The sequence below is a fragment of the Enterobacter sp. UPMP2052 genome, from assembly GCF_053709675.1.
Genome location: NZ_JBSKJR010000003.1, coordinates 230,030 through 286,307, shown reverse-complemented (window position 1 = coordinate 286,307; position 56,278 = coordinate 230,030). Strand labels below are relative to the sequence as shown.

57 protein-coding genes and 3 tRNA genes (2 of these 60 cut by a window edge) are annotated in these 56,278 nt (G+C 56.2%); 23 read left to right on the top strand and 37 right to left on the bottom strand.

Annotation, left to right across the window (positions count from 1 at the left end; genetic code table 11):
• From hpaI to hpaG, 6 genes are all read right to left on the bottom strand, one after another.
• Positions 1-575, bottom strand: the 5' portion of a protein-coding gene (gene hpaI, locus ACWKX3_RS13330; protein ID WP_454541928.1) for a 4-hydroxy-2-oxoheptanedioate aldolase. 223 nt of this gene lie to the left of the window's left edge; 575 of the gene's 798 nt are visible here — the first part of the coding sequence; its start codon is at positions 573-575; its stop codon lies beyond the left edge, outside the window.
• Between the two features lie 9 nt (positions 576-584).
• Positions 585-1,388, bottom strand: a complete 804-nt coding sequence (gene hpaH / locus ACWKX3_RS13325; RefSeq protein WP_006174111.1) for a 2-oxo-hept-4-ene-1,7-dioate hydratase — start codon at positions 1,386-1,388, stop codon at positions 585-587.
• Between the two features lie 127 nt (positions 1,389-1,515).
• Complete coding sequence (locus ACWKX3_RS13320; protein ID WP_454541927.1) at positions 1,516-1,896, bottom strand: 5-carboxymethyl-2-hydroxymuconate Delta-isomerase; 381 nt, start codon at positions 1,894-1,896, stop codon at positions 1,516-1,518.
• A gap of 9 nt (positions 1,897-1,905) precedes the next feature.
• On the bottom strand, positions 1,906-2,757 hold the full coding sequence (gene hpaD, locus ACWKX3_RS13315) for a 3,4-dihydroxyphenylacetate 2,3-dioxygenase (RefSeq protein ID WP_153688989.1): 852 nt from the start codon (positions 2,755-2,757) through the stop codon (positions 1,906-1,908).
• 1 nt (position 2,758) lies between these two features.
• Positions 2,759-4,225, bottom strand: a complete 1,467-nt coding sequence (gene hpaE / locus ACWKX3_RS13310) for a 5-carboxymethyl-2-hydroxymuconate semialdehyde dehydrogenase (protein ID WP_454541926.1) — start codon at positions 4,223-4,225, stop codon at positions 2,759-2,761.
• Positions 4,222-5,499: a 4-hydroxyphenylacetate degradation bifunctional isomerase/decarboxylase gene (gene hpaG / locus ACWKX3_RS13305; protein WP_153681944.1), complete on the bottom strand. Its 1,278-nt coding sequence runs from the start codon at positions 5,497-5,499 to the stop codon at positions 4,222-4,224. The genes hpaE and hpaG overlap by 4 nt, the downstream gene beginning before the upstream one ends.
• A 269-nt stretch (positions 5,500-5,768) precedes the next feature.
• Between hpaG and hpaR the strand changes: the two genes are divergently transcribed.
• A complete protein-coding gene (gene hpaR / locus ACWKX3_RS13300) occupies positions 5,769-6,212 on the top strand; it encodes a homoprotocatechuate degradation operon regulator HpaR (protein ID WP_006174104.1) in 444 nt (147 codons plus the stop codon).
• 82 nt (positions 6,213-6,294) lie between these two features.
• Positions 6,295-7,959, top strand: a complete 1,665-nt coding sequence (gene tsr / locus ACWKX3_RS13295) for a methyl-accepting chemotaxis protein (protein WP_042319331.1) — start codon at positions 6,295-6,297, stop codon at positions 7,957-7,959.
• Here tsr and ACWKX3_RS13290 read toward each other — a convergent pair whose 3' ends face one another.
• The 12 genes from ACWKX3_RS13290 to ACWKX3_RS13235 all read right to left on the bottom strand — a co-directional run bounded on the left by ACWKX3_RS13290 (position 7,960) and on the right by ACWKX3_RS13235 (position 17,389).
• Entirely contained in the window at positions 7,960-8,475 is a 516-nt protein-coding gene (locus ACWKX3_RS13290) for a GNAT family N-acetyltransferase (protein ID WP_454541925.1), read from the bottom strand.
• A complete protein-coding gene (locus tag ACWKX3_RS13285) occupies positions 8,472-9,026 on the bottom strand; it encodes a winged helix-turn-helix domain-containing protein (protein WP_058609617.1) in 555 nt (184 codons plus the stop codon). The genes ACWKX3_RS13290 and ACWKX3_RS13285 overlap by 4 nt, the downstream gene beginning before the upstream one ends.
• 132 nt (positions 9,027-9,158) lie before the next feature.
• Positions 9,159-9,701 carry a helix-turn-helix transcriptional regulator gene (locus tag ACWKX3_RS13280; protein WP_006174097.1) on the bottom strand — a complete coding sequence of 181 codons (543 nt, stop codon included), beginning with the start codon at positions 9,699-9,701 and terminating at the stop codon, positions 9,159-9,161.
• A 210-nt stretch (positions 9,702-9,911) separates the two neighbouring features.
• Entirely contained in the window at positions 9,912-12,203 is a 2,292-nt protein-coding gene (opgB, locus tag ACWKX3_RS13275; protein ID WP_088208910.1) for a phosphatidylglycerol--membrane-oligosaccharide glycerophosphotransferase, read from the bottom strand.
• A gap of 270 nt (positions 12,204-12,473) precedes the next feature.
• Positions 12,474-12,956 (bottom strand): DUF2501 domain-containing protein, encoded by a 483-nt coding sequence (locus ACWKX3_RS13270; RefSeq protein ID WP_454541924.1) that lies wholly within the window; start codon positions 12,954-12,956, stop codon positions 12,474-12,476.
• A gap of 82 nt (positions 12,957-13,038) precedes the next feature.
• A complete protein-coding gene (gene dnaC / locus ACWKX3_RS13265) occupies positions 13,039-13,776 on the bottom strand; it encodes a DNA replication protein DnaC (protein ID WP_006174093.1) in 738 nt (245 codons plus the stop codon).
• Positions 13,773-14,318 (bottom strand): primosomal protein DnaT, encoded by a 546-nt coding sequence (dnaT, locus tag ACWKX3_RS13260; RefSeq protein ID WP_006174092.1) that lies wholly within the window; start codon positions 14,316-14,318, stop codon positions 13,773-13,775. Before dnaT ends, dnaC begins: the two co-directional genes overlap by 4 nt.
• Before the next feature lie 114 nt (positions 14,319-14,432).
• Positions 14,433-14,861 carry an organic hydroperoxide resistance protein gene (locus ACWKX3_RS13255; RefSeq protein ID WP_006174091.1) on the bottom strand — a complete coding sequence of 143 codons (429 nt, stop codon included), beginning with the start codon at positions 14,859-14,861 and terminating at the stop codon, positions 14,433-14,435.
• A gap of 83 nt (positions 14,862-14,944) precedes the next feature.
• Positions 14,945-15,397: a MarR family winged helix-turn-helix transcriptional regulator gene (locus ACWKX3_RS13250; RefSeq protein ID WP_006174090.1), complete on the bottom strand. Its 453-nt coding sequence runs from the start codon at positions 15,395-15,397 to the stop codon at positions 14,945-14,947.
• A 42-nt stretch (positions 15,398-15,439) separates the two neighbouring features.
• Entirely contained in the window at positions 15,440-16,081 is a 642-nt protein-coding gene (locus tag ACWKX3_RS13245; protein ID WP_006174089.1) for a TetR family transcriptional regulator, read from the bottom strand.
• A 67-nt stretch (positions 16,082-16,148) separates the two neighbouring features.
• Positions 16,149-16,622 (bottom strand): threonine/serine exporter, encoded by a 474-nt coding sequence (locus tag ACWKX3_RS13240; RefSeq protein WP_006174088.1) that lies wholly within the window; start codon positions 16,620-16,622, stop codon positions 16,149-16,151.
• Positions 16,613-17,389 (bottom strand): threonine/serine exporter family protein, encoded by a 777-nt coding sequence (locus tag ACWKX3_RS13235; RefSeq protein ID WP_088208814.1) that lies wholly within the window; start codon positions 17,387-17,389, stop codon positions 16,613-16,615. Before ACWKX3_RS13235 ends, ACWKX3_RS13240 begins: the two co-directional genes overlap by 10 nt.
• Positions 17,390-17,792: 403 nt before the next feature.
• On the opposite strand from ACWKX3_RS13235, the gene ACWKX3_RS13230 reads away from it, so the two are divergent.
• Positions 17,793-18,527 (top strand): helix-turn-helix transcriptional regulator, encoded by a 735-nt coding sequence (locus ACWKX3_RS13230; RefSeq protein WP_006174084.1) that lies wholly within the window; start codon positions 17,793-17,795, stop codon positions 18,525-18,527.
• Entirely contained in the window at positions 18,527-19,162 is a 636-nt protein-coding gene (bglJ, locus tag ACWKX3_RS13225; RefSeq protein ID WP_006174082.1) for a DNA-binding transcriptional activator BglJ, read from the top strand. The genes ACWKX3_RS13230 and bglJ overlap by 1 nt, the downstream gene beginning before the upstream one ends.
• Positions 19,163-19,200: 38 nt before the next feature.
• On the opposite strand, the gene ACWKX3_RS13220 is transcribed toward bglJ, so the two are convergent.
• Entirely contained in the window at positions 19,201-19,659 is a 459-nt protein-coding gene (locus tag ACWKX3_RS13220) for a YbaK/EbsC family protein (protein WP_006174080.1), read from the bottom strand.
• Between the two features lie 328 nt (positions 19,660-19,987).
• Between ACWKX3_RS13220 and ACWKX3_RS13215 the strand changes: the two genes are divergently transcribed.
• Positions 19,988-21,334, top strand: a complete 1,347-nt coding sequence (locus ACWKX3_RS13215; RefSeq protein ID WP_006174078.1) for a PTS cellobiose transporter subunit IIC — start codon at positions 19,988-19,990, stop codon at positions 21,332-21,334.
• A gap of 94 nt (positions 21,335-21,428) precedes the next feature.
• Here the strand turns inward: ACWKX3_RS13215 and fhuF are convergent, their stop codons facing one another.
• Positions 21,429-22,217 carry a siderophore-iron reductase FhuF gene (fhuF, locus tag ACWKX3_RS13210; protein WP_454541923.1) on the bottom strand — a complete coding sequence of 263 codons (789 nt, stop codon included), beginning with the start codon at positions 22,215-22,217 and terminating at the stop codon, positions 21,429-21,431.
• 93 nt (positions 22,218-22,310) lie between these two features.
• Positions 22,311-23,375 carry a GGDEF domain-containing protein gene (locus ACWKX3_RS13205; protein ID WP_042319329.1) on the bottom strand — a complete coding sequence of 355 codons (1,065 nt, stop codon included), beginning with the start codon at positions 23,373-23,375 and terminating at the stop codon, positions 22,311-22,313.
• A gap of 214 nt (positions 23,376-23,589) precedes the next feature.
• Between ACWKX3_RS13205 and ACWKX3_RS13200 the strand changes: the two genes are divergently transcribed.
• Positions 23,590-23,859, top strand: a complete 270-nt coding sequence (locus ACWKX3_RS13200) for a DUF1435 domain-containing protein (RefSeq protein ID WP_404600470.1) — start codon at positions 23,590-23,592, stop codon at positions 23,857-23,859.
• Positions 23,860-23,902: 43 nt separating this feature from the next.
• Here the strand turns inward: ACWKX3_RS13200 and ACWKX3_RS13195 are convergent.
• From ACWKX3_RS13195 to rsmC, 4 genes are all read right to left on the bottom strand, one after another.
• A tRNA-Leu gene (locus ACWKX3_RS13195) sits at positions 23,903-23,989 on the bottom strand.
• A gap of 32 nt (positions 23,990-24,021) precedes the next feature.
• Positions 24,022-24,107: transfer RNA gene (locus ACWKX3_RS13190), tRNA-Leu, on the bottom strand.
• A gap of 28 nt (positions 24,108-24,135) precedes the next feature.
• Positions 24,136-24,222, bottom strand: a tRNA-Leu gene (locus ACWKX3_RS13185).
• 183 nt (positions 24,223-24,405) lie between these two features.
• Entirely contained in the window at positions 24,406-25,434 is a 1,029-nt protein-coding gene (gene rsmC, locus ACWKX3_RS13180) for a 16S rRNA (guanine(1207)-N(2))-methyltransferase RsmC (protein ID WP_137272877.1), read from the bottom strand.
• Positions 25,435-25,536: 102 nt separating this feature from the next.
• Here rsmC and ACWKX3_RS13175 point away from each other — a divergent pair, with 102 nt between their 5' ends.
• The 8 genes from ACWKX3_RS13175 to ACWKX3_RS13140 all read left to right on the top strand — a co-directional run bounded on the left by ACWKX3_RS13175 (position 25,537) and on the right by ACWKX3_RS13140 (position 31,906).
• Positions 25,537-25,974, top strand: coding sequence for a DNA polymerase III subunit psi (locus tag ACWKX3_RS13175; protein ID WP_102891472.1), 438 nt, complete (start codon positions 25,537-25,539; stop codon positions 25,972-25,974).
• Positions 25,919-26,362: a ribosomal protein S18-alanine N-acetyltransferase gene (gene rimI / locus ACWKX3_RS13170; protein ID WP_006174067.1), complete on the top strand. Its 444-nt coding sequence runs from the start codon at positions 25,919-25,921 to the stop codon at positions 26,360-26,362. The genes ACWKX3_RS13175 and rimI overlap by 56 nt, the downstream gene beginning before the upstream one ends.
• Before the next feature lie 19 nt (positions 26,363-26,381).
• Entirely contained in the window at positions 26,382-27,059 is a 678-nt protein-coding gene (gene yjjG / locus ACWKX3_RS13165) for a pyrimidine 5'-nucleotidase (RefSeq protein ID WP_058609624.1), read from the top strand.
• Positions 27,060-27,151: 92 nt separating this feature from the next.
• Positions 27,152-28,741, top strand: coding sequence for a peptide chain release factor 3 (gene prfC / locus ACWKX3_RS13160; RefSeq protein ID WP_006174064.1), 1,590 nt, complete (start codon positions 27,152-27,154; stop codon positions 28,739-28,741).
• Positions 28,742-29,045: 304 nt separating this feature from the next.
• A complete protein-coding gene (gene osmY, locus ACWKX3_RS13155; RefSeq protein ID WP_006174062.1) occupies positions 29,046-29,663 on the top strand; it encodes a molecular chaperone OsmY in 618 nt (205 codons plus the stop codon).
• A 126-nt stretch (positions 29,664-29,789) separates the two neighbouring features.
• Positions 29,790-29,951: a DUF1328 domain-containing protein gene (locus tag ACWKX3_RS13150; protein ID WP_003856556.1), complete on the top strand. Its 162-nt coding sequence runs from the start codon at positions 29,790-29,792 to the stop codon at positions 29,949-29,951.
• Positions 29,952-30,074: 123 nt separating this feature from the next.
• Positions 30,075-31,127: a patatin-like phospholipase family protein gene (locus ACWKX3_RS13145; protein WP_042319323.1), complete on the top strand. Its 1,053-nt coding sequence runs from the start codon at positions 30,075-30,077 to the stop codon at positions 31,125-31,127.
• On the top strand, positions 31,124-31,906 hold the full coding sequence (locus ACWKX3_RS13140; RefSeq protein ID WP_454541922.1) for a TatD family hydrolase: 783 nt from the start codon (positions 31,124-31,126) through the stop codon (positions 31,904-31,906). The genes ACWKX3_RS13145 and ACWKX3_RS13140 overlap by 4 nt, the downstream gene beginning before the upstream one ends.
• Here ACWKX3_RS13140 and ACWKX3_RS13135 read toward each other — a convergent pair.
• Together ACWKX3_RS13135 and ACWKX3_RS13130 are read right to left on the bottom strand one after the other, a co-directional pair.
• Positions 31,901-32,761 carry a YjjW family glycine radical enzyme activase gene (locus ACWKX3_RS13135; protein WP_042319321.1) on the bottom strand — a complete coding sequence of 287 codons (861 nt, stop codon included), beginning with the start codon at positions 32,759-32,761 and terminating at the stop codon, positions 31,901-31,903. The two genes, ACWKX3_RS13140 and ACWKX3_RS13135, sit on opposite strands and share 6 nt — an antisense overlap.
• A complete protein-coding gene (locus tag ACWKX3_RS13130; RefSeq protein WP_454541921.1) occupies positions 32,736-34,283 on the bottom strand; it encodes a YjjI family glycine radical enzyme in 1,548 nt (515 codons plus the stop codon). Before ACWKX3_RS13130 ends, ACWKX3_RS13135 begins: the two co-directional genes overlap by 26 nt.
• Before the next feature lie 262 nt (positions 34,284-34,545).
• On the opposite strand from ACWKX3_RS13130, the gene deoC reads away from it, so the two are divergent.
• The 4 genes from deoC to deoD all read left to right on the top strand — a co-directional run bounded on the left by deoC (position 34,546) and on the right by deoD (position 38,883).
• Entirely contained in the window at positions 34,546-35,325 is a 780-nt protein-coding gene (deoC, locus tag ACWKX3_RS13125; RefSeq protein ID WP_042319318.1) for a deoxyribose-phosphate aldolase, read from the top strand.
• 109 nt (positions 35,326-35,434) lie between these two features.
• The gene (deoA, locus tag ACWKX3_RS13120; protein ID WP_454541920.1) at positions 35,435-36,757 is read left to right on the top strand and encodes a thymidine phosphorylase; all 1,323 of its coding nucleotides are present in this window, start codon (positions 35,435-35,437) and stop codon (positions 36,755-36,757) included.
• Between the two features lie 52 nt (positions 36,758-36,809).
• Positions 36,810-38,033, top strand: coding sequence for a phosphopentomutase (gene deoB, locus ACWKX3_RS13115; protein WP_006174050.1), 1,224 nt, complete (start codon positions 36,810-36,812; stop codon positions 38,031-38,033).
• 130 nt (positions 38,034-38,163) lie between these two features.
• Positions 38,164-38,883, top strand: coding sequence for a purine-nucleoside phosphorylase (gene deoD, locus ACWKX3_RS13110; protein WP_006174049.1), 720 nt, complete (start codon positions 38,164-38,166; stop codon positions 38,881-38,883).
• 41 nt (positions 38,884-38,924) lie between these two features.
• Here the strand turns inward: deoD and ACWKX3_RS13105 are convergent, their stop codons facing one another.
• From ACWKX3_RS13105 to ACWKX3_RS13065, 9 genes are all read right to left on the bottom strand, one after another.
• Complete coding sequence (locus tag ACWKX3_RS13105) at positions 38,925-39,629, bottom strand: DUF1120 domain-containing protein (protein ID WP_088208820.1); 705 nt, start codon at positions 39,627-39,629, stop codon at positions 38,925-38,927.
• 130 nt (positions 39,630-39,759) lie between these two features.
• Positions 39,760-42,180: a fimbrial biogenesis usher protein gene (locus ACWKX3_RS13100; protein WP_454541919.1), complete on the bottom strand. Its 2,421-nt coding sequence runs from the start codon at positions 42,178-42,180 to the stop codon at positions 39,760-39,762.
• Positions 42,181-42,197: 17 nt separating this feature from the next.
• Complete coding sequence (locus ACWKX3_RS13095; RefSeq protein ID WP_102891465.1) at positions 42,198-42,887, bottom strand: fimbria/pilus chaperone family protein; 690 nt, start codon at positions 42,885-42,887, stop codon at positions 42,198-42,200.
• A gap of 71 nt (positions 42,888-42,958) precedes the next feature.
• Positions 42,959-43,675: a DUF1120 domain-containing protein gene (locus ACWKX3_RS13090; RefSeq protein WP_454541918.1), complete on the bottom strand. Its 717-nt coding sequence runs from the start codon at positions 43,673-43,675 to the stop codon at positions 42,959-42,961.
• A gap of 238 nt (positions 43,676-43,913) precedes the next feature.
• A complete protein-coding gene (locus tag ACWKX3_RS13085) occupies positions 43,914-44,624 on the bottom strand; it encodes a DUF1120 domain-containing protein (protein WP_058609633.1) in 711 nt (236 codons plus the stop codon).
• Positions 44,625-44,885: 261 nt separating this feature from the next.
• Positions 44,886-45,572 (bottom strand): DUF1120 domain-containing protein, encoded by a 687-nt coding sequence (locus ACWKX3_RS13080; RefSeq protein WP_454541917.1) that lies wholly within the window; start codon positions 45,570-45,572, stop codon positions 44,886-44,888.
• Between the two features lie 388 nt (positions 45,573-45,960).
• Positions 45,961-46,647: a DUF1120 domain-containing protein gene (locus ACWKX3_RS13075; protein ID WP_006174035.1), complete on the bottom strand. Its 687-nt coding sequence runs from the start codon at positions 46,645-46,647 to the stop codon at positions 45,961-45,963.
• Positions 46,648-47,004: 357 nt separating this feature from the next.
• Positions 47,005-48,021: a lipoate--protein ligase LplA gene (gene lplA / locus ACWKX3_RS13070; protein WP_088208824.1), complete on the bottom strand. Its 1,017-nt coding sequence runs from the start codon at positions 48,019-48,021 to the stop codon at positions 47,005-47,007.
• A 39-nt stretch (positions 48,022-48,060) separates the two neighbouring features.
• On the bottom strand, positions 48,061-48,705 hold the full coding sequence (locus ACWKX3_RS13065; RefSeq protein WP_006174028.1) for a YtjB family periplasmic protein: 645 nt from the start codon (positions 48,703-48,705) through the stop codon (positions 48,061-48,063).
• A 117-nt stretch (positions 48,706-48,822) separates the two neighbouring features.
• Between ACWKX3_RS13065 and serB the strand changes: the two genes are divergently transcribed.
• From serB to ACWKX3_RS13045, 4 genes are all read left to right on the top strand, one after another.
• Positions 48,823-49,791 carry a phosphoserine phosphatase gene (gene serB, locus ACWKX3_RS13060; RefSeq protein ID WP_088208825.1) on the top strand — a complete coding sequence of 323 codons (969 nt, stop codon included), beginning with the start codon at positions 48,823-48,825 and terminating at the stop codon, positions 49,789-49,791.
• Between the two features lie 75 nt (positions 49,792-49,866).
• The gene (radA, locus tag ACWKX3_RS13055; protein ID WP_023310326.1) at positions 49,867-51,252 is read left to right on the top strand and encodes a DNA repair protein RadA; all 1,386 of its coding nucleotides are present in this window, start codon (positions 49,867-49,869) and stop codon (positions 51,250-51,252) included.
• A 35-nt stretch (positions 51,253-51,287) separates the two neighbouring features.
• On the top strand, positions 51,288-52,520 hold the full coding sequence (gene nadR / locus ACWKX3_RS13050) for a multifunctional transcriptional regulator/nicotinamide-nucleotide adenylyltransferase/ribosylnicotinamide kinase NadR (protein ID WP_006174022.1): 1,233 nt from the start codon (positions 51,288-51,290) through the stop codon (positions 52,518-52,520).
• Between the two features lie 235 nt (positions 52,521-52,755).
• A complete protein-coding gene (locus tag ACWKX3_RS13045) occupies positions 52,756-53,655 on the top strand; it encodes a LysR family transcriptional regulator (RefSeq protein WP_058609638.1) in 900 nt (299 codons plus the stop codon).
• A 91-nt stretch (positions 53,656-53,746) separates the two neighbouring features.
• On the opposite strand, the gene ettA is transcribed toward ACWKX3_RS13045, so the two are convergent.
• The gene (gene ettA, locus ACWKX3_RS13040) at positions 53,747-55,414 is read right to left on the bottom strand and encodes an energy-dependent translational throttle protein EttA (protein ID WP_454541916.1); all 1,668 of its coding nucleotides are present in this window, start codon (positions 55,412-55,414) and stop codon (positions 53,747-53,749) included.
• Between the two features lie 227 nt (positions 55,415-55,641).
• Between ettA and sltY the strand changes: the two genes are divergently transcribed.
• A protein-coding gene (gene sltY / locus ACWKX3_RS13035; protein WP_042319297.1) for a murein transglycosylase crosses the window boundary here: on the top strand, positions 55,642-56,278 show its start. 1,301 nt of this gene lie beyond the right edge of the window; the window shows 637 of its 1,938 coding nt (coding positions 1-637); it begins with the start codon at positions 55,642-55,644; the stop codon falls past the right edge of the window.

Sequence of the window (56,278 nt, the reverse complement as noted above, 5' to 3'; positions counted from 1 at the left end):
TGCACCTCGGGATGCTGCGGGTTACCGGCAAAACCCATGTCGGCGCTGAGATCTGCCGGGCCGATAAACACGCCGTCGATGCCTTCCACGTCGAGGATTTGCGGCAGGTTTTTCAGCGCCTCACGGGTTTCGATTTGCACCAGTACGCACATGGCGTCGTTAGCCTGTTGCAGGTAATCCGGGATGCGGTTCCAGCGTGATGCCCGCGCCAGCGCGCTGCCGACCCCACGGATACCCGCAGGCGGATAGCGGGTGGCGCTCACCGCCAGACGCGCTTCGTCGGCGTTCTGCACCATCGGCACCAGCAGCGTTTGCGCGCCCACGTCCAGCAGCTGTTTGATCTGCACCGGATCGTTCCATGAGGGGCGCACCACCGGCTGGCTGGTATAGGGGGCGATGGCCTGCAGCTGGGTTAAAACCGTCTGCACGCTGTTCGGGGCGTGCTCTCCGTCGATCAGCAGCCAGTCGAAGCCTGCGCCCGCCAGCAGTTCCGCGCTGTAGCTGCTGGTCAGCCCCAGCCATAAACCGATTTGCGGTGTTCCGGCTTTCAGCGCCGTTTTGAATGCGTTTTGCATGGTCGTCTCCTAGACAAAGCGGCAGCTGATGGACCCCATGTTGCCGTAGTCCACGTGAAAGGTGTCGCCCCGGCTGGCGGCTACCGGGCGGGTAAAGGAGCCACCGAGGATGATCTGGCCGGGTTCAAGCTGAACGTCATACGGCGCGAGCTTGTTCGCCAGCCACGCCACGCCGTTCGCCGGGTGGTTAAGCACGCCTGCGGCGACGCCGGTCTCTTCGATGACGCCGTTGCGATAGAGCAGAGCGGAGATCCAGCGTAGATCCAGTTCGTCGGGCTTAATCGGACGACCACCGAGGATCACGCCTGCGTTGGCGGCGTTATCGGAGATGGTGTCGAACACCTTGCGCGGGCGCTGGGTTTCAGGGTCGACGTTGTGACAGCGGGCGTCGATCAGTTCCAGGGCGGGGATCACGTAGTCCGTGGCGTTGTAGACATCGAAGATCGTGCAGTTCGGGCCGCGCAGGGGTTTTGCCAGTACGAAGGCCAGCTCCACTTCGATGCGCGGGACGATAAAGCGATCGACGGGGATGTCGCTGCCGTCGTGGAAGAACATATCGTCCAGCAGCGCGCCGTAGTCCGGCTCGCTAATCTGCGAGCTGGCCTGCATTGCTTTGGAAGTCAGGCCGATCTTATGGCCCTTCAGCACGCGTCCTTCGGCAATTTTCAGGCTCACCCATTCGCGCTGGATGGCGTAGGCATCTTCAATGGTGATCTCCGGATGCTCCAGCGAGATCGCGCGGATCTGCTCCCGGGTTTGTTCGGCCTGGTGCAGGCGGTGAGCGATCAATGTGTGGGTATGTTTGTCGAGCATGGCGATATCCTGTTGTATTGTTTTCTCCCTCTCCCTGTGGGAGAGGGCCGGGGTGAGGGCATCAGGCCGCAGAGATTTCCCTCACCCTAACCCTCTCCCAAAGGGAGAGGGGACAGATCGAGAGGTACTACTTAAACAACGCGTGCACGTTGTTTTGCTTGTAACTGAGCGTCGGATGCAGCTCCTCTATCTCAAACGACAGCGCCAGATAACGGTCCGCCATCAGCGTCGCGAAGTGCGTTTTGATAAGCCCAAACAGCATCTCCCCAACGGCTTCGCGGCTTTCCAGGCTGCGCCCCGCGCCAATCTTCAGCGTCATGTGCACGAAGGCATAATCGTGTTTCCCGTCGGCCATCTGCCAGGTGTCGAGCCAGTGGGAGCGGCTGCGGATACCGCCAACTGGAAAGATACCCGTGGCGGCCAGCGCCGCGTTCACCCGTGCAAACAGCCCCGGCAGGTCAGCCTGCTCGCGGATGTTGTTAGTGCATTCAGCAATAAAGTGCGGCATGGTGGCTCCTTACGCGGGCAGCGGGAAAACGGCGTTAACCTGACCGGTACCGGAGCTGGCGAACAGCTCGGTGAGGAACTCCACTTTGCCGTCGTATTTGTCCCAGCCGAGCATCCCCAGCAGCATCACCGTGTCGTGCATGTTGCCTTCGCCGTAGCAGTAGTCGGCGTACTCCGGCAGCATGCTGCAAAATTCTTTGAACTGGCCCCCGCGCCACAGCTTGACCACGCGCTCGTCCATCTGACGGTCAAACTCGCGGGTGTAGCTGTTCATCCCTTCTTCCGCGCGCTGGTCGTCAATAAAGCGATGCGAGAGCGAACCGCTGGCGAGCACCGCCACGGTGCCGTCGTATTTTTCGATGGCGCTGACGATGGCCTCGCCGAGCCTGCGGCTGTCGGCAAAATCGTGAACGGTGCAGAACGCCGAAATGGAGATCACTTTGAAGTGTTTATCCGCGTTCATATAGCGCATTGGCACCAGGGTGCCGTACTCCAGCTTCAGGCTCGGGATGTTGTGCGCTTTGGCGCGCACGCCGAGCTTCACCGCCTCGTCGGCGATCAACTGCCCGAGTTCCGGGTTGCCGTCGTAGTCGTAGGTCATGTCGCGGATAAAGTGCGGCAGCTCGTTGCTGGTGTAGACGCCGGAAAAATGGTCCGCACAGTTAATGTGATAGGCGCTGTTCACCAGCCAGTGGGTGTCGAACACGATAATGGTATCGACCCCCCGCTCGCGGCAGCGCTTGCTGATCTCTTTGTGCCCGTCAATGGCCGACTGGCGGCAACCGTGGTTTTTGCCCGGCAGCTCGGAAAGGTACATCGACGGCACGTGGGTGATTTTTGCCGCTAACGCTAAGGTGCCCATATCAGATACCCCACTTTGGAATCGGATGGTTGCCCATCGAGATGCAGACGTTTTTCATCTCGGCGAACACCTCAAAGCTGTACTCGCCGCCCTCGCGCCCGATGCCGGAGGCCTTCACGCCGCCAAACGGCTGGCGCAGGTCGCGCACGTTCTGAGTGTTGACAAACACCATACCCGCTTCGATGTTGCGCGCCAGGCGCAGCACTTTGCTGACGTCCTGGGTCCAGATATAAGACGCCAGACCATACTCCACGTCGTTCGCCAGGCGCAGGCCTTCCGCTTCGTCCTTAAAGGGCAGCAGGCAGGCCACCGGCCCGAAGATCTCCTCCTGCGCCACGCGCATCCGGTTATCGACATCCGCCAGCACCGTCGGGCGCAGGAAGTTGCCGCCCTTCAGGTGCGCTGGCAGATCGGTGGGTTTATCCGGCCCGCCCGCCAGCAGGGTCGCCCCTTCCTCAAGACCGAGGCGGATATAGCCGGAGACTTTTTCCCAGTGCTGGGCGCTTATCAGCGCGCCAACCTGGGTGTTCGGATCGGTCGGGTCGCCCACGCGCAGGCGGCTGGCGCGTTCGGCGAAGCGTTTGACGAATTCCGTGTAGATGCTCTGCTGAATGAAAATGCGCGAGCCTGCGGTGCAGCGCTCGCCGTTGATCGAGAAGATGGTGAACAGGGCAGCGTCCAGGGCGCGCTCGATGTCGGCATCGTCAAAAATCAGCACCGGCGATTTGCCGCCCAGCTCCATAGAGTATTTTTTCAGCCCGGCGTTTTTCATGATGTTGCGCCCGGTGGCGGTGCCGCCAGTGAACGAGACGGCACGCACGTCGTGATGGCGCACCAGCGCATCGCCGGCCGTCGCGCCATAGCCCTGCACCACGTTCAGCACCCCCGCCGGGATACCCGCCTCCAGCGCCAGCTCGCCTAAGCGGTCGGCGGTCAGCGGTGAGAGTTCAGACATCTTCAGTACCGCAGTGTTGCCCAGCGCCAGGCACGGCGCGACCTTCCAGGTGGCGGTCATAAACGGCACGTTCCACGGCGAGACCAGCGCGCACACGCCCACCGGCTGCACCAGGGTGTAGTTGAGCATGGTGTCGTCGACCGGGTAGGTTTTGCCGTTCATTTGCTGGCACACCTCGGCGAAGAACGCGAAGTTGTGCGAGGCGCGCGGGATCAGCACGTTTTTGGTCTGGTGGATCGGCAGGCCGGTGTCAGCGGTCTCCAAGGCGGCGATCGCCGGGACGTTCTCGTCGATCAGATCCCCCAGGCGGCGCATCAGGCGCGCGCGCTCTTTCATCTGCAGGTTGGCCCATTTCGGGAAGGCTTCTTTCGCGGCGGCGACCGCCTGATGGATCTCCGCTTCACCGCCGGCGGCGACTTCCGCTAATACCTCGCCGGAGGCCGGGTTGGTGGTGTGGAAGTAGTCGCTACCCGCCACGTTTTTGCCGTTGATCCAATGGTTTATCTTTTTCATTTTGTCGTCTCCTCGCTGACAATCCGGTTGACCAGGCGACCTACGCCTTCCACTTCCACCACCACTTCATCGCCCGGGACCACGTCGGAGAGCCCCTTCGGCGTGCCGGTGGCGATCATGTCGCCTGGCTGCAGGGTCATAAAATCGCTCAGGTACGCAATCAGGAACGGGATGCTGAAGATCAGATCTGCCGTCGTGCCAAGCTGTCGCAGTTCGCCGTTGACGAAGGTGCGCAGGGTGAGATTGTGCGGATCGGGAATGGCGGCTTTCGGCACGATGTTCGGGCCGATCGGCGTTAGCCCGTCGCGGCTTTTCACCCGCAGGTTGGGGCGGTAGTAGTTTTCGAGATAGTCGCGGATGGCGTAATCGTTGCAGACGGTGTAGCCCGCAACAAAGTCCATCGCGTCGGCCTCACTGACCTTACGCGCGGTTTTGCCGATGACCACTACCAGCTCCGCCTCATAGTGCATGTACTCGACGTTGTTCGGGCGCACCGACGTCTGGTTATCACCGTTAAGGGTGTTCGGCGCTTTAATAAATACCAGCGGCTCGGTGGGCGGGGTGAAGGCCAGTTCGCTGGCGTGATCGGCGTAGTTCAGCCCGAGGGCAAACAGCGTGGCGTGCGGGGGCGTGGCCGGTGTAATGGCGACGTCGCGTTCATCCACTACCGGGTTTTCCAGCGGCGGGAAGCCTTCTGCCAGCACGCGCACCCGATCGCCGGGGCGCAGCGCCACGCGGTGATGCGGGGTGCCGAGCAGAATGGCATCGCCGGGGTTAAGGGTGGCGAATTCGCTCAGCGCGCTCAGCAGCTCGGCTGCGTTTCGCTGGAGATCGGCGGTGTTCCAGCGATCCGCTTCGCGGCCATTGATGTCGGTGATGATGGTCAGGTTATCTACACTGTCGACGGCGACCAACTCGCCAAGCGGGCAAAATCCGTCCCGGCATTTCGCCTTGATTGCCGGGCGGTAAAAGCTCTCTTCCGGCAGGCTCACTTCGTTAGCCAGCGCGTAGCCGGCGATGTACTGCCCGGCGTCCTCAACGCGAACGCGGCGGGCCGTTTTGCCCACCACCAGCGCGACCGTTGCGCCGCTGAGCACCGTTTCACCTGCCGGGAACGGGATCGGCTCGCCTGTTGAGATCACCGTGTTATGCGGTTTGATAAACCACACCGCGGTTTTCGGCGGCGTGGTGTAGGGCGCTTTTTCAAACGCCTCGCGCCAGGCATCACGCTGGCTCTGGTGGTTTAACGCGACGGCAAAAACAGTACCTTTCATTGACATACTCCTCGGGCCGGAGGACCGGGCCGTGATTTCATTAATATGTTAATGATCTGGTTTTATGCTTTTGCTGGTCATTTCGCAATCACAAGTGAAAAATTTGTGATATGAATAACAATAAATTTACAATCTGGTTCTAAAGTCTTTTGTAATCATGTGCTTAATAAAAGTGAGCGCTTTCTGTTAGACTTTTTACGGAAAAACGCGTTGTTTATAAAAACATCTTATTCTAATTGTTTACGTGTTAATGATTATCGGGGAGCGCTATGCATGACTCATTAACCATCGCCCTGCTTCAGGCGAGGGAAGCGGCGATGTCGTACTTCCGGCCCATCGTGAAGCGGCATAACCTGACCGAGCAGCAGTGGCGCATCGTGCGCGTGCTGGCCGAACATCCGTCGATGGACTTTCACGACCTGGCGTTTCGGACCTGTATTTTGCGCCCGAGCCTGACGGGCATCCTCACGCGTATGGAGCGCGACGGCCTGGTGCTGCGCCTGAAGCCGGTTAACGACCAGCGTAAGCTGTACGTGTCGCTGACCAAAGAGGGCAACGCCCTGTATCAACATGCCCAGGCGGAGGTTGAAGAGGCCTATCAGCGGATCGAGGCGGAATATACGCCGGAAAAGATGAAACAGCTCACGGCACTGCTGGAAGAATTTATCGCACTGGGAGACCGGAACGGTGAAGAGCGTGATGCGTTGGAATAAACACCACATTTAGTACGATTTTCGTAAAGTTTTCTCCTCGCAGGCCGAAAATTCTGTTATCTGTCTGATGGAAAGAGAAAACATGTTAAATCGTATCAAGATTGTTACCAGCTTGCTGCTGGTTTTAGCCATTTTTGGCTTACTACAGCTGACATCCGGTGGTCTTTTCTTTAACGCGCTGAAGCACGACAAAGAGAATTTCACCGTTCTGCAAACCATTCGCCAACAGCAATCCACGCTGAACGGCAGCTGGGTGGCACTGCTGCAAACCCGTAATACCCTCAACCGTGCGGGCATCCGCTACATGATGGATCAGAGCAATATCGGCAGCGGCGCGACCGTTAACGATCTGATGCAGATTGCCGCCGCATCCCTGAAACAGGCGGAAAAAAACTGGGCCGATTATGAAGCCCTGCCGCGCGACCCGCGTCAGAGCGAGGCCGCCGCGATGGAGATCAAGCGTAACTATGATATCTATCACGGCGCGCTGGCTGAGCTGATCCAGCTGCTGGGCGCAGGCAAAATCAACGCCTTCTTCGACCAGCCTACCCAGAGCTATCAGGATGGCTTCGAGAAGCAGTACGTGAGCTACCTGCAGCAGAACGACAAGCTGTATCAAACCGCGGTAGAAGACAGCAATAGCTCCTATAGCCAGGCCATCTGGGTACTGATAAGCGTGCTGATTGCGGTGCTGGTGGTGATTGTGGCCGTCTGGCTGGGCATTAAGCAGGCGCTGATCTCTCCGCTTAATCGCCTCGTTGACAGTATTCGCCATATCGCCAGCGGCGACCTGGTGAAGCGCATCGACGTAGACGGCAGCAACGAAATGGGCCTGCTGGCCGACTCCCTGCGCCATATGCAGGGCGAGCTGGTGCGTACCGTCGGCGACGTGCGTAACGGCGCGAACGCCATTTACAGCGGCGCGAGCGAAATCTCTATGGGTAACAACGATCTCTCCTCCCGTACCGAGCAGCAGGCCGCGTCTCTTGAAGAGACCGCAGCCAGCATGGAACAGCTGACGGCAACCGTGAAGCAGAACGCCGAGAACGCCCGTCAGGCCAGCAACCTGGCCCTGAGCGCCTCCGAAACCGCGCAGAAAGGCGGCAAGGTAGTGGATAATGTGGTGCAAACCATGCGCGATATCGCGGGCAGTTCGCAGAAAATTGCCGACATTATCAGCGTAATCGACGGTATTGCTTTCCAGACCAACATCCTGGCACTGAACGCGGCGGTGGAAGCGGCGCGTGCGGGCGAGCAGGGTCGCGGCTTTGCCGTGGTGGCCGGTGAAGTACGTAACCTGGCCCAGCGCAGCGCCCAGGCGGCACGCGAAATCAAGAGCCTGATTGAAGACTCCGTGGGCCGTGTAGAGATTGGGTCTACGCTGGTTGAAAGCGCCGGTGAAACCATGGGTGAGATCGTCAATGCGGTCACCCGCGTGACCGACATCATGGGCGAAATCGCCTCTGCGTCTGACGAGCAGAGCCGCGGTATCGACCAGGTGGGACTGGCGGTGGCCGAGATGGATCGCGTCACGCAGCAGAACGCCTCGCTGGTGGAAGAGTCCGCTGCGGCGGCCGCGGCGCTGGAAGAACAGGCCAGCCGCCTGACGCAGGCGGTTGCCGTGTTCCGCATTCAGCAGGAGCAGATGAAAGCGCGTGAAATCGCCTCAGCGAAAACCGTTGCCGCACCGATGATGGCGCGTAAAGCCGCAACGGCAGACGCCGGTGATAACTGGGAAACGTTCTAATTAGCCAGGAGGCAGACGCATGGCACAGCGAGAGCCATACGCGAAACCGTGCGCTGCCTCTTCCTCTCTTTTCTGCCGCAGTTCGGGCGTCAGCGCCTCATCTGCCACTTCCGCAAACCCCAGCTTCGCATAGAAAGGGGCGTTCCAGGGGACGTCACGGAACGTCGTGAGCGTCAGCGATGTCAGCCCCCGCACTTTCGCCGCTTCAGCCACGCAGTGGATCAGCCGCCGACCTAACCCTTTTTGCTGCCAGCCGGGATCGACCGACACTTCTACGATAAACAGCGACGCCGGATGCGCCTCTGCGAGGATAAAGCCGACGGGACGATCGTTCGCCAGCGCCAGCCAGCTCAGGTCTTGATCTACGTAGCCGAGGTGCTGCTCTGCGCTGATGACGGCACTCTCTGCAAGCCAGGCGAGGGCCGGCACGTCACGAAAACGCTGGGCCGCTGCGCGCTCAATGGAGGGCAGGTGAGTCACATCTTCTCGGGTTGTCGTACGAAAGGTGATCTTCATGGCGGGAAGTATAGCGCGTCCGTCCGCAGGGGTGCGGCGATAAAAGGGCACTCCCCGACGAGAAAACGTGCGGACATTTCGGCGTGCGCCGGGGTCTGCGTTTCCCCGGTGTTCCAGAGACAGAGCGCGATCGCAACGAGGTTAATAAACGTACATAACACCAGCGCTGGCGGAAAGCACCGCGGTGCGTCGCTGTGCTTATCGGCGGGGTCGGGCAGCGGCTGTACCCTGATGTCGGCGCTCAGCATGAACCCCTTTTTGGGCACGGTGACGATTGCCGGCTTTTCTGGCACGAAGCCTGCCAGCAGTTTTCGCAGGATGCTGATGTACTGGTTTAACGAATTATTGGAACCCTGCACGCCGCGCGCGTCCCACACCTCGCTGAAAAACAGCTCGCGTTCAACGACGTTGCCATGGTGGCGGACCAGCAGTTTCATCACGGCATTTGCGGTGCCGGTAAGGATCTGATGCGCGTCGTCTGGTGCATCGATATGTGAAAAAGTCCCCTCTTCATCGTTATAGACGAGGACATCTGCGAGCAGGTATTTCATAGCGTGTTGTAAAAAACAGTGAGATCGAAGAGTAAACGTCCATGAGACCAGACGGCTATTTTAACGCAAATGTTACCGATAACATTGATCCTGATTGGGATAACGCCGATCGGTTCGGGGACGTTATCAGCGCTAGCGCGACGGCCGATTCAGCAGGCTAATTTTTTGGTGAAATTCCGCCAGATTCTGGCAGCGGAACTTGGTCATCGCGTTTCGCTTGTGGGTATAGATGGTTTTGGGCGATTTGTGCAGCATTTGCGCGATGCGCACCAGGCTGATCCCTTTGCTGATCAGCGAGCAGACCTGTAACTCCTGACGGGTGAGGGTAGGTTCGGGCTCGCTTTCAGCCGTGAAGTCGGCATTGTTGAGCTGCTGGCTCAGTTCCTTGAGTGAGAGTTTACCGCTCAGCACCTTGACGCGCGCATTCGGCAGATACACGTTGATCGCGTTGACGCGGTGTTCATCGGTAAAGAGTAGCCAGCCGCTGTCGCCTGCCGTGTTCATCACCTGCTCGCGCATGCGCAGGATATTTTTTGGGGTCACCTCGTTAATCCAGAAGATATCCGGGCGGGGGGTTATCATCGTTGGGATGAGGGTCGTCAGGCCCAGCCACAGAAAATAGTTGTCGCTCAGAATGACAATCTGAAAGGGGGGAAGCGTGTTTTGAGGGGTCATCACCGTGTAATCTAAGAGTAGCCCGCCATACTGGCGATCGCGGAATTATTCGCATGAAGAATGACAAGGTGACATTTTAAAGTAAGTGAAATTAACAGAATAATTATAAATAGATTAATCTAAAATTTAGTGAATAAGGCTGATTTATAATATTTATAAAGATTTTCATTCTGGGTTTATTAAGCCCGGCAGAACGCCGGGCTGCGGGGATTAACTCTCGCGGTTGACGATTTTGATTTCAACCATGCCTATCCCCAGCTTACGGGGCGAGTGGCCGAGAATATTGCCTTCATTGGTAGACTGCGGATCGGGCGGCACAATCACCAGCGTGTTGCTTCGGGACGGGTTCTCGAAGTGCAGCGTGGTGGTGCTCACGTCATTACCCAGCGTCAGCGTCTGTTCGCTATCGCCTACCCTCACCGGTATCGGACGGTTGGCGTTGGGGCCATACGCCCTGGCGGTGATCACCACATCGAATTTCTGCGGCAGCGGATGGGTGTATTCTATCTTCACCTCATCGCCCAGCTGCGCGTTAGACCAGCGGCCCCAGGATTCCGGGCGTGAAATTCCGCTGAACTGTTTAACCTCTTCCGGCGCGCCTGCCACGTTAAAGATGAAGCTGTCCGCTTTGTAGCGAATGTCGTTATCAACAATTTTGAGCATATCAACGTTTCGCTGATAGCGCGCGGTATCGATAACCGTCTCTTTAAACGCGGTTTTGCCTTTCCATTGCGCGCTGTCCACATGCTGAACGGTCTGCTCTCCGCCCAGTTGCCCCTGCGAGACACACCAGTCGGTCGAGAGGGACAGCGGCTGTGACCAGAGCTGGCCCATCTTGTAGCAGCGGTCAACCCAGACAAAGTTGTCGCGCGGGGCGAAGTCGGCCAGCTGGAAGCGCAGCGGTGCGGAGTATTCGCTTTCCGGCAGCGGCTCAACGCGGTTGTTCGACACGCGCAACAGCAGCGGCAGGCGGAAATGGCTCCCGGAGAACGCGATCATCTTTTTATCGCGATCGATGGTGAAATCTTTCATCTCTTTCGGGAAGTTCCACAGGCGGATAATGTCCGGCTTCCAGGCGAGGATTTTCTCCTTCATGTTGAGGAACACTTCCGACAGCGACTGGCCCGACAGCGTACTGCGCCCAAGGCCAATGAAGTTATCGCCCCCCAGGATATCCAGCACGGTGGCACCGTTATCCATCGAGTTACGTTTGGTGGCAATCACATCCTGCTGCGGCTGGTCGCCGCGCAGAACAAAGAACAGGTTGCTGCGGTCGTGCTTGTTGAGCTGATCCCACGCGCCGTTTTTCATCGCCAGGTGGTCTGAAGAAACCACGATCACCGTGTTTTTAAAATACGGAGAGGCTTTGATTTTTTCGATTAACGCGGCGATGTGCTCCTGGCTACAGGTCACGGCGCTGAACGAAGTGTTGTTTTTACCGTCGATCTCATAGCTTTTACGCTTGCAGGTACGCGAGACAAAGCCGTCAGGGTGGTGCGTATCCACCGTCAGGGCAAAAAGGGAGAAGCGTTTGCCAGCGCGGGAAAGCTCTTCGAATTTTTTCCAGGTTTCATCCAGAACGGTGTCGTCGTAGAAGCCCCAGTCGTTACGGTAGGTGGGATCGGCCACGGTGGTTTTCAGCTCTTCTGAGCCATACAGATGGTCAAAACCGTGGGATTTCAGGAACACATCTTTACCGGCAAATCGCAGGTTTGCGCCCTGCATGAAATAGTTTTCATAGCCGGAGTTTTTCAGGATGTCGCCGAGGCAAATATTCTGCGGGAAGAAACTCGACATCGATGCCGATGCGTTACCTTCAAAGGGGGCGAAGAGCGGGATACCGCACTGCGAGGCAACCATCCCCGCAATGGTGTAATCGGTACCCGGTAACTGCATGGTGTGGCTGAAATCCAGCCCTTGATCTTTCAGCGCGCCAAGTTCGGGCGTCAGGTTCGGGAAGGCGGTGTTATCGAAGTAGGTGCGCTCCAGACTTTCGCCGTAGATATAGACCAGGTTGAGCGTTGGGCTGGCGATTTTTTTCGACGGCTCTTTGTACCAGGCCATGAAATCCGGGTCGCCATCGCGCGACTGGGATTTGACCAGCTCGGTAATCTGGTGGAAGGCCGGGCTGGCATCAACGGAGGCCAGCGCCAGACACAGCGCCAGCAGGCTGTAGCCGACATGATGAGGATGATGCCGACGACGGCGCAGCACCCAGGCCAGGGTGCCGAAGATTACTACCAGCGCCAGAACTAGGCCGATACCCGGAAGTATGTACTTACTAACTCCTGCGCCGGTCAGGCTGTTGGTCAGGGTATAAAGCACCGCGTCGTTAATACCGTCGCCGGTAAAGTAATCGCTGGCATAGAGGGTAATATTCAAAATAACAAAAATGCCGAGTACCACCAGGGTAGCGATAAACCACCAGGTGTTACGGCCAGCTTTCCAGGCATAAATGCCAACGGAAGCCAGAAAAAGGGCAAGGGACATTAACTCTGACAACAGCATATCCTCATGATGCCAGTTACTTAGCTGGCTAACTGATTCTTTTTTGGGTAATACAATGTAATTGCGAAGTCGTTAAGCTGCAATTTTAGTGTCACGAAAGTGTGCTGTTGTTAGGATTTGGTTTATAAAATCACTTTTTTGAAGGCGGTCGCATCATGACGTGTGGGCGCTAAGACGGGGGCAGGAAGGTAAAACACCCATTTAAGGCCGCGACGCAAGGTTAACGCAATAAACGCGGCCTGTTGTGGCAGAAAATGGGGTCGATCAGGAGAGGAAATTAACGCCTTGTTTTAGTACCAGATCGCAGGCTTTGGTTTTCACCTTTTTCGCCAGCGCCGAGTCGCCCAGCGTGCTCAGGTTAAGCTGCTGACCGTTTTGTGCGTTGAGCAGGCCTTCGATACCCTCCATATAGTTGGTATCTTGCTTCTGCTCCTGAGTGTCCAGGCCCAGCTTGCCCAGTACCTGGTTTTTAATGTTTTCGGTGTCGGTTACGGACGCCAGTTTCTGCTTCGCGCAATACCCCAAAATACCCGCCGCGTTGTTCATGGTTCCGGCGCTGAGGCTCTGGGCGCTGTTACCCAGCAGGCTGGTGAGGGACGAGGCCGACAGTCCGCCCTGTGAGCTGGCGCTCTCTTTGGAAAGCTCGTTGGCTGCGCTGGAGAGGGATTCCTGCCATGACGCCGCCTGTGCCGCGCCGGTGAAGAGAAGTGCGCCTAAAAACGTGCTGATAAGAAACTGTTTTTTCATAATGGTCTACTCATGAGATCCGTCTGGTGCAAAAGTGGCCCCAGTATATACCCCTGGGTCCCGCGCATTTCCTGGAAATATCCTAATACTCTTTGCCGGTGACGCGGCTGCGGAAGCTTTCCCAGTCGAAGATGACATACAGGCTGTTGCCGAGCTTCATGCGGTCCATCACCCGTTCCCCGAGCAGGCGAGTCATCTCATCGATGTTGTGGTTGGTCAACATGCCCGTAGGACGTTTTGAGGAGGAGCGGCGGTCGACGATCTGGTTGATGATCACTTTTTCATAGCGTGACTCGGTCTGAACGCCAATCTCGTCAATTACCAGCAAATCGACGTTACTCAGGTCATTCAGCAGCTGTTCTTCGCTGGTCTCGCGGTTGCTGAAGGTGTCTTTCATGGCAGACATAATGTCGGCCACGGTGATGATCAGCACCGATTTTCCGCGCAGCAGGAGTTCATTGCAGATGGCCGCCGCGAGGTGGTTCTTGCCGGTGCCGGGCTTGCCGCTAAAGATAAAGCTGGCGATGTTGCCGTCGAATTCGTTGACGTACTGGCGTGCGGCAGCAAGCGCGTTCATCTGCCCGGTCGTTTCAACCTTATAGTTGTCGAAAGAGCAGTTCTGATGCAGCGGGCGAATCCCGGAGCGGTTAAACGTGCGCTGCATTTTCATGGCGCGGTTTTCACGCGCGAGGGCGGCCGCGCGGATTTCGCCTTGCTCTTTTTGCCATGCGAGCAGCTCTTCACCCGTGGTAAACGCGGGTTTGACGTTGGCAGGCATCATTTTCTGCAGACGTTTCATCAGGTCGCCGACGTTTTTCATTTCGCACCTCGGAATCCATTAGGGATCTGTTTATCCGGTTCACAAAACGCGTTGATATCGCGTTTGGGCTGCCCGTTATTGCTGGCGCGGTTGATCTGCACGCTGCGGGCGAGCTTTTGCTGCCACTGAACATGATGGAATACTTTGCCTTCGGCCTGCCAGTAGGCGGTGAACGCGGCCAGCTCTTCCGGCGTGACGGGCTGGGAAAGTGCAATACCCCACAGCGCCGCCTGACGCTGAAAATCGGCATCCGGCTGCCAGCCAGAATACATAGGGAATTTCCCCATCGGCACGGCCACGGGGGTGTTATCCGGCTCGTCAAAGAACTGGTTGTCCAGCGCGACGTCGCTCGCCGGGCGCGACAGGCGCGCTTCGATGTCCAAAAGCTGTGCCAGACGTTCAGGCGTTATCGCATAAAACGCCGGCGCGTTGTCGGCAAATACCGCAAGCGTGCCGCCTTCGGCGTGGGTTAACACACCGCGGGGATCGCGCATAAAGGCATCAATGCCAGCAATGCTGGTGGTCAGAATTCTGGAGGACATAACACTTTCTCTACTGATTACTGCGGGCGTGATTGGAGCTTATGGTAGCACAGAGAGAAGGGGGGAAGGAGGGGGAAGCTAACCCTCTCCGACAGGAGAGGGTTAGGGCAGACATTACGCGATGATATTCAGCGTCACGTCGATATTTCCGCGAGTCGCGTTAGAGTACGGGCAGACGATATGGGCCGCGTCCACCAGCTTTTTGGCTTCTGCAGGATCCATGCCTTCAACGTGGATGTTCAGTTTTGCTTCAATACCAAAGCCGGTTGGCAGTGGACCGATACCCACTTCACCCTCAATAAAGGCCTCTTTTGGCAGGGTAAATTTGTCGCGCGCAGCAACAAATTTCATTGCCCCCAGGAAACAGGCGGAGTAGCCCGCCGCGAAAAGCTGTTCAGGGTTGGTGACGTCACCGCCCATGCCGCCCATCTCTTTTGGGACGCCGAGCTTAACGTCGAGGACGCCGTCGGAAGAGGTTGCGCGGCCATCGCGGCCTCCGGTGGCTTTGGCTTTGGCAGTGTAGACAACTTTTTCTAAAGACATGGCAGGTTCCTCATCTTGTGCTTAATTGTGCTATTAAATAGCGTGCGATTTATATGGGTAATAAAAACGCGTAACGTATAGCGCTACGCGCGGTGTAACTGGTGACGCAAAAGTTCCAGCTGGTGCTTAAGCGCCAGCATCGTGTCGGTGTCGCACTGGGCGGCACAGCCCACGGCCTGGGGGATCCCCGTGGCCTGCTGTTGCAGGCTGCGCCCGGCGTCCGTCAGCGTGACGGCGACCTGACGTTCGTCCTGGCGTGAGCGCTGACGTGTCAACAGACCGGCTCCCTCCAGACGCTTCAGCAGGGGGGTGAGCGTTGCGGAATCCAGAAACAACCGTTCACCGATGTCCGACACGGTAATGTCATCCTGCTCCCACAGCACCAGCATAACGAGATACTGAGGATAGGTCAGGTTAAGCGGCGCCAGCAACTGCCGGTACAGCTTATTCAGCGCCAGATTTGCCGAGTAAAGGGCAAAACAGAGCTGGTTATCCAGCAGCAGCGCAGCGGTGGTGTCGTTCGTTTTTGCGTTCATGAAATAAAGATAGATTGTGCGCGATATAATTGCAAGCGATTTTTATGGACAGGTATAACGCAGCGCAACCTGTACCGCCATTTTCCGGTAGTGTTCGCGCTGGGCCGCTTCGTCCGCCCCCTCTTCAAACAGCAGGGTGAAGGTGTAGCTATTGGCAACATAGTGGAAGCTAAAGCTGCTGATTAAACGGTGCAGGTCGCGGGCATCGACCGTCTGGTTAAAGAGCTGCTTCGCCTTGCCGCGTCGCAGAATCGCCTCCAGCAACTCCAGCGCGCTGCGGTTAACCTGGCGCAAATAGCTGGACTGTTGCATAAAGCGCCCGCGCTGCATGTTCTCCATGCAGATAATACGGATGTAGTCCGGGTGGTCGGCGTGGTAGTCAAAGGTGGCTTCCACCAGATGCACCAGCGCTTCAACCGGCGGTAAATCGGTAAGGCTGAGCGCTTTCTCGCTGGCCCGGATTTGGGTGTAGACATACTCCAGCGCCAGCAGATAGAGATTTTCTTTATTTTTGAAGTGGTACACCACCATGCGTTTGGTGGTGCCTGCTTTCTCGGCAATCTGCTCCATGCGGGCACCGTTCAGGCCATATTCGGCAAACAGGGCGATAGCGCTTTGGAAAATCGTTTCCTTCAGGCTCGCACCTTCAGGGTGATCGGGGAGTTCGCTGCCAGCGTTAGCCACATCCTTTCCTTATCATCACAAAACAGAATGCAGGGATTATTACCCTGCCTGCGTGAGAACTCAAACGTCAAACGCGGGGACGCTTGCGATAGAGCCACAGCCCGGGGATCGACAGGCCGATAGAGAGCGCACCGACGATGGAGGAGGCCTTGAGGAAATTGCTCAGCAGCAGGATCATTTGCGGTTCGCTGTAGCCGAAGTGGCTGATTTTTACCGCCGAAATCATGGCCGTGTAGGCCGAGATGCCGGGAAACATGGGGATTACCGCCGCAACGGTAAAGACCTTGGGATGGGCCAGATACCAGCGCGACCATTGTATGCCAATGCTGCCCACCAGCATGGAGGCCATAAAGGTTGACCATTCGATATTAAACCCCGCCGTCATCATGACCATGCGGGAGCCGTGCCCGATGGCACCCAGCAGTGCACACCAGGGCAGGGCGCGTTGCGGCACGTTGAAGACCATCGCAAAGCCGATGGCGGGAATGGCGGCCAGCAGCATGTCCTGAACCAGGGCCAGCAGAAATTCGATTATGCCCATCCACGTAACCCCCATAACGTCATGGCCATCACCACGCCAATGCACGTCGCCAGCGTCAGCAGGCTGGCAATTGCCCAGCGCGCCAGGCCGGTATTGATGTGCCCTTTGAACATATCGGCGACGGCGTTAATTAACGGAAAACCCGGAACCAGCAGCAGCACGCTGGCGGCCATGGCGACGGTTGAGGTATTCGTGAAGGCCGGCAGGCGCAGCAGCAGGCCCGACACCGTCGTCGCCACGAAGGCGGTGATGCAGAAGTTAATCTGCGGGTGTAACTGCCTGTGGGTCAGCAGTTGTCGGACATACATGGCGATGCTGCTGGCGAAGAAGGTAATGGCTGCGCCGTCCCAGCCGCCGCTGTTCAGCTTGCAGAAACAGGCGCACGACAGCCCCACCATCAGCACAACCAGCCAGCGCGGGTAGCGCAACGGCTTGATCTGGTTGAAACGTTTTTCGCACTCTTTCAGGTCGAGAAGCTTGTGCTCCGCCAGAATGACGATGTGCTGCACCTCTGTCACCACGTGCATGTTGATGCCGCGATCGTGGTTTTTACGGGTGGATGTCAGGCACTGCCCGTCCTTAATGGTGGTCAGCACGATAGCGTTGGACGAGATGGAGCTTTCCACCGAGTCCATGCCCAGTGCCAGCCCGAGGCGGGTCGACAGCTCCTCAACCAGAGCGCTCTCCGCCCCGTGCTGTAAAAGAAAAAGCCCGCACTGAATACAGAGTCGCGTGGTGGCACGTTGCGTTGACCGGTCTGCCTGCATGTGATGCCCTGAAGAGAAAATGGATAGCCTGCCTGATGGCCCTGAATGTCTACTTTTAACACAAAGTGCGCCCTGCCTTGCTCTGGGCCAGATCAAGATTTGTGCAAACTGCGGCCAGGAAAAGTCGAGAAATGCGGCTGTATTATTTATATTGTGAATGTATTTCGTATATATAGTGAGAATATATATTAATTATTTCTAATTTTATATTTTCATTATTTTAATGTCGATATAATTAATTTTAATTGTTATCTGTGAGATATTAGTCCTGTATTGGGCGTTTCTTAAATTATATCTGTCTCGCATTCTTCTCGTCGTAATCCATTTCGCCCACAAGGATGAAAACAGGTTGAGCCTCAGGGCTTTTAATATTCATGTCAATCAATAAGGACACGGAGGGTCTATGTTGCCATTGAAGAGTAAGCACGGCGTTGTTATTAGTAAGGTGCCCGTGATGCAGTGCGGGTTGAGCGGGCTCATGGAGCGTCATTTTCCCGACTACGAACTGACCTGCTGTCGTTCATTACAGGAATTAACCCTGCTTCAGCTTCGCCGTGCTGACGTTATTATTGCCGATATTTCAGGTGATTATCGGAACCCTCGCGGTACGCTAGAACAGTATTACGGCTTACTGAATCAGTACAGAGATATTCACTGGATATTTTTGGTATCCCGCCCCCTCTACCCTCTGGCGGTCGAACTGCTCATGCGCCCTGAAAGCACACTGCTTTCAGATATGGAACCCACTGAAGGGGTGATAAGCGCAATTCGTGCCGGCAGCGAACGTGCCGAGCGAATAAGCCAAACCCTATTAATGCCAGAAACCCCTGACCTGGACGAAGAGAGCGAGCAGTTTGTTGCGCTTACGCACTCTGAACGCAAGGTGCTACGCCTGCTGGGTAAGGGCTGGGGAATTAACCAGATTGCAACGCTGCTTAAGAAAAGCAACAAAACGGTCAGCGCACAAAAGAACAGTGCGATGCGTCGGTTGTCTCTGCGCAGCAACGCCGATATGTACGCCTGGATCAGCAGTACTCAGGGAATGCGAGAGCTGAGCTTAATGTCGGCCTATGGAGAGTTTGAGGAATGGAAAAGACCACAGCAACAAGACATATCGCCGTCATCGAAAATTGCGTAATGAGCGCCGTTGGGCTGGAGCATCTCTTCACCCTGCCTCAGTTCAGCCAGTATCAGATGCATATGTTTAGTCGGTTCGACAGCTTTAAAGCGGCGCTCCCCCACATACCATTTTTCTCAGTGATCTACTCACTGTCAGATGAACGTGAAGAGCGTCGTAACTGCCTGGCCTGTTTACGGGATCTGACGTTTACGCACGGGAATATCCAGCGCATTGTGCTGGCCTCTGATGACGTCGAAGCGAGGCTGATAAGCCATCTTTCTCCTTCGCGGCTTCATGGCATCATCAGTAAAGCCGTGCCCCTGAGTCAGCTGCTGGAAGAGCTGGTCGCGCTGTTAAACGAAACGCATCGGGTCAATGAAAACATGCTGAACCACTGGCATGTCAGCCAGAACAGAATGTTAAGCCCAACGGAGCGGGCTATCCTGCGCTACATGTCCAACGGCTATTCTATCCCGGAAATTGCCGCGCAGCTTGAGCGCAATATTAAGACTATCCGGGCGCATAAATTCAACGCGATGGTCAAACTGGGCGTCAATTCTGACGTCGGGTTGCTGGATGCGGCAGATATTATTACGCATCTTCCTGCCCGCGAAATACGCGGTGCGGTGTTGACGTCGCCAGCCTTCCTGTAACTTATCACGCCTGCGCCAGAGCTCTTCTGGCGCTGCGATTACACGCACACATCGACCCACTTTGCTGACGTCAATTCGGCCATTCTGTCAGGTGAAATCCGAACGGCGCTGTGGATAGCACCGGCTGCAGGTAAGACTTCACTGTACTGTTTTAAGGTGATGTCGCAGTAGACCGAAAGGGGATTCTCCAGTCCGAACGGGCAGACGCCGCCGACGGGATGCCCGGTGATGTTCACCACCTCATCACTGCTGAGCATGCGGGCTTTTGCGCCGAACGTCTCCTTCAGCTTTTTGTTATCCAGCCGCGCATCGCCTTTTGCGACTACCAGGATTACCTCATTTTTGACCTTCAGCGACAGGGTTTTGGCGATTTGTCCTGGCTCCACGCGGTGGGCTGCAGCGGCAAGCGCAACGGTTGCAGTACTTTGGCTAAGCTCGATCACTTCTATATCCGGTGCGTTGTCGGCAAAAAACTGCTGTACAGACTGCAAACTCATTGTTTCCTCCTGACAAATATCCTGCGTAATCTGTCATAAGAAATTATCCTCTGTAAATATCTCTTAAGTAACAAATACCCCATTGGGCCGATTTCTGGATCGCCTTCACAATCACAGAAACCGGTTACAGTAACCGGTTGCAGAGCGTGATGCGGAGATTAATACTGAGTACGTAACGTCCCCTGTATCTAATAATAAGAGCAAATTATGAAATCAATTCATCTTAGCAGTACCGCGGGTATAAAAGCCGGCAAGGTTGTGAAGCTGATGTATGGAACAACGTGTGGTGCCCCCGCGCCCGTAATGAACGTCTGACAGGAGATCCTTTATGTCTGCCAACCATGCTGCTTTTAATCTGATATTCCGTTTCGTCGAGAATTACGTCAGCCCGATAGCCGGGCGGATCTCCTCCCAGCGTCATGTTATGGCTATCCGTGACGGATTTATTTCCGCGATGCCGTTCATGATCGTTGGCTCATTCTTGCTGGTGTTTGCTTATCCACCGTTTTCGCCTGATACCACATGGGGTTTTGCCCGTGCATGGCTGGATATGGCGAAGCAATTTGAAGGGCAAATCCTGACGCCGTTTGATATGACCATGGGCATTATGTCCATCTATATCTGTGCCGCCATCGCCTACAACCTGGGCAAGCATTACGTTAAGTCGCACCAGCTCGATCCTTTCATGTGCGCGATGCTGTCGCTGATGGCGTTTTTGCTGGTGGCCGCGCCTAAAACCAAAGGCACGCTGCCGGTTGATAGCCTGGGCGGCACCGGGATCTTCACCGCGATTCTGGTGGCGGTCTACTGCGTTGAGTTGATGCGTTTCCTGAAAACTTACAACATTGGTATTCGCCTGCCCGATCAGGTGCCACCGATGATCAAGAACTCGTTTGACCTGCTGATCCCGGTGCTGGTGGTGGTGCTGACGCTCTATCCGCTGAGCCTGCTGATCCAGTCTGAGTTTGGCATGCTGATCCCGCAGGCCATCATGTCTATCTTCAAACCGCTGGTTTCTGCCGCCGACTCCCTTCCGGCGATCCTGCTGGCGGTGCTGATTGGCCATTTACTGTGGTTTGCCGGTATTCACGGCGCGGCAATTGTCTCCGGTATGCTGCAGATGTTCTGGCTGACCAACCTCGGCGCAAACCAGACTGCGCTGGCGTCCAGCCTGCCTCTGCCGCACATCTTTATGGAAGCCTTCTGGACGTTCTTTATCGTTATCGGCGGCTCGGGCGCAACGATGGGGCTGGTGATTTGCTATCTGCGCAGCCGCTCGGCGCATTTACGCTCGATTGGCCGTCTGAGCGTGGTGCCAAGCTTCTTTAACATCAATGAACCGGTCATATTCGGTACGCCGATTGTGATGAACCCGGTGTTCTTTATTCCGTTCCTGCTGGCGCCGATGGTCAATGCCGTGCTGGCATGGTCGGCGATGAAGTTCGATCTGATTGGCCGCGTGATTTCTGTTGTGCCCTGGACTGCACCTGCGCCAATCGGTGCTGCATGGGCGCTGGGCTGGGATTTCCGGGCAGCCATTCTGGTGATTGTGCTGGCGTGCGTGTCGGCGATTATCTACTTCCCGTTCTTTAAGGTGTACGAGAAGCAGCTGCTGGAGCAGGAAGCCGAAGAAGCGCAGCGTAATAGTGAAGAGGAAAACCAGCAGGTCGCCTAGGTAAACGCAAAACGGCAACGCGTGGTTGCCGTTTTTGGTATTTTCAGAGGAGCAAGGCCGGGTAAGCGTTAGCGCCATCCGGCCAATCACACGCTTATTTCAGCGTACAATCCCCGCACTGCTGGACATCCGGCAGACGATAGCGCTGGCAGCAGGTACGACGAACCAGCAGCCCGTCACGCGGCACGACGGTACGGAAGAGGGGATTATCGCGACCATCCGAAAGCTGTTTGGCAAAGAAACAGGCGTGGCGAAGGGCATCAACCTGTTCGTCACCCAGCAGCGGTTTCATCTCTGTCAGATACCAGTGGATAAGATACCCGGTATTACTCCAGATCAGTTTCCCGTTGATCTCGCCCGTCTCTTCCAGCGCATCGATAACCGGGATCAGCGCCTGAGTGACCAACTTTTCCATGCGTTCCTGTGCGGACAGATGTGCTGAGTGACGGTCCTCGTGAAGATCGATCCAGAAGCAGGCGGCACGTCCCGTCTCATGAAACTCGACGTGGAAATACTCCGGGGAGAGATCCAGCATCGAATCCTGAGTCAACAGCGCCAGCATGAGAGGGGGCACCATCAGCCCGATATACCACTGCGCCCACAGGGAGAGCAGCGGCTTATTTTCCCGCGCAAGCGTAGGCTGGTTGCGATAGATATGATCGGAATAGGCGGCCAGCAAAGACTGGCGTTCGGCAGGGCGTCGCCACTGCGCCAGCGTCATCACATGGTGGGGCGGAACCTCATCCAGCTTGATGAAATCCAGCAGATGCGCGCGTGTTTCAGCAATCTTATCCCGAATGGCATCCGCAAGCGTAGCGCTACCCGAGGAGAGGGGGGCTCGCCAGATGAGAGGCTCTACGGTATGTGCGGTACGAGTGGCCATAGGATTGACGTGAATCTAAATGATAATGATTGCCAATCCTAACTATTGATCATACCGATCGCAAGCCTTTTGTCCTGGATGTGCGAAGCCGCGTCAGGCCGACGGCAGCTCGTCGCTCAACAGGATGTTATTCCGGCCCATATGTTTGGCTTCATAAAGCGCTTTATCCGCCTTTTCCAGCGCGCGCTCAGCGTCTTCATTCTGATAGATAGAAATACCGATGCTGATGGTCACGTTGGTGGCGACGCTTTCATTGAACATATGTGGAATTTTAAGATCGTACACCTTCTGGCGAATATGTTCCGCCGTCTGCCGGGCATGCTCCAGCGAGATATTGCTCAGCAGAACCATAAACTCTTCGCCACCAAAGCGGGCAACGATATCGCGTGAGCGCACCGCGTCGCGGATGGCCGCAGAGACGCGCATCAGTGCTTTGTCACCCATCATATGGCCGTAATGGTCGTTGTAGGCCTTAAAGTGATCGATATCCAGCAGCAACACAAAGTGTTCACCGTTGTCTGGCGTGGGCAGGTTATCCAGACGGCTTTGCAGACCCCGGCGGTTATACAGCCCGGTGAGAGGGTCCATCATGCTGAGATCGGTCAGGGTTTCTCGTTCCTCAAGCAAACGCGAAAGCAGCGCCTGGGCGAATTTGTCGTTACGTCTTTGCAGCACATGATGAATGCCGATCGCTACCACGGGCAGCGCGAAAAAGAACATCATTCTTATCCAGCTGTCGTGATCGCTTAACCACAGGCAGACAATAAAGGCGGGCAAAGAGTGCAGCGTGAACGCTTTGATATTGCTGGCGAAGGCCAGCGATCCGATAAAAAGCACCGTTAATAACGCCATTATTAAATAGGTCGAATGATCGTGCGTAATTAACGAAAATTTAGAGGCGATCTGCCAGGCCCATAAGACGCCAAAAAGCGCAGACACCGCCGGAATATTTACCTTTAAGGTTTTGTTTACCCCGTGCCAGACGAGTAAGCCCGTGCTGATCGTTAACACGGCAAGCAGAGGGAACGATAACGCGCGTATGGAATAGAGCGGGTTTGTCACCGAGAAAAGCGCTGATGTTGCATTCAATAATAAAAACAAACGTAACGATAACTGATATTTACTATTGACTAAAGACCGCCAGGATTGTGATGTCATATTCGTGCGTTTTATTAAAATTCAATTAAAACAGATATATAGGTGTTGGTTTTAAAGAATGGATGCAAAAAACGTTATTTATAATTATCAGAAAAACTTTATAGGTAGTTAACAGGTGTGCAATTTATCACCTTACACATTTGCTGTCATTACAGGAAAGGTAAAGGGCGATCAATTATCCTGCTGCATGCTGACAAGTGATAATTACTATCATATGATATTGGTTATCATTATCGATATGAGAGGGCATACCATGTTGAGCAGAGCGCTGGGAAGTGGTTGGGGGGTCTTGCTGCCTGGGACGATCATCAGCGGACTGATGTTTGCCGACCTTTCCATCGACGTCTGGAAAATCATCATTGTGTCGGGACTGCTGGTGACATCCGCGATGATCTGGCATAAGCAGCTACGGCATTTTGTGCTGTTGCCATCCTGCGTTGCGTTAATCGGCGCAATGCTGGTGATAATGATGAGTTTGAGATAACACGGGAAAACAGAGAGAGACTACAGAAGGGTTGTAAGATAATTGGTGCGAGGGGGGGGACTCGAACCCCCACATCCGTAAGGACACTAACACCTGAAGCTAGCGCGTCTACCAATTCCGCCACCTTCGCACAGTCATCTTACTTTTTTGATATCGCCTCGTTGGTGCGAGGGGGGGGACTCGAACCCCCACATCCTAAGGACACTAACACCTGAAGCTAGCGCGTCTACCAATTCCGCCACCTTCGCCCAGTGCGAGCAATATCAACGTGATTTATGGTGCGAGGGGGGGGACTCGAACCCCCACATCCGTAAGGACACTAACACCTGAAGCTAGCGCGTCTACCAATTCCGCCACCTTCGCATACCATCGATACTGTAAAAGTATCGTAACCACGGAGGCGCATTCTAGATGTTTTCAGCTTTACGTCAACAGAAAAGTGCGGGGGATGCCTCGATTGATGCAAAAATGGTCGACGGATGGGCCAGGTAGAGAGGGCGTAAGGCCGGAGAGCGCTTGCGCGTATCCGGCCTGGAGGATTAACGATTACTTTTTAGCCTGACGCGTCATCACGGTGCGATACACCTTGAAGCGGCCGGTCTGGGCAATCACTTCGTGGAAACCAAAGGTTTCGTCCAGCACTTTCGGGTAGGCCAGGAAGGCGTTCGCCACGATACGAAGCTCGCCACCGCTGTTAAGATGACGGACGGCACCGCGGATAAGCGCTTGCGCGGCCTCCAGGCTGGTTTCCATCCCGTCGTGGAACGGCGGATTCGAGATAATCATGTCAAAACGGCCGGTCACGTCAGAGAAGACGTTGCTGGCGATGACCTCACCTTCAAACCCGTTTGCCGCAAGCGTTGCGCGGCTGGCTTCTACCGCCGGGGCGCTCACGTCACACAGCGTTAAACGCACTTTCGGCGAGTGGCTGGCGAGCACGGTTGCCAGCACGCCTGCGCCACAGCCGACATCCAGTACTTTGCCCTTGGTGTGCGGCGTCAGGGTAGATAACAGCAGCTTACTGCCGACATCCAGATAATCGCGGCTGAACACGCCCGGCAGGGTTTTGATGGTCAGAGCGTCTAACTGATATTCGTCCCAGAATTGTTCTGCATCGAAGGCAGGCTGTTTTTCAAGACGCCCGTGATACAGGCCACAGCGACGGGCGCTGTCGACTTTGTTCAGTGGCGCGAACTCTTCAAGCATCTGCTCCGCGCTGCGCACGCCGCTGCGGTTCTCGCCGACCACGAAAATATCGCAGCCGACCGGCAGCAGGGAGAGCAGGTTCATCAGCTGGAACTGGGCTTCCGGCTTGTTCTTCGGCCAGTAGTAAATCAGCGTGTCGCAGTCGGCAACATCGCCTGGCTCCGCCACCAGGCTAAAACGCGCGCGCTCGCCCATCTGGCGGCTCAGCACCTGCCAGTGGTGGTAATACTGGGTGTGGGCACGGCTTTCAGCACAGTCGAAACGCGCAGGCAGGTCATCCTGCATATCTCCGGCAAACAGAATACGGCTTTGTTCGAAATCATCACTGTGACGCAGCAAGACTTCACTTGCCGGGGTAAATGCAGACATGAATTGTTCCTCAATAAACTCAGGCGGGGATTATAGTCGGTAGATGGCGTAGTTTCGACACATTTGCTATATTTGCGCGCCTGAGAGACAGGAGTTTTCGCTATGACATCCCGACGAGACTGGCAGTTGCAGCAGCTGGGTATTACCCAGTGGGCTTTGCGTCGCCCGACGGCGTTGCAGGGTGAAATCGCTATCTCCATCCCCGCGCACGTTCGCCTGGTGATGGTGGGGGAGGAGCTGCCTGCCCTGAATGAAATCCTGATTGGCGATGTCCTTCGTAGCCTGAAGCTGACGCCGGATCAGGTATTACAGCTGACACCAGAACGGGTCGCGATGCTTCCACCGGACAGCCGCTGCAATAGCTGGCGGATGGGCGACGTCGACGAAATATCCCTTGAGGGAGGCCAGATTTGCTCACCTGCGCTGGAAGAACTCAAAGCCAACCCAAAAGCGCGCAGCGCGCTATGGCGACAAATCTGTGAATATGAACACAATTTCTTCCCTCACGACGGCCGATCTGACGACGGCGTTCGCGATTGAAACCCGCGCCCATGCTTTTCCGTGGAGCGAAAAAACGTTCGCCAGCAATCAGGGCGAACGGTACCTGAATCTGCGCCTGGACGTTGATGGCACCCTCGCCGCGTTTGCCATCACGCAGGTGGTTCTCGATGAGGCCACGCTGTTTAACATTGCGGTTGACCCTGCCTATCAGCGCCGCGGGCTGGGAAGAGAACTGCTGGAGCACCTCATTCGCGAGCTTGAAACCCGCGACGTGTTCACCCTGTGGCTGGAAGTGCGTGCCTCGAACGTCGCCGCCATCGCGCTCTATGAAAGCTTAGGCTTTAACGAGGCGACAATCCGCCGTAACTACTACCCCACCGCAGAGGGACGTGAAGACGCCATTATTATGGCTCTGCCGCTTGGATAACTAAAATAAGGTTGTAACGATGAAATGGGACTGGATTTTCTTTGATGCCGACGAAACGCTGTTTACGTTTGACTCGTTCGGTGGCCTACAGCGGATGTTTATGGACTATAGCGTCACCTTCACCGCTGAAGATTTTCAGGACTATCAGGCGGTGAACAAACCGCTGTGGGTGGATTACCAGAACGGTGCCATCACGGCGTTACAGCTTCAGCATCAGCGCTTTGACGCCTGGGCCGAACGGTTAAAGGTCAGCCCTGGGCTACTCAATGAGGCTTTCCTGAATGCCATGGCGGAGATCTGCGCGCCTCTGCCGGGCGCGGTGTCCCTGCTGGATTCCCTGAAAGGCAAAGCTAAGCTCGGGATCATCACTAACGGTTTTACCGCGTTGCAGCAGATCCGCCTGGAACGCACCGGCCTGCGCGATCATTTCGACGCGCTGGTGATCTCAGAAGAGGTCGGCTACCCGAAACCCGACCCGCGTATTTTTGACTATGCGCTGGCCCAGGCCGGCAACCCTGACCGCAATCGCGTGCTGATGGTGGGGGATACCGCCGAATCGGATATCTTAGGCGGCATGAACGCCGGGATCGCTACCGTCTGGCTGAACGCGCATGGCCGCACAACCCCGGAAGGCATTACGCCAACCTGGACCGTCACGTCATTGAACGAACTGGAGCAGCTCCTGTGTAAACAATGATTGCCTGCCCCCTATTGATGGGTAAAATAGCCGCATTTCCCGTATTCCATGATGCGCGGCGTCGTGCCGCGCCTACATAAGAAGAATTGACTATGACGTTGTCTCCTTATCTGCAGGAGGTGGCCAAGCGCCGCACTTTTGCCATTATCTCTCACCCGGATGCCGGTAAAACGACCATCACCGAAAAGGTGCTGCTGTTCGGACAGGCGATCCAGACCGCCGGTACCGTTAAAGGCCGTGGTTCCAGCCAGCATGCGAAATCTGACTGGATGGAGATGGAAAAACAGCGTGGTATCTCCATTACCACCTCTGTGATGCAGTTCCCGTATCACGACTGCCTGGTGAACCTGCTGGACACCCCGGGGCACGAAGACTTCTCCGAAGATACTTACCGTACCCTGACGGCGGTGGACTGCTGCCTGATGGTTATCGACGCCGCAAAAGGGGTTGAAGATCGTACCCGTAAGCTGATGGAAGTTACGCGTCTGCGCGACACGCCGATCCTCACCTTCATGAACAAACTCGACCGCGACATCCGTGATCCGATGGAAGTGATGGATGAAGTCGAGAGCGAGCTGAAGATCGCCTGTGCGCCGATCACCTGGCCGATTGGCTGCGGCAAGCTGTTCAAGGGCGTTTACCATCTTTATAAAGATGAAACCTACCTCTATCAGACCGGTAAAGGCCACACCATTCAGGAAGTGCGCGTGGTGAAAGGCCTGGATAACCCGGAGCTGGACGCTGCCGTTGGCGAAGAGCTGGCCGCTCAGCTGCGTGACGAGCTGGAGCTGGTGAAAGGCGCATCCCACGAGTTTGACAAAGATCTGTTCCTCGCAGGTGAAATCACGCCGGTATTCTTCGGCACCGCGCTGGGTAACTTCGGCGTTGACCACATGCTCGACGGTCTGGTGGAGTGGGCGCCACGCCCGATGCCGCGTAAAACCGACACCCGCGAAGTGGTCGCTCAGGAAGAGAAATTCACCGGCTTCGTCTTTAAGATCCAGGCCAACATGGATCCGAAACACCGTGACCGCGTGGCCTTTATGCGCGTGGTTTCCGGTAAATACGAGAAAGGCATGAAGCTGCGCCAGGTGCGTATCGGTAAAGACGTGGTGATCTCCGATGCGCTGACCTTTATGGCGGGTGACCGTTCTCACGTTGAAGAAGCCTACCCTGGCGACATCATCGGGCTGCACAACCACGGTACGATTCAGATCGGCGACACCTTTACCCAGGGCGAGATGATGAAGTTCACCGGTATTCCGAACTTCGCCCCTGAGCTGTTCCGCCGTATTCGCCTGCGCGATCCGCTGAAGCAAAAACAGCTGCTGAAAGGCCTGGTCCAGCTTTCCGAAGAGGGCGCAGTGCAGGTGTTCCGCCCGATTGCCAACAACGATCTGATCGTGGGCGCGGTCGGCGTGCTGCAGTTCGACGTGGTTGTTGCGCGTCTGAAAAGCGAGTACAACGTCGAAGCGATTTACGAATCGGTGAACGTTGCCACGGCGCGCTGGGTTGAGTGTTCTGACGTGAAAAAATTCGAAGAATTTAAGCGTAAGAACGAGGTCCAGCTGGCGCTGGATGGTGGCGATAACCTGACCTATATCGCCCCAACCATGGTTAACCTCAACCTGACGCAGGAACGTTATCCTGACGTGCAGTTCCGTAAAACCCGCGAGCATTAATCCTCTCTCAGAGCACGGCATCCGCCGTGCTCTTCGCTTTTTCCTGCCTTATTTCTCCCGTGCGGAATGTTCTTAATTCATTGCATTTTCTCGCTATTCGCTCGTTTTTTATTCATTTCTGAAAGCGCACCTGAAATTGTGATCTATATTTAATTCAGTGTTTAGCACCGGGCGTGGATGAATTAACTGTTCAATGCATGACGATGGGTTCTCCACTTAGCCCGTGTGTTTTTACGCAAAATTTAAAACGAGTAATAAAGGACGTTTGACGCCCAAATAATGGGCAAAACACAGGAATACATCGATGAATATGACAAGACTGAAGATTTCTAAAACTCTGCTGGCTGTGACATTGGGTAGCGTCCTGGTAAGTGGTTCTGCACTGGCAGAAAACACCACCATGGATAAAGCGCAGTCCACTGCTGATACCGCAGGGGATAAAATCGATAGCTCTATGAATAAAGTCGGTAATTTCATGGACGACAGCTCGATCACAGCAAAAGTGAAAGCCGCGCTGGTGGACGATGAAGCCATCAAGAGCACCGACATCTCTGTAAAAACTGATAAGAAAGTTGTCACCCTGAGTGGCTTTGTAGAAAGCCAGGCCCAGGCCGAACAGGCTGTAAAAGTGGCGAAGGGTGTTGAAGGCGTGACCTCCGTTAGCGATAAGCTGCACGTCCGTGACAGCAAAAACGCGTCGGTAAAAGGTTATGCCGGTGACGCAGCAACCACCAGTGAAATCAAAGCTAAACTGTTAGCGGATGACATCGTGCCATCCCGTAAGGTGAAAGTTGAAACGACCGATGGCGTCGTCCAGCTCTCCGGTACGGTTGATTCACAGGCACAGAGTGACCGTGCCGAAAGTATCGCGAAAGCGATCGATGGTGTGAAAAGCGTTAAAAACGATCTGAAAACGAAGTAATCGACATAATTCGCCCTAACGGCTGAGGCCTGCGGGCGAAATAAGAACGACACTGGAAGAACGCCGGTGAGACGCCTGAGCGCTCACATATCGCGGCAGACATTAACTATGGTAAAGGAGAGGCTTATGTTTCGTTGGGGCATTATATTTCTGGTTATCGCGTTAATTGCCGCCGCATTGGGCTTTGGTGGACTGGCGGGTACAGCGGCATGGGCAGCTAAAATTGTCTTTGTCGTCGGTATCATCCTGTTTCTGGTCAGCCTGTTTACGGGTCGACGCCGTCCTTAGCAGACTGCTTACTGAGAACAACCCTGCAAAGCCAGTCCCTGTGACTGGCTTTTTCTCGTTTGAGTATCAGAGGGAATGTGCGCTACTGTGTCTGAACTGAATAATGAAAACAGGAAAGCAGAGGTGGGACAGCGAATTCCCGTTACGCTCGGTAATATTGCGCCGTTGGCGTTAAAACCGTTTCGTGCAGGCCAGCTTGCGCTGGTTTGTGAAGGAGGTGGACAGCGCGGCATTTTTACGGCCGGTGTGCTGGACGAGTTTATGCGCGCGCAATTCAACCCCTTCGACCTCTACTTTGGCACCTCGGCCGGGGCGCAGAACCTTTCTGCGTATGTCTGTAACCAGCCGGGCTATGCGCGCAAAGTGATCATGCGCTACACCACCTCGAAAGAATTTTTCAACCCGGTGCGCTTCGTGCGCGGCGGAAACCTGATCGATCTCGACTGGCTGCTGGAGTCTACCGCCAGCCAGATGCCGCTGGCGATGGATAACGCCGCGCGCCTGTTTGATAGCGGAAAAGCATTCTGGATGTGTGCCAGCCGCGGCGATGACTACTCCCCGGGGTACTTCTCCCCGCAGAAAGAGAACTGGCTGGACATCATTCGCGCCTCGAGCGCCATTCCCGGCTTCTACCGCACCGGTGCGCTGCTGGACGGCGTGAACTACCTTGACGGCGGCATCAGCGATGCGGTGCCGGTTCAGGAGGCCGCGCGGCGTGGCGCGAAAACCATCGTGGTGATCCGCACGGTTCCCTCACAAATGTATTACACCCCGCAGTGGTTTAAGCGCATGGAGCGCTGGCTGGGCGACAGTAGCCTGCAGCCGCTGGTGAATATCGCGAAGCTCCATGAATCAACCTATGGTGCCATGCAGCGTTTTATCGAAAAGCCGCCGGGCAAGCTGCGGATCTTTGAAATTTATCCCCCCCGGCCGCTGGTGAGCATGGCGCTGGGCAGCCGCCTGCCGGCCCTGCGCATGGATTACAAAACCGGGCGGCTGTGCGGGCGCTATTTCCTGGCGACGGTCGGGAAAATGCTGATGGAGCAACCCCCGATTCTGCGGCATAAGCCGATTATCACCCCGCCTGCCGTCGTCGCCAATGATGCTCTGGTGACGCCGCTGGTCGATGCGCCGCAGGCCAATGACGCCCTGTTAGATAACGAGGATCTGGCGTGACGCACCGCTTTATCGACACCCACTGTCACTTTGATTTTCCGCCATTTACCGGCGACGAGACGCACAGTATTGCCCGCGCGGCTCAGGCTGGCGTCGGGGCGATTATCGTGCCGGCGATCGAAGCGGCTTATTTTGTCCGGGTGCTTGAACTTGCCCGGCAACATGACGCGCTGTATGCCGCGCTGGGCCTGCATCCTATCGTCATCGAGCATCATCTTGATGAGCACGTTGACCAGCTCGATACCGTTTTGGGCAGGGGAAATGACCGGCTGGTGGCCATTGGCGAGATCGGCCTCGATCTCTATCGCGAAGATCCGCACTTTGCGCGCCAGCAAGCGATCCTCGACGCGCAGCTTCGGCTCGCGAAGCGCCACGATCTGCCGGTGATCCTCCACTCGCGACGCACCCACGATAAGCTGGCGATGCACCTGAAACGCATGGATCTTCCGCGCACCGGGGTGGTTCATGGATTTTCCGGCAGCCTGCAGCAGGCGCAGCGTTTTATCGCGCTGGGCTACAAAATCGGCATTGGCGGGACCATTACCTATCCGCGCGCCAGCAAAACCCGCGACGTTATGGCCCGGTTGCCGCTCGACTCGCTGCTGCTGGAAACGGATGCGCCCGATATGCCGCTCAATGAATTTCAGGGGCAGCCTAACCGCCCGGAGCAGGCGGCGCGCGTTTTCGCTACGCTCTGTGAACTGCGCGATGAGCCTGAAGAGGTTATCGCTCAGGCGTTGCTCGATAATACCCGCGCCGTTTTTGGCATCACGCTATAGATAGCGCGCCGGGCGGATAACGGTAATCTGCCGTTTTTCCAGGGCCACGGCCAGCGGCTCGACGTCCTCCGGCGTGGCGCTGCGCCATGACGCCGCCTCTCCATACACGCCGTGCGCATGAAACGCGTTGATGCGTACCGGAATATTCCCCAGCTGGCGAATAAATGCCGACAGCGGGGTGAGATGCGCCAGATAATCACAGCGATCGGGGATCAACAGCAGCCGCAGTTCGGCCAGACGGTGATGATCCGCCAGCCAGCGAATGCTCTGTTTGATCTGCGGATTGTCGCGCCCGGTCAAAAAGCGGTGATGCTCGTTGCCCCAGGCTTTTAAATCCACCATAGCGCCATCGAAAACCGGCAGCAGCTTTTGCCAGCCGGTTTCGCTTAGCAGGCCGTTGCTGTCCACCAGGCAGGTTAAGTGGCGCAGCGCGGGATCGGCCTTGATCGCTGAGAACAGAGCGATCAAAAACGGCAGTTGGGTTGTCGCTTCACCCCCGCTCACGGTGATCCCCTCAATAAACGGTGCGGCTTTGCGGATCTGCGCGAGGATCTCCTCCACGCTGTAGCGCTGCGCCATCGGCGTGGCCTGCTGCTGGCACAGGTGCAGGCAGGTATCGCACTGCTGGCAGTGGCTTTCCTGCCACCAGACGCGGCCCGCCTGAATATTCAGCGCATCGTGCGGACAGTGGGGAACGCAGTCGCCGCAGTCGTTGCAGCGCCCGATAGTCCACGGGTTGTGGCAGGTTTTGCAGCGCAGGTTACAGCCCTGCAGGAACAGTGCCAGGCGGCTGCCCGGCCCGTCCACGCAGGAGAAGGGGATAATCTGACTAACTAAAGCGCATCTGCTGTTCATGGCTAATTACGCGTGGCTGACGTTCAAGGATTCGGGTGTTGCGCGCGGCCTCCTCACCCAGCCAAGTGGTGTTGGTGCGCGATCCGGCTTCGCGGTATTTCTCCAGATCAGACAGCCGCACCATATAGCCGGTGACGCGCACCAGATCGTTTCCCGCCACGTTAGCGGTGAACTCACGCATACCGGCCCTGAATGCCCCGAGACAAAGTTGCACCACCGCCTGTGGATTGGCTTTTACGGTCTCGTCCAGGGTGAGGATGTCGCTGATGCCGGAGTGGTAATAACGGTGGTGCGGGGCGACGGCCAGCAGATGGCCGATAGGATCGGGCTCGTCGCCGTAAGGGAGACGTGCCCCCGGCGTAGTGCCCGTATCGGAGCTGATCCCCGACTGCGCGTGGAGCATCGCCCGCTGCTTCCAGCCGTGCTTCACCGGCGTGTTTTCAACGAACGTCGCCAGCTGTTCGCTGATGCGATACCCCAGCGCGTTGGCCTCATCGTCCTTACCGTAGCGACCTGTCATCCCTTCTTTCTCGCAGAGTGCGTTAACGGCTTCTGCCAGGCCATACATGCCAAACATCGGCACAAAACGCCCGGCATCAATCAGCCCCTCCTGGACGAGGAAGCTATTCTCAAAGAAGCCGGACTGTTCATACAAGAAATCGCAACGTGCATCGATGATGGCAATCTGCTGCTGGCAGTAGTGCGGCAGCTGGCGGGTGAAGAAATCGTCCAGCGAGGCGCTACGTTCGGCCATGGCTTTCAGATTGAGGCGCACCAGCGTGCTGCCGCCGCCCGCCATCGGCAGAGAATTGTAACAGCTCACCACGCCATAGCGGCCTTTTGTGAAAATTTTATCATTCAGCGGGCCATTGGAAATATGCGGCTTACTGCATTCACAGATATTTTTCGCCACGCTCAGCAGCAGATCGTCAGGGGTGACGTCGGGGTCGTAGATAAAGGTCAGGTTTGGTGCAACCTGCTTCAACTCCGCATCGGCACGCAGAATGGCGCGGGTGATGGGGCTATCTGCCGGGCCAATGTTTGCATGCATAAAGGCATCGGGCAGGGTTCTGTCGAGGTAGCGCCAGAAACGTTTTATTCGGCTATCGATTTCATCCTGTGTTAGAATTTTAACATAGGGATCGAGTAGGGCATCAAGCTGGCCCAGATAGACCGGCATCGATGTCACGGACGGAACATGGTGATAAAGAATGGTGAGCAGCGAGAGGGCATCATCCAGATCGTTTGCCCCTTCCAGCTCCAGCCAGTCAGAACCGTTCGCCAGGAATTTTGCGTAGTCCGGCAGCACGTAGCGCGGTTTGTAAGGGGCGTGTCCCTCGAACATATCGCAGATAACGCCCTCGTCCAGCGCGGCGCGGGCCGCCGAAGGAAGCGCCGGGTAGGGCAGATTGTTCTCCGCTTCCAGCGCCAGAAAATGCCGTTTTTGCTCCGGTGTTAACGTCGGGCTGGTCACAATGTGCTGGCAACGCTGTTGCAGGGCGTCGGGGCGAGAGGAGGACATAGGCGCTTCCTTGAGTCATCGGTGAATGATGACGAAATTGTAGAAAGGCGTCCCGCCGGGGCTTTTGATCCCACAGGGGTGATCGCTGATTTAACCCGCGGTTGGCCTGCTAAAATTTGATGTTGATCTCATTACAGCAATGCAAATTTGTACGCAGTTTTCATTAACTGTGATGAATGTCGAAGTGTGAATGCGGGTGAATGTTAGAATACTCACAGACCCGCAAGGTAAAATTGATACGGCGATGCCGTTGGAGAATGTTATGACCGATTTAACTGCAAGCAGCCTGCGCGCGTTGAAACTGATGGACCTGACCACCCTGAACGATGACGACACCAATGAAAAAGTCATCGCCCTGTGCCATCAGGCGAAAACGCCCGTCGGTAACACCGCTGCCATCTGTATCTACCCGCGCTTTATCCCGATTGCCCGCAAAACGCTGAAAGAGCAGGGCACGCCGGACGTGCGTATTGCAACCGTGACTAACTTCCCGCACGGCAACGACGATATCGAGATTGCGCTGGCAGAAACCCGCGCGGCGATTGCTTACGGTGCGGATGAAGTGGACGTGGTCTTCCCGTATCGCGCGCTGATTGCCGGCAACGAGCAGGTGGGTTTTGACCTGGTGAAAGCCTGTAAAGACGCCTGTGCCGCGGCAAATGTGTTGCTTAAAGTGATCATCGAAACTGGCGAACTGAAAGAAGAAGCCCTGATCCGCAAAGCGTCTGAAATCGCGATCAACGCGGGTGCGGATTTCATCAAAACCTCTACCGGTAAAGTGCCGGTAAACGCCACGCCGGAAAGCGCGCGCATCATGATGGAAGTCATTCGTGATATGGGCGTCTCCAAAACCGTGGGCTTTAAACCGGCCGGCGGCGTGCGTACCGCGGAAGACGCGCAGCAGTTTCTGGCGATTGCCGACGAACTGTTTGGCGCAGAGTGGGCGGATTCCCGTCACTACCGATTCGGCGCATCCAGCCTGCTGGCAAGCCTGCTGAAAGCGCTGGGTCACGGCGACGGTAAGAGCGCAAGCAGCTACTGATTGCCCGCTAATGCCGGATGACGCTTCGCTTATCCGGCCTACAGGATCGTAGGGCGGGTCAGCGTAGCGCCACCCGCCACAACTCCCCCGATTCCGCATGGAGGTTACCGTGTTTCTCGCACAAGAAATTATTCGTAAAAAACGTGATGGTCATGCATTAAGCGACGAAGAGATCCGCTTTTTCATCAATGGCATTCGTGATAACACCGTCTCAGAAGGGCAGATTGCTGCGCTGGCGATGACCATCTTCTTCCACGATATGTCGATGCCTGAGCGCGTGTCGCTGACCATGGCGATGCGAGATTCAGGAACCGTCCTGGACTGGAAAAGCCTTAACCTTAACGGCCCGATCGTCGATAAACACTCCACCGGCGGCGTGGGTGACGTTACCTCGCTGATGCTTGGCCCGATGGTGGCGGCCTGCGGCGGTTACATCCCGATGATCTCCGGGCGCGGCCTGGGCCATACCGGCGGCACGCTCGACAAACTGGAAGCCATTCCGGGCTTCGATATCTTCCCGGATGACGCCCGCTTCCGCGACATTATTAAAGACGTTGGTGTGGCGATTATCGGCCAGACCAGCTCCCTGGCACCGGCAGACAAGCGTTTCTACGCGACCCGCGACATCACCGCTACCGTGGACTCCATTCCGCTGATCACCGCCTCTATTCTGGCGAAAAAGCTGGCGGAAGGGCTGGATGCGCTGGTGATGGACGTGAAGGTGGGCAGCGGCGCGTTTATGCCGACCTATGAACTTTCTGAAGCGCTTGCTGAAGCGATCGTTGGCGTCTCCAACGGCGCAGGCGTGCGCACCACCGCACTGCTGACCGACATGAATCAGGTGCTGGCGTCCAGCGCCGGTAACGCAGTAGAAGTGCGTGAAGCCGTACAGTTCCTGACAGGTGAATATCGCAACCCGCGTCTGCTCGACGTGACCATGGCGCTGTGCGTTGAGATGCTGATCTCAGGCAAGCTTGCCAAAGACGATGCAGAGGCGCGAGCGAAGCTGCAGGCGGTGCTGGACAACGGCAAAGCGGCGGAGATCTTTGGCCGCATGGTTGCCGCGCAAAAAGGCCCGACCGACTTCGTGGAAAACTACGCGAAATACCTGCCTACCGCGACCTTAACCAAAGCGGTGTATGCCGATACCGAAGGGTTTGTTTCGGCGATGGACACCCGCGCGCTTGGCATGGCGGTGGTGTCAATGGGCGGCGGACGTCGTCAGGCATCGGACACCATTGATTACAGCGTCGGTTTCACCGACATGGCCCGCCTGGGCGACAGCGTGGACGGACAGCGTCCGCTGGCGGTGATCCACGCGAAAGACGAAGCCAGCTGGCAGGATGCGGCGAAGGCGGTGAAAGCGGCAATTAAGCTTGACCATAAAGCACCGGAAAGCACACCGACGGTCTATCGTCGTATCACCGAATAGCGGTATACTGATCTGATCAATCATTTTTAAGCACTACGTACGGAGAACAATTATGAAACGTGCATTTATTATGGTGCTGGACTCATTCGGCATCGGCGCAACCGAAGATGCAGAACGATTTGGTGACGTGGGTTCCGATACCATGGGTCACATCGCGGAAGCCTGCGCCAAAGGCGAAGCGGACAACGGTCGTAAAGGCCCTCTGACTCTGCCAAACCTGACCCGTCTGGGTCTGGTGAAAGCGCATGAAGGTTCTACCGGTAAGATCGCAGCCGGTATGGACGGTAATGCGGAAGTGGTGGGCGCTTATGCCTGGGCGCACGAGCTCTCTTCCGGTAAAGATACCCCGTCAGGCCACTGGGAAATTGCCGGTGTGCCGGTTCTGTTCGACTGGGGCTATTTCTCCGATCACGAAAACAGCTTCCCGCAGGAGCTGCTGGACACATTGGTTAAGCGTGCCAACCTGCCGGGCTATCTCGGCAACTGCCACTCTTCCGGTACCGTGATCCTGGACCAGCTTGGCGAAGAGCACATGAAAACCGGCAAACCGATTTTCTATACCTCCGCTGACTCCGTGTTCCAGATTGCCTGCCACGAAGAGACGTTTGGCCTGGATAAACTTTACGAGCTGTGCGAAATCGCGCGTGAAGAGCTGACCGAAGGCGGCTACAACATTGGCCGCGTGATCGCGCGTCCGTTTATCGGCGACAAAGCGGGTAACTTCCAGCGTACCGGCAACCGTCACGATCTGGCCGTTGAGCCACCGGCACCCACCGTGCTGCAAAAACTGGTCGACGAGAAAGACGGCCAGGTGGTTTCCGTTGGTAAAATCGCAGATATCTATGCGAACTGCGGTATCACTAAAAAAGTGAAAGCCACCGGTCTGGACGCGCTGTTTGACGCCACCATCAAAGAGATGAAAGAGGCGGGCGATAAGACGATCGTCTTTACCAACTTCGTGGACTTCGACTCCTCCTGGGGCCACCGCCGCGACGTGGCGGGCTACGCTGCCGGCCTGGAGCTGTTCGACCGCCGTCTGCCGGAGCTGATGGAGCTGGTGGGTGAAGATGACATTCTGATCCTGACCGCGGACCACGGCTGCGACCCAACCTGGACCGGTACCGACCACACCCGCGAGCACATTCCGGTGCTGGTGTACGGCCCGAAAGTGAAACCAGGCTCGCTGGGTCACCGTGAAACCTTTGCGGATATCGGCCAGACCATCGCGAAATACTTTGGTACGTCCGACATGGAATATGGCAAGGCCATGTTCTGATGTGACTGGGGTGCGGCCTGATGCCCTCACCCCGGCCCTCTCCCATCGGGAGAGGGAGAACACCAGAATGTAGGCCGGGTAAGGCGCAGCCGCCACCCGGCCAAAACAACAATGTAAAAGGAACTGAAAGATGGCAACTCCTCACATTAATGCAGAAATGGGTGATTTCGCTGACGTCGTGTTGATGCCGGGCGACCCGCTGCGCGCTAAGCACATTGCAGAAACCTTCCTCGAAGACGTGCGTGAAGTGAACAACGTTCGCGGCATGCTGGGCTTCACCGGTACCTACAAGGGCCGCAAAATTTCCGTGATGGGTCACGGCATGGGTATCCCATCCTGCTCCATCTACACCAAAGAGCTGATCACCGATTTCGGCGTGAAGAAAATCATCCGCGTGGGTTCCTGCGGCGCGGTGCGCATGGACGTTAAACTGCGCGATATCGTGATTGGTATGGGTGCCTGCACCGATTCTAAAGTGAACCGTATTCGCTTTAAGGATCACGACTTTGCCGCCATCGCTGACTTCGACATGGTGCGTAACGCGGTAGACGCGGCGAAAAACCTGGGCGTGGATGCGCGCGTGGGCAACATCTTCTCTGCTGACCTGTTCTACTCTCCGGACGGCGAAATGTTCGACGTGATGGAGAAGTACGGCATTCTGGGCGTGGAAATGGAAGCAGCGGGCATTTACGGCGTCGCGGCTGAGTTTGGTGCGAAAGCGCTGACCATCTGCACCGTGTCCGACCACATCCGCACCCACGAGCAGACCACTGCCGCAGAGCGTCAGACCACCTTTAACGACATGATCAAAATCGCGCTGGAATCCGTTTTGCTGGGCGATAAAGAGTAATGTTGTCTGCCGGGCGGCCTTCGCTGCCCGGCATCGTTTTCTTACAGATACACCACGCTAATGGTCGCCTGACCATCAAACTCCGTCGCTTCCGTCAGCGCCAGCTTCTTCAGACTTTCTACCGCAAGCGAGACGTTCAGCGGGAAAGAGACGCGCGTCACGGCCATCGGATCGGTTTTACCGGCGGGTGCCACGCTCATCAGGCTCATGTCTTTATTCGCCAGCGTGCCGCCCGTGGCTTTCTGCCAGCGGGTCACGCCGTTGCCCGCCGCCAGCGCGGTGCGAATCGGCTCAACGTTCCCGCCGTTCGCCGTGACCTCGCCAGTGCTGGCATAGATGGAGTACGCGCCAATATTCTTGCCGTCGTGCGTTTTACCCAGCCCGAAGGTTGACGCGGAGCCGCGCAGCGCCGCGCCGTTATCGGTGGCATTCATCACTTTAAGGTTTGAATTGCTGCCGGTGCTGGCGTTGGAATCCGTACGGTTATCTGCAATGCTCCAGCCCACTTTGGTTGGCGTAGGGCAGGTGATGGTCAGCGTCAGACCCTTCTCACCCAGCTGCGTGCTTTCGGATTGCGAAAGATCGCCCACCTGCACCGCGCCAAAATCAACGATGCCGTTGTTGCTCAGCTCCGGCGTGCAGGAGTTGCTTGAAAGAGACGCTTTCACTTTCAACACCGCGGTATCGCCCGCAAAGGCGCTGGCCGATGCCAGTGCCAGTGCGACGACAAGTACGCTTTTTTTCATGGTTTTTCCTTAACATAGAGATAAAGGGGTGACATTGTCCGGAGTACATTCCTTGAATGTTCACGGTCGTTTTTTTTCTGATTATTCACGCCAGCGTTAAGCTGACGCGTGAATGCGCGTTGCGGCAGGTTCACTTGCACACTCCCTGCGCTTTTTCGTAATAGGCTTCTTTGTTTTTTTCTTCACTCAGCGCGTAGTGGATCTGGCAGATCCTCACCCTGCTGTCGTCCACCACGAATAACTCTGGTGAATCTGTCGCATCGGGAATAAATACGCTGCCGTTATCCATTACGCTGACAATATAGTTACTGTCTTTATCCACCACGCTGAGCCCCCGGGTCAGCCATTCGCCGTTCGGCTTTTTCACGTCAAGCATGACGCGACGGGTTTGCAGAACGCGGAAGTCGACCTGCGAAAACGAACCGTAAGCGGCGGAGAGGGTCTGTATGCCGTTGGATAAATCCATCCCCTGAGGGAGGGAGTTGGCGTTGATGACGATCTGGGATTTTTGCCACTCGCGCAGGCCCGGCACCACGGCCTGGCCCCAGCGATCGGTCCAGACGGTGCCGTCCGGTGTGCTCAGCTCAATGCCGCTTTCCGGTTCGCTCAGACGGGCAATGCCAAAGGTTTCCTTGACGGGATAAGGCGAGAAGGTGACCCCGTGGCGGTGCAGCGCAATACCCCCCATCAGCGAGGCGCTGTAGTTGCGCCGATCCCCGTCGTCTATCCCTGCCGCCAGGCCAAGCTGGGTATAGTGCAGGTTGGCGTTCAGGTTGCCGTCAAAGGCGTTGCTCTTATCCTGATTGTCGCGATCGGCAGAGAGGTTGTAGTTGAGGTTTTGCCCGAATGAACCGCTGTCCTGCAGGCCAAAATTCTGTTTATTACCCTGGCTGCGCATGTAGGTGCTGATACGCTCCGTGCCGAACGGCACCGCCAGGTTGACGTAAAACAGATCGTCATCATTTTGGCCGCTGCCCTCGGAACTGTTGCTGCCGCTGCTCATGGCGTGCTGCCAGTTAACGGAGACGGAAGCATGGCCGAGCGTTTTTCCCCAGGCGGCCATCAGATAGCGGGAGTCGCCGCTTTCTTTATCCCCGGCGTTTTCGCTGTACTGCAGTGAGAACGTCCCGAGCAGCGCATTGTTCCAGTTGAGGCTGGCGTTCCACGCGTTCTGGTAGCCCTCGGATTCGTCGTCCATCGCTTCGGTCATTTCCCGAAAACCGGCGCTGTAGCCCGAGGCGGTAAGGCCCAGCGTGAGCTGACCCGGCAGCATCAGCGTATTTTGCAGCTCGGCTTTGGTGCCGTTTTGTTCCGTGTGAAAGCGCGCGGCGCTGACCATAACGCTCGGGGTGATCATCCATTTTTCGTTAACCGCCCACTCAAGCTGCGCGCCGGCTGCCTGATATTTTTCGGCAAGTACACCCGCCGTCACGCCCGTTAAGTCTTCTGTCAGGCGCGTGCCGTTGGAGATATTCATCACCCACGGCGAACCGTTATCGTCGCCCCCGTCACGTACTTGCCCGACGGAGAAGCTCAGCCCCTCGGCGCGCGTCGTGCCGTTGATATTGAGCGACGAGGAGGGCACCGTGAAGCGGGTGGTGGAGCCATCGGTTTCCACCACGCTGATGTCGAGGTCGACGTTACCGCGCACCACCGGCACGTCGGGCAAGGTGAACGGCCCGGCGTTGACCAGCGTGGAGTAGATTACCTGCCCGGCCTGCCTCACCTCCACGCGCGTCTGGTTGCTGTGGGCGATGCCCGTGATGGTGGTCGCCGGAATATTGGGCTGCAAACCCGTTTCCGGCAGGAACTGGATGCCGTTAATTTGTGCGCCGCTGAACAGTGACGAGGTGGCGTTGATCTGACCCACCTGCGCGCGAAGCTTACGTTCTTCAAAAACGTGCTCGGCGTAGGTGTAGAGATTTTCTACGCTGCGGGTGCCGTTATCGTCCGTCAGGATCGTGCTGCTGCGCACCGTCCAGTTCGCCACGTTGAGCCCGGTGCCGATATTGCCCTGGGAAAACGTGCTGCTGCCGCTGCCGCCGAACACGTTGTAATTGCTGAATGCGTTGTAGTTGATGAGCCCCGCCACGCCGCCGTGTTCGTAATATTTTGCGGCATAGAACCCGTTATCCATCGCTTCGGCGGGGACGAAAATCTCTAACGACTCTTTGTTAGGCAACGGGGTGACGGTCGCCGTGGGGTAGTCCTGCACCAGTTCGTGGCAGGTCTCTTTTTCTGAGATATTCAGGGGAAGTAATCCCGCGGCGCGCGTGAAATCATCATCCACGCAAAGCTGGCCCTCTTCGCCAATACGTACGGCGAGCGTGCCTTTGTCCACGCCGTTGATCCTGACCTGTACCGCATGTTGACCGGGCAGATAACGCTGCGCCCCGGAAAAATAGTGCGCGAGGTTGGTGCTGATCCCTCGCGTCGCCAGAATATCGGTATTGAAATCCAGGTCGGCTGCGCCCGCGGTGCAGGGAGGCAGCAACACGGCCGCCGCAACGGCGGGGCCAAAGGCATACTTACGCAAAGGGAGATCACTCACCAGACGGTCTCCACCCTTTAGCGCGTTACAGGGGCGGTATAGCTTTCGACTTCAATACCGTAGCGGCTGGCAGGCTCGATCTGCACTGCGTTATCGCTACCGTTCAGCGGCGCGTTGGTCTCCACCTTCATGGTTTCGCCCGGCAAAATAAAGGTCTTATTCAGCGTGCCGGCAGTGTTAGACGGCAGCAGCGTCACGGCCGTGGAGAAACGCACCACGTAAGGCGAGCTGTTCTGCACCTGAAGCACGTTCGACTTAACGGACCAGGTCAGCAGTTTCCAGGCGTCGGTGACAACCGGGAGATTTTTAGGGTGGATCAAGACCGGCAGATCCTGGCGCAGGTTGATCCCGACGGTGATGTTCTTGTCGCTGCTTTTCGGCGGAATACCTTCAAATACCACGCGTTTGTAGTGTTCGACGGTAAGCGGTTTATCGGATTCGAGGATAAAACGCACCTGCTGTTCCTGGCCTGGTTCAAGGCGGACAACGGGCTGGGTGACGTTAAGCTTCACCCCGTCATTGCCTTCAATGTCCCGGATGGAGGTGTAGAGCAGCGTGGGGATTTTGTCGGTGTTTTTGACGTTCATCACGCCGCCGTGGTTGGCTTCGTCAATCATCAGGAGCGTGGTTTCTGGCACCATGCCGGCAGCAAACAGGGTGGACGGCAAAGCGAGTAATAACGGCGCGTATTTCAGGAGTGTGTACATGGTGTTTCGGCTTCGTGAGAGGGAGACAAAACACTCCCCATCAGCATGGGGAGTGTTAACCGCGTTAAGGCTTACAGATAAACCAGGGTGATGGTGGACTGGCCGTCCAGCTCGGTTTTATCGGTCAGGGTCAGGTTTTTGCTTGGCGCAATAGCGAGGGAGATCTTCAGCGGGAAGGTCGCCGTGGTGAACGCCAGCGGCGCACGCTGGCCGGTTTTGGACACGGTCATCACGTCGGTGCCGTCATTCATGATGTAACCGACGTTCCACATGTTCATCCAGCTTCTGCTGCTGATGGTGCCGCCGTTGTACATGGTGCTGGCAATAGGCTGAACGGCTGCGCCGTCCGCGGTGACCGCGCTCAGGTTGGTGGAAACAGCGTAGCCGCCGATGTTCTGGCCAGCGCTGGTTTTACCCACGCCGTTCAGCTGATAGGCGCCGGACGCTCTGGTGCCGTCATTGCCCGCATTGTCGACATAAAACTCGGTGGAGGAGAGTGTTTTGCCCGCGTTGGTGTCAGCGCGGTCATCGTGGAAGGTCCAGCCCACACGGGTGGCAGACTGGCACTTGATGGACAGCGTCACGTCCTTATGGCCCGCCTGGTAAGGCACGGCGGAGGTCAGTGAGTCCAGACCAATTTCACCAAAGTTAGCCAGGCCGCCGTTGCTTAATTCCGGCACGCAGCCTGCGGTGGTCAGCGAGCCCTGAATTTTCAGGGTAGCGGTAGGTTCAGCGCAAACAGCCGTTGCTGCCATGGTTAATACCGTGGCGAGAAGCACTTTTTTCATTGTTTTTCCTTAACCTTAGAAATGTACACATTCAATAAGAATAATTTTGGGTGCTAAATGACTTGCTTATTACATCGCGTTCGTCTAAAAGCTCGCCGATTCTATTAATGATTCGACTCATTCAATACTTAGAATTTCTAACGTCACTATTGAGTAAGCTTCAATATTAATCCGACGTCAGGAAGTGTTATTTGAGGAAATAGCGGCGAGGTAATTCGCCGCTGAATAAGTAAAGCTATTACAGATAAACCAGAGTAATTGTTGTTTCACCGCTGAGCTGTGTTTCTTCGGTGGTGGTCAGGCGATCGGTATTCACAACGGCCAGAGAAACCTTGAACGGGAAGACGACGTTAGTAATGGCCAGCGGCGTGGTTTTACCCGGTGAGGTTGCGGTCATAATTTCCGCGTTACCGTTGGCGATAAGACCTGTCGTCAGGTTACGCCACATGTATTCCCCTTTGCTGTTGGTAAATGCCGGGGCATAGATCGCCTGAGCCGGTACGCCGTTGGCGGTAATATCGTTAACACGGGTCGCAATCGCATACGCACCAATTTTTTCACCCACTGACGTAAAGCCCACGCCGTAGGTGGTGCCCGCGCCCCAGACGTCGTTGCCGTTGTCTGCGCCATCGCGGATATAGAACTGGCTGGAGGTCAGATCGTTCGCGGCGTTTGAATCTTCTTTGTTATCCGCAATACTCCACGCCACGCGGGTCGCAGCCGGGCAGTTGATGGTCAGCGACATGTCTTTCTGGCCCATCTGGTTAACCACGTTAGGTGACAGCTGGTCCAGCGCAATGGTGCCGAAGTCGATTGAGCCACCGTTGCTCAGCTCTGGCGTGCAGGAGGCGTGATTCATTTTGCCCTTCACCTTCATGACAACGGAGGCGTCTGCCAGCGCAGCCGTGGAGGTGGCTGCAATCAAGGCGGCGAGAAGAAGTTTTTTCATTGTTTTTCCTTAACCAAAAAAAGAAGAAGTGTTTTAAATTGTATGAATATTTAACGACTTGCTTAACAAGCGGGAAGATTTTATTAACGGTTACAGTAATATAGATATTTAAGAATTCTAATCTGTTGTTTGAGTATTTTTAATGTCTGTAAATACAATCTTGAATGTATTTACATTGATTGCGTGGTGGAGTGGAAATAAAAAACGGCGATACAGAGATCGCCGGTGAAATTAGAACAGTGATGCTAAGTCTAAAATGACTTACAGGTATTTCAGGGTAATGGTCGCCTGGCCGTCAAGCTGGGTGTCATCGGTAATCGCCAGTCGGGTGGTGTTATCGATAGCTAATGACGTTTTAAGAGGATAGACGGCCTGAGTAAAGGCCATAGGGTTCGGGTTAGTCGCATCATCCGAAATAACAGACATCACCGTATGCTGCTTGCCATTTAAGATAGGAAGCAGTGTTGCATTTTGCCAGGCAGGCTGTTGGTCCGACCACTTAACGGGAATAGCGTGCTCACCATCTGCTGTCACGTTTGCCGCCACAACATAAAGCGCCCAGTTACCAATGGCTACGCCACCTGCTGTCTTGCCCAGACCCATCGCCGTACCGTCGGTTGGATAGCTCCAGTCGCCGAGTACTTTAACGTTAACTTCTGACGACACGGAGTCGATGCGATCGTCCGTGATGCCCCAACCTATTTTGGTTGGCGAGGAGCAGGTGATGGTCAGGGAGGCATCGCGCTCACCCAGCTGGTTGGTCGAGGTAGCGCTCAGTTCACCAAGACGGATCGTGCCATAGTCAACGATCCCGCCATTGCTCAGGGTTGGTGTGCAGGAGGCGTTGGTCAGCTTGCCCTGGACCTTAAGCACCGCGGTGTCAGCTGCGTGCGCAGCGGTAACGGACATTGCCATGGAAATGGCCGTCGCCACGAGAAGCTTTTTCATTGTTGTTCCTTAACGAAGAAGAAAAGTAAAAAGAGTCCTGTAATCAATATGTCCAGCAAAATCATCCCGATTACTGATAATATTTTATTATGGATAATTTATTTAGGTATTTAGATTTTTTTAGGGGCGGGTTAATTTGGTCTTAATGAATTTTATGGGTGAATGCTTTTCGGTTATTATGGGGTGTTTATCGTTGATGTGAGCTTTTTTGATTTGTCAGGATTATTATTGTTGCTACATTCTCCTGAGTAAAATACCAATACTTATAATTTGTCATATCTGTTTATATTTACCCTGAATAAAATGCTGTTGCTTAGTAAAAAGGCAGCCCGGTAATCTGGCTGCCAGCGGGACGGGATTACGTCAGCAAATCGTGATGCGGAAAGACTTACAGGTAGGTCAGGGTAATGGTTGCCTGACCGTCAAGCTGGGTATCATCAGTGATTGCCAGTCGAGAGGTTTTGTCTATGGCTACTGACGTTTTAAGAGGGTAGACGACCTGCGTGAATGCCATAGGATCCGGGGTGGTAGCTTCAGGCAATATAACAGACATCACCGTATGGTTAGCGGCATTTAACACAGGAGCGATTGTTGCATTTTCCCACGGAGACTGTGCATCCGCCTTTTTAACGAGAGTAGCGTGCTCACCATCCGCTGTCACGTTTGCCGCCGCAACGTAAAGCGCCCAGTTACCGATGGCTACGCCACCTGTTGTTTTGCCCAGGCCCATCGCTATTCCTTCGGTCGGATAGATCAAGTCGCCGAGCACTTTAACGTTGACGTTTGGCGACACGGAGTCGGTGCGATCGTCCGTGATGCTCCAGCCTACTTTGGTTGGCGAGGAGCAGGTGATGGTCAGAGAAGAATCGCGCTCACCCAACTGGTTGGTTGCGGTAGCGTTCAGTTCACCAAGACGGATCGTGCCATAGTCAACGATCCCGCCATTGCTCAGGGTTGGGGTGCAGGAAGCGTTAGTCAGCTTGCCCTGGACCTTAAGCACCGCGGTGTCAGCCGCGTGCGCAGCGGTAACGGACATTGCCATTGAAATGGCTGTCGCCACGAGAAGCTTTTTCATTGTTGTTCCTTAACGAAGAAAATTAAAAAAAGTCCTGTAATCAATATGTTCAGCAATATCATCCTGATTACTAATAACATTTTATGATGGATATTTTATTGAGGTATTTAGATTTTTTTAGGGGCGGGTTAATTGAATCTTAATGAATTTTAGGGATGAATGCTTTTCGATTTTTCTGGGATAAATGCCGGTGGTGTAAGATTTACGTATTCGTCAAGGTTATTAATGTCGCCATTTTCTCCTGCATAAAATACCTATGCTTATAATTTGTCATATCTGTTTATATTTATCCTGAATAAAAACACCGTCGTTCAACGGGAAAGCCAGCCCTGAAGCGCGTGCTTCAGGGCGAGAGGATTAACGTACCGCGTGCGCCAGCCAGGCAGACAGCTCGCGAAGCTCGGTCTCCTGCTGCGGAAAGTCCGCAAGCAGGGCATCGCACGCCTGCTGGAGCATATCGGCGCGGTACAGGCAGCCCTGCAATCGCGCTGCCAGCGCTTCCAGCGGGGCCGGATTCAGGCTATCGGTGAAGACCTGGGTACGGGTGATATGCCCCTTTTCCACGTCAAAGTGCAGCTCCACGCCGCCCCACGTAAAGCGCTCGTCCAGCAGGTGCGAAAACGCCGGTGCCTGACCGAAGTTCCACTCCCAGCTGCTCTGGCGGGCAAAGGTTTCGGCGAAGTTCGGCAGGTCGGGCGTTTTGTCCGGTGAAATGACTTCTGCCTCCACGCGCTCGCCGTAATGCGTAAAGAAGGCCTCGCGGATGGCGTCGCAGATCTGTTCATGGGTGATGCCCGGTAGCAGTTCCACGAGGTTCGCCACGCGGCCACGCACGGAGGTAATGCCCTTCGCCTGCAGTTTTTTCTTGTCGGGGTTGAGGTAGTTGGCCAGACGGCTCAGGTCGGCGTTGAGCAGCAGCGTGCCGTGATGGAACCCGCGATCCATCGTTTCACGATAGGCGGATCCGGAGACTTTGCGATCGCCCTCGGGGGTCTTCACCACCAGATCGTTACGGCCGGAGGCTTCCGCCGTCACGCCGAGCGCGTTCAGGGCGTTAAGGACAATGGATGTGGAGATGCTTTTATCATATTCCGGCTTGCCCGCCATAAAGGTGAAGCAGGTGTTGCCGAGATCGTGGAACACCGCACCGCCGCCCGAGCTGCGCCTTGCGAGACGAACGTTATCGTCTTCCATCCGCCGGGTGTTGCACTCTTTCCACGGGTTCTGCGCGCGGCCAATGACCACCGTATCGGCGTTACGCCAGAGAAACAGCACGCGCTGGGTGGCGGGCATCTGGCGGAAGATGCACTCTTCCACCGCGAGATTAAACCAGGGATCGTACGAATCAGAGATGAGCAGGCGAAGCGTCGTCATAGCAGAGTTCCTTTTCCGAATCATCCGCCTACTTTATCACTAATCCTTCTTCTCGCTCTCTTCCTCTTCGGGAATGGACTTGCTGGCGGTCAGCAGGAAAGGCGACTGTTGCCAGCGGGTGCGTTTGCCCTGCAGCAGGGTACGTGCCAGCACAACGCCGATGGCGAGGGAAAGCAGCAGCATCAGGCGCAGAATATTGGTGGTGTTATCCACCTGTTTGGCTTCTGTTGGCAGGGTGTGGGTATCCAGCGTCAGGCGCAAATACCCCAGCGGACCATTCTTCCCTTGAATGGGTTCGACGATCTGCTGGTTGAAATAGCCCCCGGCTTTTTTACCGTCCAGCGCCAGCCTGTCGCGCACGTCGACGTGCTCACCGGCGCGGGCGATCAGGTCGCCTTGTTCGTCATACACACCGGCATCAAGAATGCGGCTGTTCTCCGTCAACTGGCGTAACACCTGGCCTATCCGCTTCTCGTCAGGCGTTTCGGTCCGCATGGCCGGCGCGACGTTCAGCGTGACCTGGCGGGCTAAGGTGCGCGCCAGTTCTTCAAACTGCGGGTTACGTTGCCGCTGGTGATTCTGGCTGAACCACGATGCCCCTTGCATCAGCGCGACTAATAATGCGAGACAGGACAGGACAATCACGGCACGATGAAGCCGGAATTTCAGTTTTGCGCGAGCCATATTCCACCTGCTGAAAATTTACGGCTTAATGTTGCCAGAAGTGATGGTTACAAGGTAGCCTCATGCGTTATTTTCCCTCGGGAACCTTCCGGCGCGAACGAATTTACAGGAGCTTTAATGCCGAATATTACCTGGTGCGACCTGCCGATGGATGTCTCTTTATGGCCAGGATTGCCGCTCTCTTTAAGTGGCGATGAGGTAATGCCTCTCGATTATCACGCCGGTCGTAGCGGCTGGCTGCTGTACGGACGCGGCCTGGATAAGCAACGCCTTACCCAATATCAATCGACCCTGGGCGCAGCGATGGTGATCGTGGCGGCCTGGTGCGTGGAAGATTATCAGGTCATTCGCCTGGCAGGCTCCCTGACACAGCGCGCAACGCGCCTGGCACACGATGCCGGGCTGGACGTCGCCCCGCTGGGCAAAATTCCACATCTGAAAACGCCAGGCCTGCTGGTGATGGATATGGACTCCACGGCGATCCAGATCGAGTGCATCGACGAAATCGCGAAGCTGGCGGGCAGCGGCGAGCTGGTGGCGGAAGTCACCGAGCGGGCGATGCGCGGCGAGCTGGACTTTACCGCCAGCCTGAGACAGCGCGTCGCTACCCTGAAAGGGGCCGATGCGACCATTCTGCGCCAGGTACGCGACGAGCTGCCTTTGATGCCAGGATTAACACAGCTGGTGCTGAAGCTGGAGACGCTGGGCTGGAAAGTGGCTATCGCCTCGGGAGGGTTCACCTTCTTTGCGGATTACCTGCGCGATAAGCTGCGTTTGACCACCGTGGTGGCGAACGAGCTGGAGATCGTCGACGGTAAGCTGACGGGGCAGGTGACGGGCGACATCGTGGATGCGCAGTACAAAGCCAATACGTTAACGCGTCTGGCGGAAAAATATGAAATCCCTGTGGCGCAAACCGTGGCTATTGGCGACGGTGCCAACGACCTGCCAATGATCAAAGCGGCGGGCCTCGGCATTGCCTACCACGCGAAGCCCAAAGTGAATGAAAAGACGGAAGTGACCATCCGTCACGCTGACCTGATGGGGGTGTTCTGCATCCTCTCCGGCAGCATTAATCAGAAATAACGGTCTGCTTTTCCAGGCCGGGTATGCGTCAACGCCACCCGGCAAGCAGACCGCACAGAAATAAAGAGGTAAACCGTGGCGAAAGCTCCTAAACGCGCATTTGTCTGTAATGAATGTGGTGCGGACTATCCGCGCTGGCAGGGGCAGTGCAGCGCCTGTCATGCCTGGAACACCATCACCGAAGTGCGTGGTGTGGCGGCTTCGCCGAGCGTGGCCCGCAACGAACGCCTGAGCGGCTATGCGGGGAATGCCGGTGTCGCGAAAGTGCAAAAGCTTTCGGACATCAGCCTTGAAGAGCTGCCGCGCTTCTCCACCGGATTCAAAGAGTTCGACCGCGTGCTCGGCGGCGGCGTGGTTCCCGGCAGCGCCATCCTCATTGGCGGTAACCCGGGTGCGGGGAAATCAACCCTGCTGCTGCAAACGCTCTGCCGGCTCGCCGAGCAGATGAAAACCCTTTACGTCACGGGGGAAGAGTCCCTGCAGCAGGTCGCGATGCGCGCCCACCGTCTCGGCCTGCCGACCGGTAACCTGAATATGCTCTCGGAAACCAGCATCGAGCAGATCTGCATGATTGCCGAAGAAGAGCAGCCGAAGCTGATGGTCATCGACTCCATCCAGGTGATGCACATGGCCGACATCCAGTCTTCGCCGGGCAGCGTGGCGCAGGTCCGCGAAACGGCGGCCTACCTGACGCGCTTTGCCAAAACGCGCGGCGTGGCGATTGTGATGGTCGGCCACGTCACTAAAGACGGCTCGCTGGCCGGGCCGAAGGTGCTTGAACACTGTATCGACTGCTCCGTGATGCTCGATGGCGATGCGGACTCACGCTTTCGCACCCTGCGCAGCCACAAAAACCGTTTCGGCGCGGTGAACGAGCTGGGCGTGTTTGCCATGACCGAGCAGGGGCTGCGCGAAGTCAGCAACCCCTCCGCCATCTTCCTGAGCCGGGGAGATGAAATCACCTCCGGCAGCTCGGTGATGGTGCTGTGGGAAGGAACGCGTCCGCTGCTCGTCGAAATTCAGGCGCTGGTCGATGTCTCGATGATGGGCAACCCAAGGCGCGTGGCAGTTGGTCTGGAGCAGAACCGCCTGGCGATCCTGCTGGCGGTATTGCACCGTCACGGCGGCCTGCAGATGGCGGACCAGGACGTGTTCGTCAACGTGGTGGGCGGCGTCAAGGTGACGGAAACCAGTGCTGACCTGGCGCTGCTGCTGGCGATGGTCTCAAGCCTGCGCGACAGACCGCTTCCGCAGGATCTGGTGGTGTTTGGCGAAGTGGGGCTGGCTGGTGAAATCCGCCCGGTACCGAGCGGCCAGGAGCGTATCTCCGAGGCGGCGAAACACGGCTTCCGCCGGGCGATTGTTCCGGCGGCCAACGTGCCGAAAAAGATCCCGGAAGGGATGCAGGTCTTTGGCGTGAAAAAACTCGCGGATGCGTTAAACGTCTTTGACGACTTATAATTACGTATTCGATTTTGCAGGAGGCACCGTAATTTATGTCGTCGTTTGACTATATCAAGACCGCCATTCGCCAGAAGGGCTGTACGCTGCAGCAGGTGGCGGATGCCAGCGGCATGACCAAAGGCTATCTGAGCCAACTGCTTAATGCCAAAATCAAAAGCCCCAGCGCGCAAAAGCTCGAAGCGCTGCACCGCTTTCTGGGGCTGGAATTCCCGCGTATGCAAAAGAACATCGGCGTGGTGTTCGGTAAGTTTTATCCGTTGCATACCGGGCATATCTATTTGATCCAGCGCGCCTGTAGCCAGGTTGATGAGCTGCACATCATCATGGGCTACGACGAAACCCGCGACCGTCAGCTGTTTGAAGACAGCGCCATGTCGCAGCAGCCGACGGTATCAGACCGCCTGCGCTGGCTGCTTCAGACGTTTAAATATCAAAAAAACATTCGTATTCATGCCTTTAACGAAGAGGGCATGGAGCCGTACCCGCACGGCTGGGACGTGTGGAGCAACGGTGTAAAGACGTTTATGGACGAGAAGGGGATTACCCCCAACTGGATCTACACCTCTGAAGAGTCCGATGCGCCGCAGTTCCGCCAGCATCTGGGTATCGAGACGGTGCTGATCGACCCTAAGCGCACCTTTATGAACATCAGCGGGGCGCAGATCCGCGAGAACCCGTCCCGCTACTGGGATTACATCCCGACCGAAGTGAAACCCTTCTTTGTGCGTACGGTGGCAATCCTCGGCGGTGAGTCGAGCGGTAAATCGACGCTGGTCAACAAGCTGGCGAACATCTTTAACACTACCAGTGCGTGGGAGTACGGGCGCGACTACGTCTTCTCGCATCTGGGCGGCGATGAGATGGCGCTACAGTATTCCGACTACGATAAAATCGCGCTCGGCCATGCGCAGTACATCGATTTTGCGGTGAAATACGCTAACAAAGTGGCGTTTATCGATACCGATTTTGTTACCACCCAGGCGTTTTGTAAAAAGTACGAAGGGCGCGAGCACCCGTTCGTACAGGCGCTGATTGACGAATACCGTTTCGACCTGGTGATCCTGCTGGAAAACAACACCCCGTGGGTGGCCGACGGGATGCGCAGCCTCGGCAGCTCCGTGGACAGAAAAGAGTTCCAGTCCATGCTGGTGGAGATGCTCAACGAGAATAACGTGGAGTATGTTCACGTTGAAGAGGCGGACTACGACTCGCGTTTCCTGCGCTGCGTGGAGCTGGTAAAGGCGATGATGGGGGAGCAGGGGTAATGCCCTCGCCCCATAAGGGAGAGGGAGCTTAAAATCCCCTCTCCCCGTGGGAGAGGGTTAGGGTGAGGGCACCAGAGTGCTCAAAACGCCACCACCACTTTCCCCCGCATATGCCCCCCACCACTTTCCTGTGCGCCTCGGTGGAATGCGTTGTGTTGAGACCAGCCTATTAAGCCCGCGTCTGCGTGATAAGATGGACAATCAAGAACGAAGCGTTCGAACAGGTTGAACAATCATGTTTAAACAGCTGCAGGATATGGCCCTGTTTGCGCTGGTGGCCGAGATGGGCAGCTTCACCGCGGCGGCGCGCAAAGCCGACCTGCCGAAATCCAGCGTCAGCCAGCGTATCAGCCAGCTTGAACAGCAGGTGGGGATCCGCCTGCTGAACCGTACTACGCGCAGGCTGAGCCTGACCTTCGCGGGCGAGCATTATCTGGTGCACTGCCGCGAGATGCTGGCCGCGAGCGAACGGGCGGAATACGCCATTCAGCGCCTGCGGGATAACCCCAGCGGGCGGCTGCGGATCACCTGTCCCGCCGGGATCGGCGCGACGCTGCTGGCGCACATGAATGCCGAGTTTCAGCTTCGCTATCCCGACGTGTCGCTTGATGTGTCGATTTCCGATGACGTGCTCGACCTGGTCGAGTCCGGCTATGACGTGGCGCTACGCACCGGCAAACCGCAGGACTCCACGCTGATAGGCCGCATGATTGGACACTGTCCGCGCTATATGCTGGCATCTCCTGGCTATCTGGCGCGCCGGGAACCGCTCACGCATCCCAGCCAGCTGGTGGGCCATCGCTGCATTACCCACCGGGCCTGGTCAGAATGGGTGCTGCAACGCGCGAGTGAGGATTACCGCTATCTGCCGGATAACGCCCATATGACGGATAACCTGGTCTACGCCCGCGAGTGCGCGGTCGCCGGGGCCGGGATCACCATGCTCCCCGCATTCCTGCTGGAAGATAAGATTGAGACAGGGGCGCTGGTAAAGGTGCTGCCGGAGTGGAACGTCGAGGGGAACGACCTGTGGCTGGCCTATCCGAGCCGCAAATTGAACTCGCCTGCGCTGATGAGCTATATCGACTTTGCAATGCAGTTTGATGAGGTGAAGCGGTTTTACGTGGGGAATTAAAAAAGCCGGGTGGCGCTGACGCTTACCCGGCTTAGAGTATCGTGCCGTTTGTAGGCCGGGTAAGGCGAAGCCGCCACCCGGCTGTCGGCACTTATTTCGCTATACGCTTGTACTTGATACGCTTCGGCTCCAGCGCGTCTGCGCCCAGCGTGCGTTTCTTGTACTCTTCGTACTCGGTGAAGTTACCTTCGAAGAACTCCACTTTACCCTCGTCCTGGTAATCCAGAATGTGGGTCGCGATACGGTCCAGGAACCAGCGGTCGTGCGAGATAACCATTGCACAGCCCGGGAACTCCAGCAGGGCGTTTTCCAGCGCGCGCAGGGTTTCAATATCCAGGTCGTTGGTTGGTTCATCGAGCAGCAGCACGTTACCGCCCACCTGCAGCAGCTTCGCCAGATGCAGACGACCGCGCTCACCGCCGGACAGCTCGCCCACGCGTTTGCCCTGGTCGGTGCCTTTGAAGTTAAAGCGGCCAACGTAGGCGCGGCTTGGCATCTCGGTGTTGCCGATACGCATGATATCCAGGCCGCCGGAGACTTCTTCCCACACGGTTTTGCTGTTGTCCATGGCGTCACGGAACTGGTCAACGGAGGCCAGCTTCACGGTTTCACCCAGGGTGATGGAGCCGCTGTCAGGCTGTTCCTGACCGGACATCATGCGGAACAGGGTGGATTTACCCGCGCCGTTCGGACCGATGATGCCGACGATCGCGCCTTTCGGTACGGAGAAGCTCAGGTCGTCAATCAACACGCGGTCGCCGTAGGATTTACGCAGGTTGCTGACTTCAACCACTTTATCCCCCAGACGTGCTCCAGGCGGAATAAACAGTTCGTTGGTTTCGTTACGTTTCTGGTATTCGGTATTGTTCAGCTCTTCAAAGCGTGCCAGACGGGCTTTACCCTTAGACTGACGGCCTTTCGCGCCCTGACGAACCCACTCCAGCTCTTTCTCGATAGACTTACGGCGCGCCGCTTCCTGAGACGCTTCCTGCGCCAGACGCTGATCTTTCTGCTCCAGCCAGGAGGAGTAGTTACCTTCCCACGGAATACCTTCACCACGGTCCAGCTCAAGGATCCAGCCCGCAACGTTGTCGAGAAAGTAACGGTCGTGGGTAATCGCCACAACGGTGCCTTCGAAGTCGTGCAGGAAGCGTTCCAGCCACGCTACGGATTCGGCATCCAGGTGGTTAGTCGGTTCGTCGAGCAGCAGCATGTCTGGTTTTTCCAGCAGCAGGCGGCACAGCGCCACGCGGCGGCGTTCACCACCGGAGAGCTTCTCCACTTTTGCATCCCAGTCTGGCAGACGCAGGGCATCGGCCGCACGCTCCAGCTGCACGTTCAGGTTGTGACCGTCGTGCGCCTGAATGATCTCTTCGTACTTGCCCTGCTGAGCAGCCAGCTTGTCGAAGTCCGCATCCGGCTCGGCATATTTGGCATACACTTCATCCAGGCCTTTCAGCGCATTAACCACTTCGGAAACCGCTTCTTCAACGGATTCACGGACGGTGTGTTCCGGGGTGAGCTGAGGTTCCTGCGGCAGATAGCCGATTTTGATGCCAGGCTGCGGACGGGCTTCACCTTCGATGTCTGTATCGATGCCGGCCATGATGCGCAGCAGGGTGGACTTACCGGCACCGTTGAGACCCAGAACACCGATTTTTGCGCCCGGGAAGAAGCTCAGCGAGATATTTTTAAGAATATGACGTTTCGGCGGAACCACTTTGCCGACACGATGCATGGTATAAACGAATTGAGCCACGTTGGACTTCGCCTCTTTTATCGTGATGTGAATAGGTTTCAGCCCCGAAGTGTAGCCTTTTTCACGACCTAATCCCAGCCAGGAACGTCGGGAGTGTTAAAACGCGCAAGAAAGGTAAAAAAGTGTCCATAACGTGGCGCGCTGCCGGATGCCTGGTTAGCATAAGTTGATAAGACGTTGAGATGGCATGACGCCGCAACGGAAGTAAAAACAATGAGGAAGAGCTTGTGGAAAAAGCCAAACAGGTGGTCTGGCGACTGCTGGCTGCCAGCGTATGCGTAATGGCTGCGAGCCAGGCGGTGCGAGCCGATTCACTGGATGAACAGCGCAGCCGCTACGCGCAAATCAAGCAGGCGTGGGACAATAAACAGATGGATACCGTGCAGGCGCTGATGCCGACGCTAAAAGAGTATCCGCTGTACCCGTATCTCGAGTATCGCCAGATTACTGACGATCTCATGAATCAACCGACCGTCACCGTCAACAATTTTATCCAGGCGAATCCGACCCTGCCGCCCGCGCGCAACCTTAAATCCCGGTTTGTGAACGAGCTGGCCCGTCGTGAAGACTGGCGCGGGTTGCTGGCCTTTAGCCCTGAAAAGCCGGGCACGACCGAGGCGCAGTGTAATTATTACTACGCGAAATGGGCTACCGGCCAGCAGGAAGAGGCCTGGGCAGGGGCGAAGGATCTGTGGTTGACCGGCAAAAGCCAGCCAAACGCCTGTGATTCGCTGTTTGGCGCCTGGCGCGCCTCCGGCAAGCAGGATCCGCTGGCCTATCTTGAGCGTATCCGCCTGGCGATGAAGGCCGGGAACACGCGTCTGGTCACCGCCCTGGCGGGGCAGATGCCGCCGGACTATCAGA

Excerpts from the sequence above, each read along its gene's own strand:
- nadR (WP_006174022.1), top strand. The coding sequence starts at position 51,288 with ATGTCGTCGTTTGACTATATCAAGACCGCCATTCGCCAGAAGGGCTGT.
- hpaG (WP_153681944.1), bottom strand. The coding sequence starts at position 5,499 with ATGAAAGGTACTGTTTTTGCCGTCGCGTTAAACCACCAGAGCCAGCGT.
- hpaE (WP_454541926.1), bottom strand. The coding sequence starts at position 4,225 with ATGAAAAAGATAAACCATTGGATCAACGGCAAAAACGTGGCGGGTAGC.
- ACWKX3_RS13220 (WP_006174080.1), bottom strand. The coding sequence starts at position 19,659 with ATGAGTTTGCAGTCTGTACAGCAGTTTTTTGCCGACAACGCACCGGAT.
- prfC (WP_006174064.1), top strand. The coding sequence starts at position 27,152 with ATGACGTTGTCTCCTTATCTGCAGGAGGTGGCCAAGCGCCGCACTTTT.
- deoC (WP_042319318.1), top strand. The coding sequence starts at position 34,546 with ATGACCGATTTAACTGCAAGCAGCCTGCGCGCGTTGAAACTGATGGAC.
- rsmC (WP_137272877.1), bottom strand. The coding sequence starts at position 25,434 with ATGTCTGCATTTACCCCGGCAAGTGAAGTCTTGCTGCGTCACAGTGAT.
- osmY (WP_006174062.1), top strand. The coding sequence starts at position 29,046 with ATGAATATGACAAGACTGAAGATTTCTAAAACTCTGCTGGCTGTGACA.
- ACWKX3_RS13285 (WP_058609617.1), bottom strand. The coding sequence starts at position 9,026 with ATGAAATACCTGCTCGCAGATGTCCTCGTCTATAACGATGAAGAGGGG.
- ACWKX3_RS13205 (WP_042319329.1), bottom strand. The coding sequence starts at position 23,375 with ATGACATCACAATCCTGGCGGTCTTTAGTCAATAGTAAATATCAGTTA.
- ACWKX3_RS13150 (WP_003856556.1), top strand. The coding sequence starts at position 29,790 with ATGTTTCGTTGGGGCATTATATTTCTGGTTATCGCGTTAATTGCCGCC.
- deoB (WP_006174050.1), top strand. The coding sequence starts at position 36,810 with ATGAAACGTGCATTTATTATGGTGCTGGACTCATTCGGCATCGGCGCA.
- ACWKX3_RS13065 (WP_006174028.1), bottom strand. The coding sequence starts at position 48,705 with ATGGCTCGCGCAAAACTGAAATTCCGGCTTCATCGTGCCGTGATTGTC.
- ACWKX3_RS13290 (WP_454541925.1), bottom strand. The coding sequence starts at position 8,475 with ATGAAGATCACCTTTCGTACGACAACCCGAGAAGATGTGACTCACCTG.
- ACWKX3_RS13095 (WP_102891465.1), bottom strand. The coding sequence starts at position 42,887 with ATGTACACACTCCTGAAATACGCGCCGTTATTACTCGCTTTGCCGTCC.
- ACWKX3_RS13080 (WP_454541917.1), bottom strand. The coding sequence starts at position 45,572 with ATGAAAAAGCTTCTCGTGGCGACGGCCATTTCCATGGCAATGTCCGTT.
- deoD (WP_006174049.1), top strand. The coding sequence starts at position 38,164 with ATGGCAACTCCTCACATTAATGCAGAAATGGGTGATTTCGCTGACGTC.
- ACWKX3_RS13045 (WP_058609638.1), top strand. The coding sequence starts at position 52,756 with ATGTTTAAACAGCTGCAGGATATGGCCCTGTTTGCGCTGGTGGCCGAG.
- rimI (WP_006174067.1), top strand. The coding sequence starts at position 25,919 with ATGAACACAATTTCTTCCCTCACGACGGCCGATCTGACGACGGCGTTC.
- fhuF (WP_454541923.1), bottom strand. The coding sequence starts at position 22,217 with ATGGCCACTCGTACCGCACATACCGTAGAGCCTCTCATCTGGCGAGCC.
- ACWKX3_RS13075 (WP_006174035.1), bottom strand. The coding sequence starts at position 46,647 with ATGAAAAAGCTTCTCGTGGCGACAGCCATTTCAATGGCAATGTCCGTT.
- hpaH (WP_006174111.1), bottom strand. The coding sequence starts at position 1,388 with ATGCTCGACAAACATACCCACACATTGATCGCTCACCGCCTGCACCAG.
- ACWKX3_RS13215 (WP_006174078.1), top strand. The coding sequence starts at position 19,988 with ATGTCTGCCAACCATGCTGCTTTTAATCTGATATTCCGTTTCGTCGAG.
- ACWKX3_RS13270 (WP_454541924.1), bottom strand. The coding sequence starts at position 12,956 with ATGAAAAAACAGTTTCTTATCAGCACGTTTTTAGGCGCACTTCTCTTC.
- ACWKX3_RS13280 (WP_006174097.1), bottom strand. The coding sequence starts at position 9,701 with ATGACCCCTCAAAACACGCTTCCCCCCTTTCAGATTGTCATTCTGAGC.
- serB (WP_088208825.1), top strand. The coding sequence starts at position 48,823 with ATGCCGAATATTACCTGGTGCGACCTGCCGATGGATGTCTCTTTATGG.
- ACWKX3_RS13135 (WP_042319321.1), bottom strand. The coding sequence starts at position 32,761 with ATGAACAGCAGATGCGCTTTAGTTAGTCAGATTATCCCCTTCTCCTGC.
- ACWKX3_RS13240 (WP_006174088.1), bottom strand. The coding sequence starts at position 16,622 with ATGGGCATAATCGAATTTCTGCTGGCCCTGGTTCAGGACATGCTGCTG.
- dnaC (WP_006174093.1), bottom strand. The coding sequence starts at position 13,776 with ATGAAAAACGTCGGCGACCTGATGAAACGTCTGCAGAAAATGATGCCT.
- lplA (WP_088208824.1), bottom strand. The coding sequence starts at position 48,021 with ATGACGACGCTTCGCCTGCTCATCTCTGATTCGTACGATCCCTGGTTT.
- ACWKX3_RS13320 (WP_454541927.1), bottom strand. The coding sequence starts at position 1,896 with ATGCCGCACTTTATTGCTGAATGCACTAACAACATCCGCGAGCAGGCT.
- ACWKX3_RS13105 (WP_088208820.1), bottom strand. The coding sequence starts at position 39,629 with ATGAAAAAAAGCGTACTTGTCGTCGCACTGGCACTGGCATCGGCCAGC.
- bglJ (WP_006174082.1), top strand. The coding sequence starts at position 18,527 with ATGAGCGCCGTTGGGCTGGAGCATCTCTTCACCCTGCCTCAGTTCAGC.
- hpaR (WP_006174104.1), top strand. The coding sequence starts at position 5,769 with ATGCATGACTCATTAACCATCGCCCTGCTTCAGGCGAGGGAAGCGGCG.
- tsr (WP_042319331.1), top strand. The coding sequence starts at position 6,295 with ATGTTAAATCGTATCAAGATTGTTACCAGCTTGCTGCTGGTTTTAGCC.
- ACWKX3_RS13090 (WP_454541918.1), bottom strand. The coding sequence starts at position 43,675 with ATGAAAAAAGTGCTTCTCGCCACGGTATTAACCATGGCAGCAACGGCT.
- ACWKX3_RS13230 (WP_006174084.1), top strand. The coding sequence starts at position 17,793 with ATGTTGCCATTGAAGAGTAAGCACGGCGTTGTTATTAGTAAGGTGCCC.
- dnaT (WP_006174092.1), bottom strand. The coding sequence starts at position 14,318 with ATGTCCTCCAGAATTCTGACCACCAGCATTGCTGGCATTGATGCCTTT.
- ACWKX3_RS13255 (WP_006174091.1), bottom strand. The coding sequence starts at position 14,861 with ATGTCTTTAGAAAAAGTTGTCTACACTGCCAAAGCCAAAGCCACCGGA.
- ACWKX3_RS13130 (WP_454541921.1), bottom strand. The coding sequence starts at position 34,283 with ATGTCCTCCTCTCGCCCCGACGCCCTGCAACAGCGTTGCCAGCACATT.
- ACWKX3_RS13200 (WP_404600470.1), top strand. The coding sequence starts at position 23,590 with ATGATATTGGTTATCATTATCGATATGAGAGGGCATACCATGTTGAGC.
- ACWKX3_RS13250 (WP_006174090.1), bottom strand. The coding sequence starts at position 15,397 with ATGAACGCAAAAACGAACGACACCACCGCTGCGCTGCTGCTGGATAAC.
- yjjG (WP_058609624.1), top strand. The coding sequence starts at position 26,382 with ATGAAATGGGACTGGATTTTCTTTGATGCCGACGAAACGCTGTTTACG.
- hpaD (WP_153688989.1), bottom strand. The coding sequence starts at position 2,757 with ATGGGCACCTTAGCGTTAGCGGCAAAAATCACCCACGTGCCGTCGATG.
- ACWKX3_RS13235 (WP_088208814.1), bottom strand. The coding sequence starts at position 17,389 with ATGCAGGCAGACCGGTCAACGCAACGTGCCACCACGCGACTCTGTATT.
- ACWKX3_RS13085 (WP_058609633.1), bottom strand. The coding sequence starts at position 44,624 with ATGAAAAAACTTCTTCTCGCCGCCTTGATTGCAGCCACCTCCACGGCT.
- ACWKX3_RS13175 (WP_102891472.1), top strand. The coding sequence starts at position 25,537 with ATGACATCCCGACGAGACTGGCAGTTGCAGCAGCTGGGTATTACCCAG.